Annotated in this window: 25 protein-coding genes; 5 read left to right on the top strand and 20 right to left on the bottom strand. The window is 51.2% G+C overall.

The genetic code is table 11. The annotated features are described in order from the left end of the window. Positions 1 to 197: 197 nt before the first annotated feature. The 10 genes from ACMP1L_RS10095 to ACMP1L_RS10140 form a co-directional block, all read right to left on the bottom strand. Entirely contained in the window at positions 198 to 1,967 is a 1,770-nt protein-coding gene (locus ACMP1L_RS10095) for a S1C family serine protease (RefSeq protein WP_243025853.1), read from the bottom strand. Positions 1,968 to 2,178: 211 nt separating this feature from the next. Continuing rightward, positions 2,179 to 4,368 (bottom strand): LCP family protein, encoded by a 2,190-nt coding sequence (locus ACMP1L_RS10100; RefSeq protein WP_418452938.1) that lies wholly within the window; start codon positions 4,366 to 4,368, stop codon positions 2,179 to 2,181. A gap of 43 nt (positions 4,369 to 4,411) precedes the next feature. After that, on the bottom strand, positions 4,412 to 5,833 hold the full coding sequence (locus ACMP1L_RS10105) for an undecaprenyl-phosphate glucose phosphotransferase (protein ID WP_118733630.1): 1,422 nt from the start codon (positions 5,831 to 5,833) through the stop codon (positions 4,412 to 4,414). Between the two features lie 152 nt (positions 5,834 to 5,985). Next, positions 5,986 to 6,984 carry a glycosyltransferase family 2 protein gene (locus tag ACMP1L_RS10110; protein WP_118733629.1) on the bottom strand — a complete coding sequence of 333 codons (999 nt, stop codon included), beginning with the start codon at positions 6,982 to 6,984 and terminating at the stop codon, positions 5,986 to 5,988. A 15-nt stretch (positions 6,985 to 6,999) separates the two neighbouring features. Beyond that, positions 7,000 to 9,204: a glycosyltransferase family 2 protein gene (locus tag ACMP1L_RS10115; protein WP_418452939.1), complete on the bottom strand. Its 2,205-nt coding sequence runs from the start codon at positions 9,202 to 9,204 to the stop codon at positions 7,000 to 7,002. Between the two features lie 4 nt (positions 9,205 to 9,208). Further along, a complete protein-coding gene (locus ACMP1L_RS10120; RefSeq protein WP_418452940.1) occupies positions 9,209 to 10,150 on the bottom strand; it encodes a glycosyltransferase family 2 protein in 942 nt (313 codons plus the stop codon). A gap of 33 nt (positions 10,151 to 10,183) precedes the next feature. Continuing rightward, positions 10,184 to 11,116: an NAD-dependent epimerase/dehydratase family protein gene (locus ACMP1L_RS10125; protein WP_418452941.1), complete on the bottom strand. Its 933-nt coding sequence runs from the start codon at positions 11,114 to 11,116 to the stop codon at positions 10,184 to 10,186. A gap of 62 nt (positions 11,117 to 11,178) precedes the next feature. Then, positions 11,179 to 12,426 carry a class I SAM-dependent methyltransferase gene (locus tag ACMP1L_RS10130; protein WP_418452942.1) on the bottom strand — a complete coding sequence of 416 codons (1,248 nt, stop codon included), beginning with the start codon at positions 12,424 to 12,426 and terminating at the stop codon, positions 11,179 to 11,181. After that, entirely contained in the window at positions 12,374 to 13,312 is a 939-nt protein-coding gene (locus tag ACMP1L_RS10135) for an NAD-dependent epimerase/dehydratase family protein (RefSeq protein WP_373245050.1), read from the bottom strand. Before ACMP1L_RS10135 ends, ACMP1L_RS10130 begins: the two co-directional genes overlap by 53 nt. After that, on the bottom strand, positions 13,312 to 15,381 hold the full coding sequence (locus ACMP1L_RS10140; protein ID WP_418452943.1) for a thiamine pyrophosphate-binding protein: 2,070 nt from the start codon (positions 15,379 to 15,381) through the stop codon (positions 13,312 to 13,314). Before ACMP1L_RS10140 ends, ACMP1L_RS10135 begins: the two co-directional genes overlap by 1 nt. A 249-nt stretch (positions 15,382 to 15,630) precedes the next feature. Between ACMP1L_RS10140 and ACMP1L_RS10145 the strand changes: the two genes are divergently transcribed. Further along, positions 15,631 to 17,034 carry an N-acetylmuramoyl-L-alanine amidase family protein gene (locus tag ACMP1L_RS10145; RefSeq protein WP_418452944.1) on the top strand — a complete coding sequence of 468 codons (1,404 nt, stop codon included), beginning with the start codon at positions 15,631 to 15,633 and terminating at the stop codon, positions 17,032 to 17,034. Between the two features lie 212 nt (positions 17,035 to 17,246). After that, positions 17,247 to 17,570 carry a hypothetical protein gene (locus ACMP1L_RS10150; RefSeq protein WP_182432651.1) on the top strand — a complete coding sequence of 108 codons (324 nt, stop codon included), beginning with the start codon at positions 17,247 to 17,249 and terminating at the stop codon, positions 17,568 to 17,570. 68 nt (positions 17,571 to 17,638) lie between these two features. On the opposite strand, the gene ACMP1L_RS10155 is transcribed toward ACMP1L_RS10150, so the two are convergent. From ACMP1L_RS10155 to ACMP1L_RS10200, 10 genes are all read right to left on the bottom strand, one after another. Beyond that, positions 17,639 to 18,157 (bottom strand): hypothetical protein, encoded by a 519-nt coding sequence (locus tag ACMP1L_RS10155; RefSeq protein ID WP_418452945.1) that lies wholly within the window; start codon positions 18,155 to 18,157, stop codon positions 17,639 to 17,641. A gap of 107 nt (positions 18,158 to 18,264) precedes the next feature. Then, on the bottom strand, positions 18,265 to 18,615 hold the full coding sequence (locus ACMP1L_RS10160; protein ID WP_418452946.1) for a hypothetical protein: 351 nt from the start codon (positions 18,613 to 18,615) through the stop codon (positions 18,265 to 18,267). Positions 18,616 to 18,630: 15 nt separating this feature from the next. Then, positions 18,631 to 19,179: a stage V sporulation protein T gene (spoVT, locus tag ACMP1L_RS10165; protein ID WP_118733618.1), complete on the bottom strand. Its 549-nt coding sequence runs from the start codon at positions 19,177 to 19,179 to the stop codon at positions 18,631 to 18,633. Between the two features lie 88 nt (positions 19,180 to 19,267). After that, positions 19,268 to 22,798: a transcription-repair coupling factor gene (gene mfd, locus ACMP1L_RS10170; RefSeq protein WP_418452947.1), complete on the bottom strand. Its 3,531-nt coding sequence runs from the start codon at positions 22,796 to 22,798 to the stop codon at positions 19,268 to 19,270. A 5-nt stretch (positions 22,799 to 22,803) separates the two neighbouring features. Then, positions 22,804 to 23,379, bottom strand: a complete 576-nt coding sequence (gene pth / locus ACMP1L_RS10175; protein WP_418452951.1) for an aminoacyl-tRNA hydrolase — start codon at positions 23,377 to 23,379, stop codon at positions 22,804 to 22,806. 178 nt (positions 23,380 to 23,557) lie between these two features. Next, positions 23,558 to 34,279: a doubled motif LPXTG anchor domain-containing protein gene (locus tag ACMP1L_RS10180; RefSeq protein ID WP_418452948.1), complete on the bottom strand. Its 10,722-nt coding sequence runs from the start codon at positions 34,277 to 34,279 to the stop codon at positions 23,558 to 23,560. A gap of 113 nt (positions 34,280 to 34,392) precedes the next feature. Then, complete coding sequence (locus ACMP1L_RS10185) at positions 34,393 to 35,733, bottom strand: AfsR/SARP family transcriptional regulator (protein ID WP_418452949.1); 1,341 nt, start codon at positions 35,731 to 35,733, stop codon at positions 34,393 to 34,395. Between the two features lie 287 nt (positions 35,734 to 36,020). After that, entirely contained in the window at positions 36,021 to 36,302 is a 282-nt protein-coding gene (gene spoVG, locus ACMP1L_RS10190) for a septation regulator SpoVG (RefSeq protein ID WP_118733611.1), read from the bottom strand. Between the two features lie 124 nt (positions 36,303 to 36,426). Beyond that, positions 36,427 to 37,548 (bottom strand): glucose-1-phosphate adenylyltransferase subunit GlgD, encoded by a 1,122-nt coding sequence (glgD, locus tag ACMP1L_RS10195; protein WP_118733610.1) that lies wholly within the window; start codon positions 37,546 to 37,548, stop codon positions 36,427 to 36,429. Then, the gene (locus tag ACMP1L_RS10200; protein WP_118733609.1) at positions 37,545 to 38,819 is read right to left on the bottom strand and encodes a glucose-1-phosphate adenylyltransferase; all 1,275 of its coding nucleotides are present in this window, start codon (positions 38,817 to 38,819) and stop codon (positions 37,545 to 37,547) included. The genes glgD and ACMP1L_RS10200 overlap by 4 nt, the downstream gene beginning before the upstream one ends. A gap of 333 nt (positions 38,820 to 39,152) precedes the next feature. On the opposite strand from ACMP1L_RS10200, the gene asnS reads away from it, so the two are divergent. The 3 genes from asnS (at position 39,153) to ACMP1L_RS10215 (ending at position 43,635) form a co-directional block, all read left to right on the top strand. Further along, positions 39,153 to 40,544: an asparagine--tRNA ligase gene (asnS, locus tag ACMP1L_RS10205; protein ID WP_118733608.1), complete on the top strand. Its 1,392-nt coding sequence runs from the start codon at positions 39,153 to 39,155 to the stop codon at positions 40,542 to 40,544. 119 nt (positions 40,545 to 40,663) lie between these two features. Beyond that, entirely contained in the window at positions 40,664 to 41,734 is a 1,071-nt protein-coding gene (locus tag ACMP1L_RS10210) for a metallophosphoesterase family protein (protein WP_118733607.1), read from the top strand. 2 nt (positions 41,735 to 41,736) lie between these two features. Continuing rightward, on the top strand, positions 41,737 to 43,635 hold the full coding sequence (locus tag ACMP1L_RS10215; RefSeq protein WP_418452950.1) for an ATP-binding protein: 1,899 nt from the start codon (positions 41,737 to 41,739) through the stop codon (positions 43,633 to 43,635). Positions 43,636 to 44,053 lie beyond the last annotated feature (418 nt).

Here is a 44,053-nt window from a genome sequence, read left to right on the forward strand (position 1 = left end):
AGTGACGCGTTCGCAGATTCATGAGCGAGCATAGCGTTTCCCCGGAGAACCTTGTCTGAACGAGCGCAGCGAGTGAGTTTGGGTCGCAGGGGAAACAATAGGCGGCGGAGCGAATGAAGTACAAAATTCCACCGCATCTGCGGTTCTGTAGGCCCTCCCCGGAACTTTGGACCCTTTCGTGCTATTCCCTTAAATTGCTAGTTTGTTTCACCTGCCGGCTTGGTCCCCAGTGTGATCTGGACGGTACGTTCTACATACTGTCCGTTCTCCAGGGATTGGACGGTTAAGTTCACGGTGTCGCCGCCTTTGTAGTAGGTCAGCATATCTTTTAGATCTGCCATGGTGCGGACGGTCTGGCCGTCAAACTTGGTGATGATATCCTTTTCTCTTAAATCAGACTTGGAAGCAGCACTGTCTTCTACAATCTTGTATACATAGATACCTCTCGGCATGCCATACATACTTGCTGCAGTCTCATCAATATTCTGACCCTGGATTCCCAAATAGCCCTGGTCTGCCTCATCGACTGCGACACGGGTCTTCTTGTTCATCAGCTCATTGATGATATCCTGTGCCTGTGAGATTGGGATCGCGTAGCCCATGCCCTCTACCTCAGTAGAAGAATATTTGGCTGCATTGATGCCGATCACCTCGCCCTTCATATTTAACAGAGCACCGCCGCTGTTGCCAGGGTTGATGGCTGCATCGGTCTGGAGCAGGGTGCGGGAAGTCTGGTCCTCAGCCTTCACCTCACGGTTTAAAGCGCTGACATAACCAACGGTTACGGACTGTCCGTAGCCAAGGGCATTGCCAATGGCAATAACGCCCTGGCCTACCTTTAACGCATCGGAATCACCGAGGGTTGCAACCTTGATCTGGCTCATGGTGTCAGACGGGATATCCTTTAACGGGATGGCAATAACAGCCAGGTCGGTCTCGGAGTCCGTGCCCTTAATTGCCGCGCTCACCTGGGAATTATCAATGAAGGTAACCGTCAGTTCCTTGGAATCCTCGACCACATGATTGTTGGTCACGATCAGAAGCTCCTCATCATTCTGGCCCACAATAATACCGGAACCGCTGCTCGGAACCTCTACGGTCTGGCTCGGTCCGAACCAGGTCTGCTGCTGCATAACCATAGTGTTGTTGATGGCAACAACAGATGGCATTGCCTTTTCAACGATGGAGGAAACATCGGTCTGGATTGCGGAAGTAACCGGTGCACCGGAGGTCGTGCTGCTGCCGTCATCTGACGGTTCTACCTTTACCTGTGCCTGGGTCTCAGTCTGGCCGATGGTCGTATACTGCCCTTTCAGGTACTCACCTGTGGTATTTACCGCAAACATCGTACCTCCGGCAACGGTGCCAAACAGAACGGCTGCTGCGGTAACACCGGCAATTTTTCCTGCCATGCTGCGTCCGCTGCGTTTTGCATGTTCCGGTTTCTGATGGGACTCATGAGAAAATTCCGGCCTGCGCCAAGCCCAGCCTCCGGTTGTATGATGCTGGTCCTGGTTCTGGGAATCTGCCTGCTGGCCGCCTCCCTGAGCGGAAGCCTGTGCATTCCAGGAAGCTGTGCTGCCCTGGCTGCTGTTCTGCGGAGCGGACTGCCATGCATTTGTGCCCTGACTTTCATTCTGTGCAGCAGACTGCCATGTGCTGTTGCTCTGGCTGCCTCCCTGTGATGCGGACTGCCATGTGCTGCCCTGGCTGGTCTGTGCGTTCACACCGGCTGCTTTCTGCCATGCTCCGTTATCGCCACTGCCCTGGCTGCTTTCTCCGGCTGCGCTCCGCCATGTTTCACTGCTACTCTGGCCGCTCTCCGCAGCGAAATGCTGCTCTCTTCTGACCTCCTGGGTTTCTGTGTTCCGGGATTCGTTGCTGCGGTATTCCATATGTTCATCGTTGCGGTCATTGTAACCTGCTTCCGAATTATTTCTGTTTTCTCTGTCTTCTTCGTACATCATGATGATCTCCTTTCTGTACTTCTTTTCCTTAACTCTGTAAAGAACTATAACAGAGAAATGTGTTGCAATTGTGTTCCCTTTGCAATTTAATTGTGAACATCTGCCATAAGTGAAAATAATAGAAAAAGGATCGAAAACCGGCAGCTTCTGAACTGCTGATTTTCGATCCTTGTCTTTCTTTCGCATTTCGCGCTCTATACCTATACCGCGCTTACTGTCCCGGTGCTGATACTGGTCCGGATCCGGATGAAGAGCTGCTTCCGTTTCCGCTTCCGGACGGTCCTCCGGATGAAATATTTCCGGAGCCTGCGCCGGTCGGCGTTGTGGAATTGCTTCCCGGATGAGAAGCTGCGCTGGTCGGTGCCGTACTGCTTCCCGGATGAGATGCTGCTGTCGGTACCGTACTGCCGGAACCGGATGTCGTACTCTCGCCGGTGCTGCCCGGATGCGCTGCTGGCGTAGTCGGCGTTGTACTGCTTCCCGGATGAGATGCTGCGCTGGTCGGTGTCGTAGTGCCTGTATGGCCTGAGGAGGTGGTCTCCGTACTGCTTCCCGGATGGGATGCAGAGCTGCTTTCCGTGGTACTTCCCGGCCGGTCTGTCACCTTGGTATCCGTGATACCGGATTCACTGGCGGAGGTCTCGTTGTTCTTATGGTTATTGCGGCTTTCCGTTTCTACCGGATTGCCATTTGCATCCGTCTCCACTGCAGTCGTGGAAGCGTGACTGCTGGAAATCGTCTCATCCTTTACCAGGAAGCCGTCTGCATCGGTCTCGTATTTTACATACTTGCCATCCGCATCGGTTTCCAACTTAAGCTTCCTGCTGACCTTCTTGCCGTTTTTGTCGTACTCGTATACCGTCTGATAACCTTCCTCGTCTTTCGACTTTTCAGAAGACTTCTTGGAAGCTGCCGTGGTTTTCTGCGGCTGCACCACACCGTCGCCGGTTCCTACATTACCGACAAACTGGCCTTCCTTATAGATACCAGTGTCGGAAGAAATCTTTGCGCTGATCTTCTTGACGGTCTCAGATGGCGTGTAGCTTTCATCGCCGAACAAAAACTTGTGCAGCTCAATGACGTTGCTCTCCAGCGTTGCCGGAACAACCACGGCACCCTTCTTGCCCATGTTCGCGTCACCGCGGGCCTGCGGGAATCCGGTAGTCTCGCCCAGATGGAACTTGTTGATGTTCTTTGCGTTGCTTACCAGATCATCGACCCAGACACTGGTAGACACCTGCGGGAACACGGTTCCGATCAACGTATACAAGGTCTGGAAGTCAGCCTTTTTCGCTTTTTCAAAGGCCTGGGCAATGATCTTACGCTGACGCTCGGTACGCGCGTAGTCCGTATCCATCAGACGGAGACGTCCGTACGCTACAGCCTGGACACCATCCAGATGGTTCATGCCTGCGTGAGTCAGCTGGTGGGAACCGATACCGGTTGCTTTTACAGTTTCCGTAATAAAGGAGTTAATATAGTAGAACTCCGCCTTGCTCAGCTCAATGTCAACACCGCCCAGAACATCAATGGCATTGGCTACGGCCTTCCAGTTAAAGGTCATATAATCCTGAATCTGTAGATCCAGGTTGCGGTTCAGGGCTTCGACGGCCTGCTTCGGTCCTCCTACAAAGTAAGCCTGGTTGATCTTGGTATAGGATCCCTTATCGTTGATATTTAAGTAAGAATCACGGTATACCGATACCAGCTTGATCTCGCCGGTATCCCGGTTGATGTTGCAGAGGATGATAACATCTGAGTTTGTAGATTTCTCGATTGCGTTGTCACGGGCATCCACACCAAAGATGGCAATGGTCCAGTAGCCCTTCATGTTCTCTTCCGCATCCATCGCAATGTCGTTTGTCTTGATCTCGCTGATCTTAAACTCCTCCGAGCGTTGGATCTGTGACATCATACGGGCCATGAACGCATAGCTGAAAATAGCCACCAGCGCGATACACTCTGCCACGATCATGGCAATGATACGGCGTCTGCGCTTTTTCTTTGCCTCGCTCTGTCCGAAATCAGAACGGCTGCTGCGCCGACCGTTTCCGCCGGTCGTCCTTCCGGCTGCTGCTTCCCGTACCGCACGGCTGCCTGCGGTTTCCCGCGCTGCACTGCTGCGCACATCCGGTCCCTTGCTCCGGCTGGATGTTTCCCTGGGCTCCTCCTGCTTTGGCTGCTTCGGGATCGCATGGATACGGGAATCTCCCATCACATCCAGCTCCCGCTCTGCTGCCTCCTGGCGTTTTCTCTGGCGGCTCTCCCAACGCTCCCGCTCGGACGCGTATCCGCCCTCCTGCCCGGACGAAACACCGGCTGCCGTATCCCGCATGCGTGGGTTGCGTCTGCTTCTCCGCTCTGTACTGCGCTCTAACTCATCGTCAAAATCGTGACTCATGTTTTGTACCTCATTCTCATTCCTGCCTGCTCCGGCGACCGGGTCAATAGGCGTTCTTATTAATAAAGCCTTTGAAAAATGTCAGAAACAATATCTTAAAATCAAATCCCAAAGTCCAGTTTTCAATGTAATAAAGATCGTGCTCGATCCGCTTGGTGATGGATGTATCGCCACGGTAGCCATTCACCTGCGCCCACCCGGTCATACCCGGACGTACCTGATGCTTGATCATGTAACGCGGGATCTCTTCCTTGAAGCGTTCTACAAAATATGGACGCTCCGGCCTTGGTCCCACCAGGCTCATGCTGCCAAACAGCACGTTGAACAGCTGCGGCATCTCGTCGATGCTGGTCTTGCGGATCACCCGGCCGATGGGGGTCACCCTTGGGTCGCGCTTCGTGGTCCATTCACTCTTTTCTTTTTCCGGTGCCTGCACCTCCATGGAACGGAACTTGTACATCTTAAACGGACGGTTATGCAGTCCCACCCGCTCCTGGCAGTAGATCAGCGGCCCCGGGGAGGTCAGCTTGATCAGGATAGCCGTAAGCAGCATGATCGGCGAAAACAGGATCAGGGCCACAATGGCACCAAAAATGTCGATTGCACGTTTCATGGCCGCATTCAGCGGATCATTCAGCGGGACACGGCGGATGTTGATGACCGGAAGCCCCTGCAGATCCTCTGTATAAGGCTTTGTCGGAATCACCTTGTTGTAGTCCGGAATAAATTTGGTATGCACACCGGACTTTTCACAGACCGCTACGATCTGCTCCAGACCGCCGTACTCCTTCAGGCTTAAGGTAATGGCAATTTCATCCAGACGGTTCATGTCCAGGATCGGCTTTAAATCCTTCATGGTTCCGATCACCTTGATGCCGCGGTAGTCATAGCCCCACGGCTTGTGGTCATCCAGAATGCCCCGCACCCGGTAGCCCCACTCCGGATTGGCCAGCACGCGGTCAATATAGCCCTCCGCCGCGCGGCTGTAGCCTACCAGAATGATATGCTTCTGATTGTATCCCTTTGCGCGCATGGAGCGTAGCACGGTACGAATCAGATTTCGTTCCAGCGTCTCCGCTGTAATGTTGGTCAGGAAGAAGCCGGCCATCAGTCTGGCTGAGAATTCCCTCAGGTATGGATTTTTTCTTCCTAAATAGAGGATTGTTCCAAAGAGGAACAGTCCGATGATATTGGCCTTGCAGATGTTGGCAAATTCCTGTCGTCTGCCCTGCACCCGCTTTGGCGTAAACAGATGAAAGACGGTATACAAAAGCAGATAGACCGGTATGATCACCACCAGGACCCGCATGTAAAACCAGGTCGGCAGGATACCAGCCTCAGGATCTGCTCCGAACAATCCGCTCTTCAGTGTAATAAACCAGCTGAATACATAGGCGGCTGCGATCACCAGTGCATCCAGAAGCACATGCAGCCGGTTCAGTCTGGTCTGATTATCTTTTATCATATGGTCCACCTTTATCTCTGAAATACTGTTTTCAAAATTACCAAAACAGCAACGGATCTTGCCGGCTTCCCATTTCAGGATAGTCCCCCGGCAGTATAATGGAATCGTAACGATTATACACGAATTTTCTGGATCGAAATATTAAATTTCTCTTAACTTTTCGCCGGTCCGGCCATTTTTTTCCGGATCTGGCGTCTGGAAAACTCATAAATATAGAGCGCTGCTCCGTAGATCAGCTCCCATTCGATGGCAAGATAGTTGTGAAAATCCTCTTTCCGGTACGGAACCTTCCGGGTCTTTTTTACGGTTTTGATGCCCTCTAAAACTCCGGCCACGTAATCCTTCTCAAAGCCCAGCTTCTTAAAGAAGCAGTATTTCCCGGCAATCCCCGCGGCGATCGGGATGCTGTTGATCAGAAGCTGCGGTGCCGGCATGTTCTTGTAATTTAAGTACACGTTGTTGCGGGCAGCCAGCTTCACCTTAAAGGAATTGTACTTAGAGCCGCTGGTGCCGCTTCCCACATGGAACACCTTCGCAGACGGGCAGTATAAATTATAGTATCCCGCAATCTTGGCCCGGTATCCCACATCGATATCTTCCAGATACGCAAAATGCATCTCATCGAAATAACCGATTTTCTCAAAGACCTCCCGGCGGTAAATCGCTGCTCCGGCACAGGCAGAAAAGATGTGGCACGGACGGTCATAGCGTTCGATTTCCTGTCCCACGCCCCTCTGGTAAGCCCAACCCATGATGCTGTACATATCGCCGCCATCATCCATCAGCTCCTTATGGTAAAGCTGGATCATCTTCGGACTGACGGAAAAGATCTTCGGAGAAGCTTCTATGGCCTTTAACAGCTCGCCCACATACTCCGGCTCTGTCTCGGTATCGTTATTTAAGAGGATCACATAGGGTGTTTTTGCTGCCTTGATCCCCACATTCACCGCGCCGGAAAAGCCGGTATTGGTCTCCAGGAATATGGACGGAAGCCCGTGCTCCTTCAGCCATTCTACACTGCCGTCGGTGGAGCCATTGTCCACCACCAGCAGCTCAAAGTCACGGCAAAGCTGCTTATCCAGGGCAGCCATGCACGGCTCCATGAACTTTAAGCCGTTGTAATTCGGAATCACGATCGTTACTTTTTTCATGCGTCTTCCTCCAGCTTACTGCTCTTTGATCTCAGGCAGCTTGTACGGCTCGCCGATCTTCTCTTTTAAGAGATCCCGCAGGGAGAAATCGGACTTGCGCAGTGTCAGGTTCGGGTTGTAATACGGATCGCCGTTCTGTAAAATATCCGGCCAGCGCTTTGCCACCAGGGCCCACTCGCGGTTGAAGCGTGCCACCTTCTCCGGTGTATCCTCCAGTCCGCGGGACTTGGACTCGTAGTGATGCATCACCGCGTACGGCGCGTAAACCACCAGATAACCGGCCGCGCGCACCTTTAAGCAGAAATCCACATCATTGAAAGCCACGGCCAGCTCTTCGGTCAGACCGCCTACCTCTTCAAACACGGATTTTTTCACCATCAGGCAGGCTGCTGTCACGGCACTGTAATCCTGGGCGCACATAGCGCGGTGGAAATAGCTGTTCTCCGCCTCATGCAGACCGATAAAGGTATGGCCTGCCACGCCGCCAAAGCCGATCACCACACCGGCATGCTGGATGGTGTCGTCCTCGTAAAGCAGGCGCGCGCCCACAATACCGACCTCTTTTCGCTGGCAGAAGCCCAGCATTTCCTCAAACAGGCGCGGGGCAATAATCTCGGTATCGTTGTTTAACAGCATCAGGTATTCGCCCTTCGCAAAGGTCGCGCCAAAGTTGTTGATGGCGGAATAGTTGAACTCCCGCTCCCAGCGCACCACCCTCACCTGCGGAAACTCCTTCTGGATCTTCTCGTAATAGGCAAAGGTCTCCTGCTCGGTGCTGTTGTTCTCCACCACAATAAACTCCAGGTTTTTATAGGTAGCCCGCTCGATGATGGAACGGATGCACAGGTCCAGATCCACGCTGTGGTCCTTGTTCGGGATGATCACGGACACCAGCGAGTCGCCCTGGATTTTAAAGGTGGTATGGTAAATGCCGTAGTCCACACCCTTCTCCACCTTCTCTGCCGGAATGCCACAGCGCTCATAATGGGCCATGATGGCTCTTGCACCTGCCTCAAAGGCGTACAGCTTGCTCTCCGGGTTGCTGGCCGTGGATTCCTGGTGACAGCGCCAGTGATACAGCACCTTCGGGATATGACAGATTTCCTTCGCGTTCTCGGTACAGCGGAAGATAAAGTCATAATCCTGCGCGCCGTCAAACTCATGGCGAAAGCCGCCCACCCGGTCTAACAGGGCACGTTTTACCACAAATAAGTGACAGATATAGTTGACGCTGGTTAAGAGATCCGGGTTAAAATCCGGCTTAAAATGCGGGTCGAACAGCGCGCCTCCGTCCATATCCAGCTTATCCTCATCGGAATAGATCACATCACAGTCCGGATGCCCGTTGATGGTCTTTGCCACCTCATAGAGCGCATGCTCCGGGATGGTGTCGTCATGGTCGGCCAGAATGATGAAATCTCCCTTCGCCATCCGGAGGGCCGCGTTGGTGTTGCCGGAAATACCAAGGTTATCTCCCAGCTCCAACACATGGAAGCGGCTGTCCTTTCTGGTGTACTCTGCCATGACGCGGCTCACAATAGCGCCCTCACCCTTCGGGCTTCCGTTGGCCACGCATACCTCCCAGTTTTTGTAGGTCTGGGCCAGAATGGAGTCCAGCATCTCCCGCAGATATTTCTCCGGTGTCCTGTAGGCCGGAATGACGATGGATAACAGCGGCTCATACGAAAACCTTGCCTCCCGCTGGGCGGCCAGCTCCTCCTCCTTCGGACGGGTCAGCTCATACCACTCGCCATAGTCATAGTCGTTGTCCAGCCCCTGCAGCTTGTGACGGGATTTTAAGAGCAGAGCCTTTAAGCCGTGCTTCTTTCCAAACTCCAGTGCCACATGCACCGTCTCCATATTCATGAGATCTCTGATCTTTTCCATGCGCTTGTGCGCCACGCTGGCGCGCTTTGCGATCAGCTCCTCATTGTATTTCACCCGGGCGGTCCTGCCGTCGCAGCGGATGACCAGCCAGTAATCCGCGCCGCGCTCATATGGGAACTGAATGTCAAAGCCATAATCACGGTCATAGACCTGCTTGTAATAGATCTGGCTCACATCGTCCCGACGAGTTGCCACGCATTTGATCTCCAGCGGCTTTTTGTTCTGGTCCAGGACCTCAAATTCCGCTTTGGACTCCGGTGTTTTTCCGATGACCCATCCGTTTAGCTGAATGGAATTTTCCCGGATCCTTACCACATCAATCTTGTATTTCATGAAATTATTTCTCCTCGAAGTTCAGACGTTCTTCTTCCACAACAAGCGGACGGTGCATCACACGCTGGTTGATGGAAAGGACATACTCGCCCACCATACCGATAAAAAAGATCTGCACCGATCCCAGAAACAGCATTCCGATGAGCATCGGCGCCATGCCTGCCGGAAAACGGTCCCACCAGATCAGCTTCATGACCAGGTAAACGATGGCTACCACCATGCTTAAGAAGGCGCTGATGGCCCCCACAAAGGTTGCCAGGCGCAGACCTGCCTTCGTATAGGAGGTCACACTGAGCATGGCCGCATCGTACAGACGGTAGAAATTGTTGTGGGTCTTTCCTGCCCGGCGTTTCGGCTGCTCGTAAGGGATTTCCTTGCGCTTATAGCCAAGCTCTGCCACAATGCCCCGCAGAAACGGAGTCGGGTCATCCAGGTTCCGTAAAACCTCAATAAAGTCTCGGTCATAAAGCCCGGAGCCGGTAAAATGCTCGATCTGCTCCACGTCAGACAGCCGCTTGATGGTCTTATAATAAAAGCTTCTGAGGGCATACATGATCTTGTTTTCCTTGCTGCTGGTCTTAATGCCGATGACGATCTTGTAGCCCTCCTCCCAGGCCTTCACATATTTCGGGATCATATCCACCGGATCCTGGAAATCTGCCACCATCTCAATGACGCAGTCTCCGGTCACCTGCAGCATGCCGTAATACGGAGAATTGAACTGTCCGAAATTGCGGGCGTTGAAAATTGCCTTGATCTTCGGGTTCTCTGCGCAGAGCCTGCGCAGGATCGGGCGGGTTTCATCGGTTGAATCATTGTCGATGAACACCAACTCGTAGTCGTACTGAGGCAGATCCCATGTCAGGGTCTCCAGCACTGCCTTGCTGATGGCCTCTACATTTTCCTGTTCATTGTAGCAGGGGATCAGCACACTGATCTTTTTCATAATCATTTCCTTCCAAAGTTGTATATTGTTTTCTTATCCAAGCATCCGCCGGATCCCCTCCGCAAAGGAGATCTGCTCCTTCCAGGTTCCACCGGTCAGCCTCCTGAGGTTTTCATTGACCGGACAGATGGAGAGTGCCCCCTCCTTCGCCTGGACAAAGCTTCCGTATTCCAGATTTCCATTTCCACCGCAGAGACTGTGGATCTCCTCCACAAAATCCCGCAGCACCCGGGTATCCTCCGAAGCCACGTTCACCGCATGGCACTCGCCCCGGTGGCTGTCGCTGTAACGGTACAGCTCCACCACAGCGCGGGAGGCATCCTCAATGTCCATAAAATTCCAGCGGTGGCGGCAGGCGCTTAAGGAGACGGTCTTTCCCTCCGGCAGCTCCCTGGTCAGCGTGGAAATGATGGACCACGGATGATCTCCTTTTCCGTAAACACTGAAAAACCGCAGATGATAGTAAGTCAGCTGCAGTTCCCGGCATAACTGCTTCGCCTGTTCAAAGAAAGCCAGCTTTGCCTTTCCGTATTCATTGACCGGATGGCATTCCATGGACTCCTCCATGGTGCCGTCGGCCGTGATCCCGTACTCCACACGGGAGCCGGCATCCATAAACACCTGACATCCCAGAAGTCCTGCCGCCTCCATGCAGCGCAGGGAGCCATCAATATTTAACTTCTGTACCGCGGGAGAATCGATCTCCTGGCGGTTCACGCCGCGCCACGCAAAATGTAAAAACGCGTCGGCATGGCCGATCTGCGGCACACACTCCACCGCCTGATCCATCTGTGCCGGGATCCGGTGCAGATGCTCATGAACCGGAAGACAGTCTGTTTTCTGAGACTCCGGGCGCACCAGGCAGTATACCTCTGCGCCTGCCTCCAGAAAACGCTTCGCCACATGGCTTCCGATAAAACCGGTGGCTCCGGTCATCACGATCCGTTTCCCTGAAAGCTCTGTCATAGTTCCTCCATCCCTGCGTCCTCTCCGCGGCCTGGATCTGCCGCAGAGCTCCGCCTGTGCTTCTATAAGTGTTCGATCCGGTTAGTGCGGAGTGTCATAATCTCCACCTTTCCGCCGAACCTTGTCTTTATGATTCCCGCAATCTCATCGGTATAACCCGGTGCCACAATGAGCACCGCATCCACCGGTTCCTCAAAATAATGATCCGGCGGCACGATCGGCACATGGGAGGCCGGCGCAAACCGCCCCTGCTTAAATGGGGCAGAATCAATGATATAGGCCAGATGCTTTCCAAGCTCCGAAGTCGATGCCAGGGTAAAGCCCTGATGGCTGGCACCCCACATGGCAAGACGTTTGCCTTCCCGGGCCAGACGCCCGGTCAGAGCGCGCACCTCGGCAGTTACAATCTCATGGCCTTCCATCAGAGGGGCGATGATGCCGGCATCTGCTCTGGCACAATCTGCCACAGCTTTCCGGTCATCCGCACTTTCGGCAGATGCCTCTGGCATTGCCGTCTTGCGCACGATCATGGACAGGGTATCGCGGTTGATCATTTCCTCCTCGAGCACCGCAAAACCGCAGTGGTTCAGCAGCGCCCGCAGCGTATCGAAGGTGTAATAGGCAATGTGGTCCCGGATCAGCTCGTAATAGCTGCCCTTCTCCAGGATATATTCCAGGCTCGGCACCGTCACAAGTCCCATGCCGTCCTCTGCCAGATTGTTCCAGATGGCCTTCAGCATGATATCCGGTCTTGGCTGATGCTCTAAAAAGTTAAAGGATAAAAACACATCAAAGGGCTTCTCCGGCATGCTCCAGCCGCTCTCCGGCAGCATGGAGGCCTCCGGGGAATGACCGAAATGCTGGTCCTCCCGCTCCGGAAATTCTCTCCAGACATGAAGTCCCTCCTTCTGCGCAGTCTCCACCAGATCTGCTCTGTGCTCCATTCCGTAGATTTCCACCGGAAACTCCTGCAAAAATTTCAGGAACTCTCCCCGTCCGCAGCCGGCCTCAAAAAACGTTTTCCCCTCCAGATGGTAGGTCTCGATCAGGTGGCGGTACTGGGTGGTGCGCAGCTCCCGCATGGTAGAAGACCCGCCGCCTGCCCGGATCACATCCCGGTAATAGGGCACCGGCTCACAGTCAAACTGGACGAGACCGCAGCCGCTGCACTGGCGCAGCTGAAGGGTCACTCCCTTATCCTGCTGCACGGAAGCAGCATCCGGAATATCCTGGGCAGAAGCCGGGGCAGATGTCAGCTCAAAGAGGCTTGCTTCCGGCAGAAGCTTCCCGCAGGCTATGCAATGTTTCATAAATTCCCTCCGCAAATGTTCTGGCAGGCCGCCAGGAGGTTTCCTGCAGGATCCGGCTGATATCCGGCATCAGGTCTGCCGGTCCCTCCGCGTTCTGCGGACGCTCTCCATAGCTGTAGCTTCCACGATATCCGCACAGGGCATACATTTCTTCAATGTAGCTCCGAAGCGGCCGCGTATCGCTGCTGCCAATATTGTAGACACCGGCCGGGGCTTCCGTAAGTAGGGAAACCAGGGCCGCTGCCGCGTCATCGATATAAAGAAAATTCCAGTTCTGTGTACACTCCCCAAGCTTCATGCTGCCGCCCTCCTGCCAGGTGCGCAGGCAGGACTGCACCAGAGACCAGGGATGGTCCCCCGGACCGTACACACTGTATATCCTCGTATGAATATACTCCATATTCTTCTGTTTGCAAAGTATTTTTGCTTTTTCGCAAAAATCCACCTTTGCCTTGCCATATTCAGACACCGGATGACAGGGCGTATCCTCCGCCACTGTCCGGTGCCAGACTCCGTACTCTGCCTGGGAACCGGTAAATAAAAAACGGTGGCAGCCAAGCGCTGCCGCTGCCTCCACCGCATCCAGGGCATAGGTGACATTGCGCTGCTGCACATCCCGCTTTGTGCGGTTGTCGCTGCCCGCGCCATCCCAGCCAATATGGACCCAGGCATCCGCCAAAAAGCCGTGGAGCGTCCGGATCTCTGCCAGATCCAGCGGGCAGATGCTAAGACTTCCCGGAGTATTTCCGGCTGCCATCGTTTCCAGATGCTTCATGTTAGACGAAGCGGGGCGGACCACCGCAAAAACCCGGTGCCCCGCCTCCATTAATTTTTTCACTGTTGCCGCGCCGATAAAGCTTGTTGCGCCTGTTACTACGACCTGCATTATTTCATCCTCGGAATGATCATCAGTTTGTCCATCTCCTCATCCGGAAGGAATGGGGAAAGGTCCTCAAGCGGCGGAGATACTAACGTACCGTCCGGCAGACGCTTTGCGGAGGACTTCGGTTCAAAATTCTGGTCCATGGTCACAAAGAATTCGCAGATGACCGGTCCGTCCACAGCCAGGGTCTTTTCCACAGCCTCTGCCAGCTCCTCATTGTGATGTGCCGCAATATATGGATAGCCATAAGCCCAAGCCAGCTTTTCCATATCCGGGAAGCTTAAGTCATGGCTGTCTGTACCGATTCCCACTAACGGCTCGCCAAAGAAGTTCTTCTGGGTCTGGCGGATGGAATGATAGCCGCCGTTGTTGATCAGGAAGATCTTGATCGGCATCCTGTGATGGATGATGGTCTGCAGCTCCTGCAGGTTCATCTGAATGCTTCCGTCACCGGTTACAAGAATAATATCATGGCGGCTGTAGCCGTCTCCCTCATGCTCCGGGTCGTGAGCTGCCATGCAGGCGCCGATCGCAGCAGGCAGGTCATAGCCCATAGATGCGATCGCGGAATTGGATAAGAAGCGCTGTCCCTTCTTCATAATGTAGCCATGTCCGCCTACCACACAGGCAGAACCATTGCCGACTACTGTGATCTGGTCCTCACTTAAACGGCTGCTGATCGCCTCGATCACCGCGTAAACGTTCGCCTCATGCTCCGGATCCGGCTTCAGCTGCTCCTTACGGATGGTCGGGTATTTCTCCCGGTACATACGGCAGGTCTCGCTCCAGGTCATGCCCGGCAGGCCCTCTCCGCCGTCAAATACCGGCTTTTTATCGTATTCCTCCCGAAGGACCGCTGCCATGGTTTCCATCAGATCCTTTGCGTCCGCATGGACCGGCATATCCACATGTACACTCGGCTTCTTTAATTCCTCCGGGTCTACATCATTCATGATCACATATGCCTCGCGGGCCCAGGTCTTGTAATTGTAGCCCACCTGGCGGATGCTTAAACGGCTTCCGACAGAAAATACCAGGTCACTGTTCTGGACCGCCAGATTGCCCGGCCGGTCACCCAGGTTGCCCGGTCTGCCCACGTACCACGGACAGTCATCGTACATACAGTCGTTGGCATTCCAGCCTACCACTGCCGGAATCCCCAGTCCGTCTGCCACTTCCATAAACGCGTCAAACGCTCCTGCAATGCGGATTCCGTTTCCGGCATACAGGACCGGACGTTTTGCGTTTCGGATCTTCTCGATGATCTCTTTTGCCAGTTCTCTGGAAACCGGAGCCGGAAGTACCTGACGGTGCTCGCCCTTTCCGGCATAATCCTCCGCAATGGCGTGAGGCGGCTCTACCACACTGGTTCCCTCCGTTCCATGCACGCCTGCAAGGACCGCTTTCTTTTCTTTCTCCTCGGTTGCTCCCGCAAATACGGCTGCGCCGGAGGTATGATCCAGCCCTACGGTATGCAGGGCCCATCCGGTGCCGCCCGCCTCATAATCTGCAGCGTCAAAGCCGACCAGCTGTTCTGTGTCTACATATGCGCCCTGCACATCCAGCGGGATATCCAGCCAGGCCGGACCCGGACGTCCGGAGTAGGCCAGATAAATAGCCTTTTCCAGACAGTAGCGGATCCGCAGCGGGTCAATGACCATCTCGCTGTACTTTGTCATGCAGTCAATGGATTTCACAATATCAAATTCCTGGTCACCCATAGCGCGGATGCCCACGCCGGACCAGCGGGCCGTGGTGTCGTAACGGACCTGACCGGATAAGATCAGCATAGGAATGGAATCCAGCCAGCCGCCCACCACTCCAGTGATGGCATTGGTACCGCCGGGGCCTGTGGTCACACACAGCGCTCCGATCTTGTTGTGGATTCTGGCATATGCCTCTGCCGCAATGGCGCAGGCCTGCTCATGATGCTGATACAGGCAGTGCAGCCCTTCCTGATGCCCCAGTGCATCGTTTAAATGCATGGCACCTCCCCCCGTAACCGTAAAGACCTGATTGATGCCTGCCTCTACCAGTTTCCCGGCAATGTAGTTGGATACTTTGATCTTCATTGGGAATCTCCTCCTGTTGTGTTTTGTATGAATCCTGTACGGCTCATATGCCGTTTTCTTTCTCTCCAATGCTACTAGTATACCATACATTCCCTTATCCTGCATCCCAAAATCTCGACTGGCAGAGCGTGGCTGGATTTCCAGTAACCTTCACTTTTCAAGCTGTATCAAATCCGCTATAATCACCACCGTAATGCAACTGCGGATCTTCGGCCAACGTTCCACAAGCAAAAAGGAGAAATAAAAATCATGAACAAACATTACAAATTACTGGCTGTATTATCCACCGCTGCGGCAATGTCAGCGGCAACCCCTGCACTCGCTCTTTCCATTCCGGGAAGCGTTTCCACCGTACTGGCCGCAACCGCCGGCTGGCTGACCGAGGACGGCGAGCTCCGCTACAGAGACAGCGAGGGCTACTACCTGACCGATTCCTGGAAAAAGAAGGACGGCGAGTGGTATTACTTAAACGAGGACGGCTATATTTCCCGTTCCTGCATGATCGATGAGTATTATGTAAACGAGGAAGGCCGCCGCGTGATCAACCAGTGGATCAGCGAGGCGAATGAGGACGAATGGGACTCTGAAGCTCCGGACACCTACTGGTACTACTACGGAAAAGATGGAAAAAGCGTGGTCTCCAAATGGCAGGAGATTGACGGAAAAAACTACTATTTTAATGAAGAGGGCCACATGCAGACCGGCATGCTGGAGTTAGACGGCGCCACCTACTACCTTGGTGAGGAAGGCGACGGCGCCATGAAAACCGGCTGGATCGAGCTGGAAAATGAGAACGAGGAGCTGGATCAGGATACCGTATGGCATTTCTTTGACAGCAACGGACGCATGGTTATGAATCAGATCGACCGTAAGATCAACGGTTCCTGCTACACCTTCCAGAACGGTATCCTGCAGACCGGATGGTTCCGCCTGCCGGAGACTGCCCAGGCATCTGCAGACGCGCAATCCGGTCCTGACGCTGAGACTGCAACCGGTTCCGATGCACAATACGCTGAAATAAACAGCGCACTCCCGGCTATCGCCTCCTACCAGTTCTATGAGGAGGACGGCAAGCGCGGCAACGGCTGGTACCAGATGGAGGGAGCTCCGGAGATCAGCGAAGAGGGCGAAGCCTTCATCTTCTATATCAAGAAAGGACGCCCGTACTATGCGACAGCCGGCGTACAGGTATTTACCGTAGACGGCAGACGCTTTGGCTTCAATGAGCGCGGAGAGCTGCAGACCGGCCTTCAGAGCGTGATCGCCGAGGACGGCCAGACCGCAAACTACTACTTTGGTGATGATGGTGTCATGAAGACTGGCAAGCAGACCATTTACGATGAGGATCTCGGTGAAAACCAGACCTGGTTCTTCTACACCGACGGCGGCAATAAGGGCCGTGGCTTCCACGGTGTCCGCGACAACAATGTCTATGTACAGGGACTTCGCCTGGATGCAGACCGGGACCTGCGCTATGCACCAGCACAGCTGGATGGCGTATCCTACCTGGTAGGCACCAACGGCGCCATCCAGAAAGCATCCTCCTCTTCCAAATCCGCCGCAAAACCGGAGCTTGGAAACGGCTTCAAGGATGTGAAGGATTCCAACGATAAAATCTGGACCGTTGACGTAAACGGAATCATCCAGCAGTAACCCGCAAACATCATTTCATCCGTTCAAACCGGCACCGGAGCCGCTTCCCATCTGCTTTGGGCTGCGGTCCCGGTGCTTTCTTTCTATAAAAAACGCCGTTCATAACATTTTTCTTACGATTTCTCCGATTTCCTTACAATGCCTCCATGCCTCTTGTCAGCCTATACTTCGGCTGTTATAATAAATTTGCAGAGAGAGAAAGGATGATCACTATGAAGAAAAAAGCAGGACTCACCCTCATCTTAACCATCCTGTGTTTTCTGATGAGCGCATTCCCTGCCATGGCAGGTGAGTGGCACAAAACCGCAGAAGATCAATATCAATATATTAAGGACGACGGCACCAAGGCCACCGGGCTCCTGGAACTAAAGGACGGTACCTACTATCTCGACGATAAAGGCAACCGCAAAACCTCTTACTGGCTCCGCTATAAGGGCGACTGGTATTTCTTCGGTGAAGACGGACAGATGGTCACCGATTCCTGGGTTGACAATTATCATGTCAGTGAAGACGGACAGATGGATAAGATGCGTTAAGAGCAGACAAAAAACAAAAACAGCGGACGCGCCTAGTGGCGTGCATCCGCTGTTTTTGTTTTCCCTGTTTATTTCTGAATATCAAAGGTCATGTAGGTATCTGCCGGAATATCGGTCTCGTACATCGGCTCACCCTTAGCTTCATAAGCACTCTTCTCATAAATCTTTAAGTGCGTCTCACGGTCCTGGAAAAATCCGCCGAAGGTGTCCGCACCGGACTCTCCGTAATTGTAATCCTGAACCGCTGCCTCATCGTTGATGCTCTTAAGCACGGCATCTGCATACTCTGCGGCGTCTTCCCCGCTGGTACCGTCCTTCACCACAATGGTCACATCGATCAGGGACTTGTCCTCATCGATCGTAAAATCGATGGAATCTGCCATCGGATAATCATTTTCATCCAGACAGATCTCATCCACCTCATCGCGGAACTGGTCCATATCCAGCTCGATGTTGTTATAAATGTTAAAATCCGGTGATTCCGCTTCATTGGCATCCGGCTGAACGATGTTGCTCTTGGTGCATCCGCATAAAAGCACCATGCAGCCTGCTGCTACAAGCAGTGCTCTTTTTCCCATTTTTATCATGATTGATTTCCTCCTGTAAAACATAAAGCAGGTATCATTATATACGAAAGCCGCCGGTTTGAACAGCAGCTTTCGAAAAATGTAATAAAAATGTGATAAAAAATTCCCTATCCAAGAACAATCAGACGTGCTACCGCCAGCGGATCATCTTCCGGGAAGGACTGCATGCACACCAGGATATCCCTGATCTGCTGTCCATCCATACCAAGCATGGCAGCAATCTGATCGGCCGGGTGCCCGCCCGCCGAAAGCTCCCGGATCTGCTTCACCCGGTCTGCCATTGTCTCCAGCTGCTCCTTAAGTCCGTCTGCGCCAGCCAGTCCCTCCCGGTCTGCCTCTGCCGGTTCCTCCTCCAGGAAGTCTTCCAGCCGAAGCTCCTTTTTCCCGGTATCTTCTCTATAGTACTCCTCTGACAGTTCCCAGTCTTCTGCCTGGCCTGCTTTTTTCTGATTCTGCATTGTTTTTCCTCCTTACTATCCTTCCATCTGCCGCCCCAGAAATCCGGCCGCAGTGGAAACCAGCCGAAGCTCCGCTTCGCCCAGTCTGGCTTTCGGGTCCCGGCTTAAGAGCGCCACCGCCCCAATGGGATCTCCCTCGCAGATGATCGGCACGATCACCTCTGCCACCACGCCGTCCATCTCCTCACCTGCGACCGGAATAAATTCTCTTGTATCCTTCTCAGCCACCACAGCTTCCCGCTCATGGATCACCTGCTCCAGCTGCCTGCTGATCATCTTCTGCAGCATGTCCCGCTTCGGTCCGCCGGAAACAGCGATCACCTGGTCACGGTCCGTGATGCAGACCAGCATGCCGGTAGACTGCGCCATGGACTCCGCATACTGAGTGGCAAATGCCGCCAGCTCAACCATGGGAGAATATTTTTTCAGGATGATCTCTCCCTCCCGGTCTGTAAAGATTTCCAGCGGAGTACCCTCCCGCAGTCTCAGCGTTCTTCGTATCTCCTTCGGAATCACGACACGTCCAAGATCATCGATCCTTCTCACAATTCCTGTAGCTTTCATAATGCTCCTCCTGCATAATTTCCATATCGTGTGTCTTATGGATAGTATGCGGAGGGCTTCAAAATTTATGCACCGGAGCTGTCCCGAACTATTCACCGAGCTGAATGATCTGTCCCAGGATCGTCCGGGCAAGCTCCATCATGGCCTGGCAGTCCTTCTGTCTGTTTCTGCGGTCCACATACAGAAAATACGGCTGCTCTGCCATCACAAACCGGAGTTCATCTCCGTAGGAAGCAACCAGCTCCGGAATGCCGGCTGTGTTCAGCTTTGCATTCGGATACATGGTCAGGCGAATCTCCTGACGGTTGATGCGCACCTCCGTCACATAGGCTCTGTGAGCCATGGCCTTTAAAAGCGCTACCTGCAAAAGATTCGCCACTGCTTTCGGAATATCGCCAAAGCGGTCCATCAGCTCATCCTGCATATCCAGGTATTCTTCCTCATTCTCAATGCCGGAAATGCGCTTATATACATCCAGCTTCTGATACTCATTCTTAATGTAGGAAACCGGGATATAGGCATCCACATCGCACTCCACGGTGGACGCAAAATCCTCCGTCTCATCCCGGCGGCCCTGGATAGCCTGCACCGCCTGATTTAACAGCTTACAGTAAAGATCATAGCCGACCGCTTCCATATGCCCGTGCTGCTCTGCACCCAGTACGTTTCCCGCACCGCGGATCTCCAGATCCCGCATGGCAATCTTGACGCCAGAGCCCAGCTCCGTAAACTCACGGATGGCCTGCAGACGCTTCTCTGCCTCTTCCTTTAAAAGCTTGTCGCGCTTATACATCAGAAACGCATACGAGGTACGGCTGGAACGGCCCACACGGCCCCGCAGCTGATACAGCTGGGAAAGTCCCATGCGGTCCGCATCCTGAATGATCATGGTATTGGCATTGGGGATATCCAGCCCCGTCTCAATGATGGTGGTGGATACCAGCACATCAATGTCACCATTCACAAAATCCAGCAGAATCTGCTCCAGCCTGTGCTCCGGCATCTGCCCGTGGGCGTACACCACCGTAGCATCCGGTACCAGCTCCTGCACATGGTGCGCAACCTCCTCAATATCCTTCACGCGGTTGTATACATAGTAAACCTGACCGCCCCGGGCCAGCTCGCGGTTCACCGCCTCACGGACCATCTCATCGTTGTGCTCCATGACATAGGTCTGGATTGGGACACGGTCCACCGGCGGCTCCTCCAGCACGCTCATATCGCGGATGCCTACCAGACTCATATGAAGGGTCCGCGGGATCGGTGTTGCCGTCAGAGTCAGCACATCCACGTTTTCCTTCATCTGCTTGATCTTTTCCTTGTGGGCCACACCGAAGCGCTGCTCCTCATCAATGATCAGGAGCCCCAGATCTTTGAATTTCACATCCTTCGAAAGAACCCGGTGCGTACCGATGACAATATCCACCTGACCCTTCTTCAGATCTTCGATCGTCTTTTTGATCTGCCCCGGTGTGCGGAACCTTGACATCAGCTCAATCCGCACCGGAAAGTCCTTCATGCGCTGTACAAAGGTATTGTAATGCTGCTGCGCCAGAATGGTGGTCGGCACCAGGTAGACCACCTGCTTACTCTCCTGCACCGCCTTAAACGCTGCCCTCAGCGCAATCTCCGTCTTGCCGTAGCCCACGTCACCGCAGATCAGCCGGTCCATGATCCGGCGGCTTTCCATGTCCCGCTTGGTATCCTCAATCGCGGTGATCTGATCCTCCGTTTCATCGTAGGGGAACAATTCTTCAAACTCCTGCTGCCATACGGTATCTTCCCCGTACTGGTAGCCGCCCAGCTCCCGGCGCGCCGCATAGAGCTGCACCAGATCCTTCGCGATCTCTTTCACCGCAGTCTTCACCTTCGCCTTGGTCCGGTTCCACTGCTCACCGCCCAGCCTGTTCAGCTTCGGTGCCTTCACGTCAGAGCCCGCATACTTCTGAATGCCGTCCAGACGGGTGGCCGGAAGGTAAAGACTTCCGTTGTCCGCGTACTCCACCTTCAGGTAATCCTTGATAACGCCGTCCCGCTCAATCTTCTCAATCCCGCGGTAAATGCCAAGTCCGTGGTCCTCATGCACCACGTAGTCCCCCACCGACAGCTCGGAAAAGCTCTGGATCTTCCTTCCCTCATAGGAAGTCTTCTTACGCCTGCGCTTTTTCTTCTCTTTGCCGAACATATCACCTTCCGTGATGACCGCAAATTTGATCTGCGGATAGGCAAAGCCCCGGTGCAGATTACCGAAGGCAACCAGGATCTCTCCCGGCTGCACCTCCCGGCTCTCATCGTCCGTACAAAAGGCGCTCAGACCGTACTCCCGCAGATCTTCCGCCAGGCGGCTGGCACGGGTGCGGGAACCAGATAAGAGGATCACCCGGTATCCGTCCTTCTTCCAGCCTGTCAGGTCTTTGATCAGCATCTCAAAGCTGTTCTGATAAGAATTCATGTTCCTGACATCAAAGAAAAAACGCTTCTCCGTCGTCATGCCCGGAAGCTTCTGCTCCAGGCCGGTCAGATACACCGTATCCTTCCGCTGTGCCCTGGCCAGGATCTCCCGCACCGGGTACAGCAGTCCGGTCTGTCCGGGAAGCAGATAGCCCTTCTCAAGCCGGTGCTCCATACTCTCCCGGAACTCCAGTTCCACCGCCTCGCCCTGTTCCTTCAGGCGCAGCGGCTCATCCAGAAAGATCATGCTCCGCTCCGGATCAAAGTAATCCAGAAACGAAACGGTTTCTTTATTAAAATACGAAATCCAGGCATCCAGTCCGGTCTGTTTCCAGCCCTCCTCGATGCCCTCCGTCAGTTCCTTTACAATCCCGCTGATGCGGTATGCTTCCTCGGTATTCTGCTGTGCTCTCAGCTTCTCCGCAAAGGCCTTTGCCTCACTGCGGATCCGCTCAATGCCTTCCCTCGCCTGCTTCTTTGTCAGCACGATCTCGGTGGCCGGATAAATGTCAATCTCATCCAGCTGCTCAATGGAGCGCTGGCTCTCCAGGTCAAAGGTACGGATGGAATCCACCTCGGTGTCCCAAAGCTCAATACGCACCGGGAGCTCCTCCGTCAACGGATAGATGTCCAGAATGCCGCCCCGCACGGAAAACTGCCCCATACCGTCCACCTGCGGCATACGCTCATAGCCAAGCTCAGCCAGACGGAGCTTCCAGGCTTCCAGGTCCAGCTCCTGTCCGGTTTCCAGATGAAGCACCTGCTCCTGCATGCAGCGCAGCGGAAGCAGATGGTCCATCAGGCCATCCATGGTGGTCACCACGACACCGTTTTCGTCCTCCATCAGATGGCGCAGAACCTGCAGCCGCTCCCTGGTGAGCAGATTGCCGTGGATATCCGCACTGTAAAACAGCAGATCCTTCGCCGGATACAGCCAGACATTGTCCCGGAAGCAGCCGAAATCATCGTAAATCTCCCGTGCCCTGGCATCATCATATGTTACCACAAGCTTCCACGGCCGGTCTGCCACGGTTTCCTGCATCAGATGCACCTTCTGGGAATCCAGACAGCCGCTGACCTGCACCGGCCCTTTCTTCTTTTTCAGACACTCCTGAAGTTGTTCAAACTCCGCCAGCTCCGTAAGTGGATTTGCAAATACTCTGCTCATGATACCTACTCCGCTTTCTTTTTGGCATTATAATGATTCATGGCACGCTCCGCTCCGGTTGTCATCATCATGACCGCAGCCTCAGCCGCCTCGCCAAACGCCTCATCCATGATCTTCTGCTCCTCTGCTCCGAAACGGCTCAGCACATAATCTGCCAGATCCATCTTCGGCGGCTTCGCGCCCACGCCCACCTTGATGCGCGGAAACTCCTGGGTGCCCAGGTGCGCAATGATGTTCTTGATTCCATTATGCCCGCCGGCGCTTCCCTTTAACCGGATGCGCAGCTGTCCCGGCTCCAGACTGATATCATCGTAAATGACAATGATGTCCTCCGGGTCAATCTTATAATAATCCACCGCCTCGCGGATGCTCTCGCCGCTTAAGTTCATGAAGGTCTGAGGCTTTAAAAGAAGCACCTTCTCCCCCTCGATCACGCCCCTGCCGCACAGCGCCTTGTGCTTGCGGTCGCTCACATCAATATTATATCTGTCCGCCAGCACATCAATCACCGAAAAGCCAACGTTATGTCTCGTTTTATCATATTCCCGTGTGGGATTCCCAAGTCCTGCAATTAAATACATCATTTTATCCTTCCTATGCTGCTTCCTGTAAACATGGTTTTTTATAAATATAGAATAGCAAAATTCGGAATGTATTGCAATGAGAACGGCCCGACAAACTTTTAGATACCAGAAAAGCGCCGGGAGCATTTCGCTCCCGGCGCTTTCTCTGTAATTCTTATGGTTGAAAACGATTCCATTACTTATCGTCTTCGCGTTTCTTGGTCACTGCCACAAATGCTGCAAGCATCATGCTGGACAGGAAGAATACCAGTCCGTTTGTTCCGCTCTGGCCGGTCTTCGGAAGTGCTGCTAACGGCACATCCTCATCGTCGATCATAAGCAGATTGTCTGCTCCATCTTCGTTCGGCAGGTTTGCTAACGGAACTGCATCCGGGTCAATGGTTACGGTTGTTGTTCCCGGGCCGCCGGAGGAAGATCCACCGTTGTCACGCGGGCCGGAAGAACTTCCGCCACCACCGCCACCGCTGTTGCCGCCACCCGTGGTTCTGGAATCAATGGCGATCGGATCGGTCTCATCTTCTCCAGTTACCTTGCCATCCGGTTTCTTCGGGTTCTCGGTCTTTGCTGTTGCGGTTGCTTTGTTTGTAAAGCTTGTGTTGCCAAGATCTGCTGCTTTTACTGTGTAAGTTGCTTTCACATCAACCGAAGCACCTGCTGTTAATACAGCGATGGTTGCGGTTCCGTCTGCATTCACAGTATACTCACCTGTATTGGCAACAATGGTTGCACCGTCTAACTCGTCTTTTACAATTACGTCTTTCAGATCCGTATTACCAGTGTTGGTTACCTTGATGTTAAATTCCATCACATCGCCAAGCTCGAATACAGTCTTCGGAGCGGTCGGAGCCTTGACAGTCTTTTCAACTTTCAGTCCATCTTCATAGATATGGAAGTCTGCCGGGATCCAGGTAATCTTATAGTTTGCATTTGCTGCTGCGTCAGTCTCCTCAACGATGAATTTGACTGCATCGTTGTAAGTACCTCTTGCCTCATCAGTGCCAGCACCCGGTCTGGTTACCTTGAAAGCAAGCCTATCACCCGCTACTACTTCACCGCTTGTTACGGTTGCGGCAAAAGCAGCTGCCGGACGGATCCATCTCATAATTCTCGTCACAACACCAGGAGTAGAGATATAGTCTTCCGGATCAGCCTCACCAACATACTTGGATGCTTCATCTGCAGTAATGGTGATTTCTCTCGGATCTACCGTTAAGGTTCCCTCTACTTTTTTAATCTCGTAGTTCTCTGCCTTGGTACCATCATTCAGCGAATAAGTAAAGGTGTTCGCACTATTTCCAGCATTGGTCTGGCTTCCGGTCACCTTGTAGGTTGCACCTTCGCCATCTGCAAATCCATCTTCGGATACTGCTACGGAATCATTGGTTAATGCAGCTCCGTCATAGGTCTTCCGATCGGTTGCACTGGTCAAGGTTACCTGTCTCTTTGCAATCTCCAGAGAACCATCGGTTACGTTGAAGATTACATTGCTGTAGTTTCCGTTGGTATTCGCAAAATCACTTGCCTTCAGCCCCATTGAGTAGGTTCCGGCATCGGTCTTAGACAGTGTGCCATTTCCATTGAAGCTGAAATCGCCTTCTGTATAGGCCGGGTTGCTGATGGAAACATCATAACCGGTTACCGTCATTTCTGCTCCATCGTAGGTCTTGCTACCTGTATGACCGGTAATGGTTACGATAATTTCATCTGCACTCGGAGATACGGTCAATGTCCCGGCGTTCTTGGTAATCTCGTAGTTCTTTTCCTTGGTGCCATCCTTCAGCGTGTAAGTAAAGGTATTATCACTGGTTCCTGCAGTTGTCTGTGTACCAGTTACCTCGTACGTTGCGCCTTCACCGTTTGCAAATTCATCTCCACCAACGGTTACATTGCTGTTGGTCAGCGGTGTTCCATCATAGGTCTTACTGTCAGTTGCACTTGTCAATGTTACATTTCGTTTCGTGATGGTTAAGGTTCCATCTACAATCACGAATCGAACGTTTTTAAAGTTGCTGCTGTTGTTGGTAAAGTCCGTTGACTCCAGACCCATATGGTAAGTATCAGCATCGATTCCGGTCACAATCTTATGGGACGCATCTCCGGTGAAGCTGAAGTCACTTTCATGATACAGGCCATTGCTGATTTCGGTGACATCATAACCCTCCGCTTTGTGTTCCTGGCCGTCATACTTGGCAGAATTGCTATGCTCTGTAATGGTCACAACTACTTCATCAGCGATCGGTTTTATCTCTAAGCTACCTTCCTGCGGTGTGATGTTGTAGTTGTCTGCCTTTGTTCCCTCATTCAGGGTGTAGGTAAAGGTATTCGGTTTCGTACCAACATTGGTAATGGTTCCGGTTACATCGTAAGTTGCGCCGTCATTCTTTACGAATCCATCGCCACTTACCGTTACAGTGTCATTGGTCAATGCGGTTCCATCATAAACCTTTTCAGCATCTGCACTGGTCAGGGTAACATCACGTTTTGTGATCGTCAGCTTACCGTCTTCTTTCACTACAAACTCTACATTGGCAAAGTTGCCATTGCTGTTTGCGAAGTTCTCCGCTTTCAGACCCATATTGTAAGTGTCAGCATCCGTTCCCTTCGCCTCTGCCTTGCCGCTGAAAGTAATATCCTTTTCCGTATACAGGCTGCCTGCCGGAATCGTTACATCATAACCAGTTACGCTATGCTCATCTCCGTCGTACTTAACGGTTTCAGTGTGACCCTTGATAGTAACGGTAATCTTTTCAGTTACCGGAGTAACTTCCAGTTTGCCATAGACTAGTTCAATGTCGTAGTTTTCAGGCTTGGTATTTCCATTCAGATTGTAGGTGAATGTATTTTCACTCGTACCAACCTTTGTCTGGCTTCCGGTTACTTTGTAGGTTGCACCTTCGCCTTCTGCAAAGCCATCTCCGGCAGTTACGGTTACGGTCTGCGCTGTTAATGCTTCACCGTCATACACCTTGCTTGCATTTGCACTGGCCAGCGTCACTTTACGCTTTTCAATGGTCAAGTTACCATCCACAATCACGAATTTTACTTTTTCAAAGCTTGCATTTCTGTTATGGAAATCAGCTTCTTTCAATTCCATATTGTAAATGCCAGCATCGGTTGCCTTCACCTCTGCATTGCCTGTAAACGTAAAATCTGCTTCGTGATAGAGAGGATTACTGATATTTGTTACTGTGTAACCAGCTACTGTATGCTCCGTACCATTGTACAAGAAGCTTCCGCTCTGTTCTGTGATAGTTACGACTACTTCATCTTTCGTAGCAGTTACAATCAACTTACCTTCATGCTTACTGATCTCATAGTTATCTGCATTGGTTCCGGCGTTTAAAATGTAATTAAAGGTATTATCACTGGTTCCGGCAGTTGTCTGTGTACCAGTTACCTCGTACGTTGCGCCCTCACCGTTTGCAAATCCATCTCCACCAACGGTTATCTCGCTGTTGGTCAGCGGTGTTCCATCATATACCTTGCTGTCATTTGCACTGGTCAGAGTCACTGCACGTTTCTGAACTGTCAGCACAATATCATTCTGGATTACAAAGGTTACGCTTGCAAAGTTTTCGTTGGTATTCACAAAATCTGCTGCGTTTAATTCTGTTGTATAAGAACCAGCATCTTTACCGGTTGCAGAATCTTTCGCTCCATTAAACTGAACATTGGAAGTTTTATAAAGCGAGTTATCGGCAGCTATCTCATAACCGCTTACGGTATACTCTTCGCCATCATATTTCTCTGTGCGACTATGTCCTGTAATGGTTACGGTAACTATATCCGTTACCGGATTAACAGTCAGATTTCCATAAACTTTGGTGATCGCATAGTTGGTACTCTTTGTGCCCTCGTTCAACTGATAGGTGAACGTGTTCTTACTTGTACCTTTGTTCAGCTGACTGCCAGTAACATTGTAAGTTGCTCCATCGCTTCCTACAAATGCTCCCGCCGTTACGGTCACTTTGTTGTTGGTTAACTCAGTTCCATCGTAAACCTTTTCAGCATCTGCACTGGTCAGAGTAATCTCAACCGGTTTAATTACCAGTTCACCAGGATCTACCACCTTAAAGGTTACATCCTTAAAGTTCTTGTTGATATTTTCAAACTGAGCCGCGTCAAGTGTACCTTTATATGTATCTGCATCAGTTCCTTTGATCGTTGCATCGCCGATAAACTTGATGGAAGAATCATTCAGCGGATAATTTGTATTATCAGCTGTGGCGGTATAACCCGTTACAGATTTTTCCGTTGCGTCGTAAGTTGCCTCAGCATGCTTACCACGAATGGTTACAACTACCGGAGTTTCAATCGCACGAACGGTCAGGTCTCCCAGGTCTTCTGTAAATTTATAGTTATCTGTGTTGGTTCCCTGAGTCAGGCTGTAACGGAAATGGTTTTTACTGCTTCCGCTTTCAGTCTGAGAACCATATACATCGTAGGTTGCGCCTTCGCCATTTGCAAAACCATCACCACTTACGATCACATTTTTTGCTGTCAGCGGAGTACCGTCATAATCCTTGCTTGCAGAATCACTGGTCAGAATTACTTCACGTTTTTTAATGGTAAGCTTGCCATCTACAATCTCAAACGTTACTTTCGTGAAGTTCTTATTCGTATTCTGGAAATCAGCAGGGGTCAGTTCCATGTCATAGCTTCCGGCATTAGTTCCCTTAACCTCTGCGGTTCCGCTAAAAGTGAAGTCTTTTTCCGTATACAGCTTACTGCTGATAGACTGAACAGTATAACCGGTTACGGTTTTCTCCGTTCCATCGTAAGTTTTTGTACCACTGTTTTCCTTAATGGTTACTACAACTTCATCTGCAGTTGCTGTAATTGTCAGCTTGCCTTCCACTACGCTGATCTCATAGTTGTCCTTGCTGGTATTGCTCTTCAGCGTATAGGTAAAGGTATTATCCGTTTCACCAACCTCAGTCCGGCTCGCAAAATTACTGTAGTCTGCACCCTCGTTTTCTGCGAATCCATCACCCGTTACCTCAACGGTTTCTTTCTTTAATGCTGTTCCATCGTAAGCTTTGGAATCACTTCCACTTGTCAGGGTTACGCTGCGTTTCTGAATTACTAACTGTCCATCCTCTACAACGAATGTTACATTCGGGAAGTTAGAGGTATTCGTATTTGTAAAGTCAGATGGGCTCAGATTCATACCGTATGTTCCGGCATTCGTGCCCTTAACCTCTGCGCTTCCACTAAAGGTGAAATCGTTGACCGTATATAGTGGATTGCTGATGCTCTCTACGGTATAACCCGTTACTGTTTTCTCTGTACCATCGTATTTTTCAGTGCCACTGTTTTCTTTGATGGTAACGGTCACAGCTTTAGTAACTGGAGTCACCTTCAGTTTGCCATAGACTGGTGTAATCTCATAGTTACCTGCATTTACTCCGTTTGCAAATTCATAGGTAAATGTATTGTCTACTTCACCAACATTCGTTATGGTTCCGGTTACATCATAGCTCGGTGCTTCATTCGTTACAAATCCATCACCGCTTACCGTCACAATGCTATTGGTTAATGCTGTTCCATCATAAACCTTTTCATCATCTGCACTGGTCAGGGTAACGTTTCTCTTTGTAATCGTTAACTCACCATCAGAAACAAGTACAAAACTTACTTTCTGGAAGGTGTTATTATCCTTGTTTGTAAACTGGCTTGCATCCAGTCCCATCGGATATTCACCGGCGTTTTTCTCCGTCACCTTAGCATTTCCGCTGAATGTAAAGTCTGCAGCAGAATACAGGCTACTTGCATCTGCACCTGCACATTCTACAACGTAAGTATAGCCCTCTGCCGTTTTCGCAATACCGTCATATTTCTCGTTGGTCTTATTACCAGTGATCTTTACAACAATTTCATTGGTAACCGGAGTAACTTTCAGTTCTCCCATCGTGGTCTGTACGTCGTAGTTGTTTATTACAGAAGGATCCAGTGTGAAATTAAATGTGTTGGTAGACGTGCCAACTTCTGTCTGAGTACCAGTTACCTTGTAAGTAAGCTTGTCAGCATCTGCAGCTACCAGACCATCGATCGTCAGATTGGTTGCTGTCAGTGCCTTACCGTCATAAATCTTATTAGCGGATGGGCTGGTCAGTTTCAGAAGCTTCTTGCCAATTTCCAGGGTATTGTCCTGAATTACGAAGGTAACCCTACTAAAGTTCGCATTGTCATTTCTAAAATCAGTCGCTGACAATGCCATATTATACGTTCCGGCATTGGTTCCGGATACTGTCTGATGCGCAGTATCACCAACAAAGGTGAAATCATTTTCATGATACAGGTTGTTGCTGATAGATACTACATCATATCCGCTCACCGTATGCGCTGTTCCGTCGTATGTTACTGTGTCACCGTGTTCCCTAATGGTAACGACTACTTCGCTGTCATTCGCAGTAACGATTAATATTCCTTCCTCAGTAGTAATGTTGTAGTTCCCTGCTTTGGTGTTATCATGAAGTGTGTATGCCGGTTCAGCAAATGTATTGTCGCTAGATCCAACTACTGTCTGGCTTCCGGTTACATGATAGTCTGCACCTTCTCCGTCTGCGAACCCATCACCGGTTACCGTAACCTCTGAATTCGTCAGCGGTGTTCCGTCATAAGACTTGGAAGCTGCAGCACTTGTCAGAACTACATTACGTTTCGTGATGGTCAGTTCACCATCGGTTACACGAAACTGTACATTAGTAAAGTTGCTGTTGATATTATGGAAAGATTCCGGAGTAAGTCTCATCGGATAAGGAATTGCCCTTGCATCAGTACCTGTCGCGGTATCGCTGCCAGGTGTTACAAGTGCCACATTCGCAGCAGTGTACTTTCCGTTTCCGCCCTCAATATTTGTTACAGTATATCCGGTCGTGGTCTGCTCACTTCCGTTATACATCTTAGACTCTTTATTACCAACAATCGTTACCGTTACCAAGTCATTAATCGGATTAATGATTAATTTTCCCGGAAGTGCTGCTGCAACAATATGCTGTTCATCAATCAGTTTGCCTACTGGCTCACCAGCAAATACTGCATCGTACTCTCCAGCATCTGTACCAGATGCGCCTGCTGTTACTCCAGTAATCGTAACTCCTGTATTGGTATCGGTTCTGGTATAACCAGATACGCTCTTTACTGTACCATCATAAGTGTATGTCGCACTGTCTGCCTGCAGCGTCACATTCTTATAATAGTAGAAATTAATCTCATCCGTACCGGTACCAACGATATGCTTCTTGGTTGCCGGGTCTTTAGCTACATGCGTATATCCGGAAATATCCGGTGCATTTTCTGTAACCTCGGTTCCCCAGGTACTTGTCTTTGTAGTCGGATCCTGTACCTTCTCAGATGTGCCATTCAGAAGATAATTTACCGTGTAGGACTTCTGCTGCGGAGTCCAGTTTGCCGTAAGCTTTACATTCTTTTCCGGCATTACAAAACTATCGCCTGCATGATATGTCCTGCTTCCATCTTCGGAATAAGTCCAGCCTGTAAAGTCATAACCTGTCTTTTCCGGTTCTGTGGCTACAACAACTACCGTAGAGCCCACATTCTTAAACCATTTTGTCTGAGCACTTCCCCAGGTACCGCCATTCAAATCATAATCTACATAATATCCAGCTACATACTTTGCATAGAAATTTACATTATGATCTGTGATGGTATACGGGAATGTAACAGCCTCACCTGATAACGCTTCATTATCATACCATCCCAGGAAGGTATACGTTACTCCATTTACGGTCTTTGTATTCGGATACTTACTTGCGGTCGGGCTCGTCTGCTCATTTTTATAATAAGAACCAGCCTCTGCGTATTCATATCCGGTCTGTCCGGCATTCCAAAGCCAGTAATTCGCTGTATAAACGTCTTTTACTTTGATTTCAACCGTACAATCTACATGCTTATCCGGATTTGTGCCATTGTTCCTGGAAATTTTATAAGGCTTAAGCTTGATAGATTCGATATCATCTTCTGTGATTGTTTTTCCATGCTTTCGTTCTATTTCTGCCTTATATGCCTCAAAAATCGTATTCCAGTCAGATGCATAGGTTCCTGTCTGCGTAATTTCCAAACTGCTGCCGGTTGTTCCATTCGGCCATTTTACTACACGACTGGAAACGCTATCCAGCATATTTTTATTATTTTCCCAGGTACCATTGGTAACCACAATCTTACCTGTACCAATGTTGCGTCCCCATACCGACGAATCATTTGATTTTGGGTCAGCTGTCGGAGTAGTTAAATAATAAAACTGTGCATCTTCTGTTGTAGTTGCCTGGATTACTGTAATCTCTTTCGCTGCACTAAATCGATGTCCTGCATGATCTACGGCCCATACCGTGATTGTTGCAGTTCCAAGCTTTCTTCCGGTTACCATACCGGTTTCATCTACAGTCAGAATACTTTCGTCTGAAGACTCCCAAGTAAGTGTTGCGGAACCGGTGGTCGGCTGAAGATTTGCGTTTAATTGAACCTGTCCAAATAATTTTACTTTGTTGTCACCGGTCAAGGTCACTCCGGTGATTGGATCTGCGGTAACGGTAATTGTCGCCGTGTCATAATCCTGTTTCCACCCATAAATAGTGTTATAATGAGTAATCGTCGCTGTTCCGACTCCAACCGCTGTTACCATAGCAGTCCATCCGCTTCCGGTCACCGTCAAAACGCTCGTATTCGAAGATGACCAGCTTGCAGAATACCCGCCCTCGTCACTTCTAAGCCTCTGTGTCTCACCAATCTTCATAGTAGCATTATAGCCTTCAATAGAAGCTGCCATAACACCACTCGACGCTGCCACCGCATAAATCGTAAAGTGCTCTGCCTTGAATCCAACTTCCTCTACAGCCGCATCCTCTACGTTCTGCTCGCTGACAGTCTCAAGCTTCAGCTCGCCTGCCTCAGCCTCTGCTGCATTTTCTGCGCTCAGCTGGGTCTTGCTGGTATCGTCTACTGCTACGATCTCGACCTTATCGGAAGCCTCGGTCATTTCCTGGATCGGAGCACCGGTGAAGGTTACGTCTACATAGCCGCTCTCGGACCAGCTGTTGCTGAGTTTCTTCCCATTATAAAGGAGATTGATATCGTATGCTAATACGCTGTGAACGGTTGTGCCCTCGGCCTCGCTGTCCATCTTCTCTTTGATGGTATCGCCCAGAGCGTCGGTTACTTCGGTTACGGAAAGCTCGGTGCCTTCCGGAAGAATGCCTTCCTCTGCGTGCAGGCTGATGGTCACGCCTTCGCTGCTCACATAGGATGCGCTGAATTCCGGATGTGCCACGCCCACGGTTTCTTCCAGGCTGGCCACGATCTCCAGATCTTCGGTAACGGCTTCTACTGCATAGACATGCTCATGCTGCTCCAGATCGGATGCGCTTGCCACATCTGCTGCGTCTGCCTCTTCAAGAGGTTCGCCGTTGGCGGTTACTTCGGTGATCTCGTAGCCTACCTGCGGGTCTACTGCAAAGTACAGGGTCTCGCCTTCGTTTACGGTGTGTGCGCCTTTGATCGTTGCTGCGCCTACCGGATCTACGGAGTAATCTACGCTGTACTGGCCCTCTACTGCTGCCTCACCTGTCAGGTCCTCGGCCTTTACCACATACGCTCTTGCGTTTGCGCTGCCCCAGATGGTTACGGTATTGTATGCCTTACCATTCAGCTCGCCTGCCAGTTCAATGGAGTCATCCTCCAGGAACTGCTCGTCGTTGTCAAAACCAATATTCTCGCTGCCGCCGTTGCCTGCCGGCTGTTCTCCGGTTGTTTCATCCGGAGCGGTAACGTCTTCGGTCGGAGCCTCAGTCTCTTCGGTGAGCTCGCCGTCTGTCTCATCGGCTGCGGTGGTCTCGTCTGCCTGAGTCTCGTCTGCAATGGTTTCCTCCGTGCTGTCATCAGCAACGGTTTCTTCTGCGGTGGTCTCTACAAGAGCCTCTGTTTCTTTTTCCGGCTCCTCTGCTTCGGTCTCTTCCTCAGCGTCTGCTGCCGGAGCTTCCACTGCTGCTTCTGCGCTGGTGCTTACACGGAATACCTTCTTTGCGGAGATGGATGCGCTTGCGCTTCCCTCTTCCGGAGTAAGCTCAATTTCTTCCTCAGCCTCTTCTGCTGCCGGTGCCTCTGTCTCGGTTTCCGGCTCAGTCTCTGCTTCGGTCTCGGCTGCTTCGGAGGTTTCTGTCTCAGCAGCTTCCTCTGCGCCGGTGGTCTCCTCTGCCTCGCCGTTCTCGGAAGCGTTCTCGCTCTCGGTTACGTCTGCTTCGGTTTCGTCAGAAGCGCTCTCGGATTCAGAGGTTTCGCCTTCCGGCTTTACAACCTCTGCCTGCGGCTTCTTTTCATCGTCCACCATGGTGGTGCCGCTGTAGTCTTCCGCGTTCTCCACACCCTCTGCATCTTCGATGTTGGTGGTGTTCGGATTTACGGTGACACGTGCAGTTTCATATCCGCTTACGTTTGCGCGGAAGGTTACTGCCATGTCGCTCTCGTTGATGAACAGGAATACCACATCGTCGGTACCTGCGTTGTAGAATACCTGCAGATCTGTATGCTCTGTTGCATAACTGCTGTCGATATCTACATCGAGCTGATACACCTTTCCGGCCTTGCTTCCTATCAGCTTTTCATAGGAAGTCTTAAGGCTCTTTTGTTTTGCTTTCAGCTCCAGGGATGAAAAATCGAACACATCTCCACTTTCCAGAGCTGCGCTGATCGCATCCTCAAGTTCGCTGCTGTTAAGCAGGAACAGAGAGCTTTCTTCTTCGCCTGCCGCGAACGCCACGGTCAGGTTGGTGCCAAAGTTGGTCACAACCATGGCTACCGTCAGCATAAACGCCACGATGCGTTTATACTCGTGCCTGATGACTTTTCTCAGGCCCAGTGTTTTCGCTTCGAGTCCCTTCATACTTCTCTCTCCTTTTCCCTTTATTTTTTGCTATCTAAATGTAAGGATAACGTTTTTCAGACAACTGTTTCATTGTCATCTTCAGTATACTCTTTTAAGCGTTACAAGAACTGTTATTTTCCATATTTTTCCTTAATTTTTTCTGATCCTTCCGCAATTTCCAGCTCCTTGACGTTCTTCCCCATATTTCTTTTCAGGCTGTCTCCACTCACTGCCAGTGCCGGTCTGCATGCGTAATATACATCAATTTTCCGGCGCCGGTTCACCGCCCGGAAGTTCCTGCATACACGGTCTGCCGCGATCTTACAGCCGTCCTGGTCTGTGCTGGTGACCAGCACCAGGAACTGATTTTTGCCGTAGCGGGTGTACAGATCTGATCTGCGCACCGAACGGATAATGGAGCGTTCCAGTCTCTGCCGTACCTCCTCCAGCTGCTCGGAGGATTCCAGAGGCTCGCCGTCCCGGTCAAGCAGGGTAAAGAGCACCAGATGGGCCCTGGTATCTTCCCGTCCCAGCACCCAGACGATATACCGGTAAATATCGATGAAGGTCAGGTAATCGCACCGGGTTGCACCGAACACATTGGGATCCGGTCTCAGGTGCTGCTGGATTTCTTCTATATTATTCATCTCGTACTGGATCATATTGCGGATTGCCCGGTAATGCTCCATCATCTCCTCCGACATGCGGATGCCGTATTCCTGCTGGGATTCCTTGGCGATCTGCTCATAATACTCCACAGCCAGCTTATATTCCTTCATGGCCGTCAGACACTCCAGCTTGACCAGCTGCCATTCCTCGTAGGGATAGCGGCTGAGTGCCTGCTCACAATACGGAAGCAGCTCTGCATAGCGGTTCTGCTTTTTCAAAAGCCTGCTCAGCTCTCTCAGCACCTTAAAGTAAAGCTCCTGATACTTCCAGTTCGCAGCTGCCACCCAGTCATCCGCGATCATCAACGGAAGAAATTCGCCTTTATAGATCCTGCATGCCTCCTCCAGGAGCTCTACCTCTTTCAAAGGTTCTTTTTCTTCCAGTGCTGCCATGACCTGCTTCTGGAACACCTCTACATCAAGCTCCACATCTACATGCTCCGCTGCCCACATGTATATGCCGCCTTTGGTGGAAATATACTCGCCATCGGGAAGGCCGGCTGTCACCAGGCTTTTTCTCAGCCGGAAGATCATGGCACGCAGGGAATTGGCCGCCTGCTCTATGTCGCTGTCCCCGTAGAGCTGCTCCAGCAGCCGGGTTCTCCGGATGCCCTCTCCGCGGCTGTAGATGAGAAGCATCAAAAGATGCAGCATCTTACTGCTGAGACTCTTTCCCAGAAGAAGCGGCTGTCCCTGATAGGTCATGCTGAATCCTCCAAGCATCTGTATGTAAATGACATTCGGATCATTCTGAAAGTTCTTTCCGGATACTTCTTCCCGTTTTGCTTCTGTTATTTCCCCCATTTTTAAAGCTCCTGTTTCCGTTATATTTTTTATTGCATTATCATGCACTTTTTCCTTTTTCATAACGCACGCCTCCCTTTCTACTCACTATAGCAAGTAAAAGTACCGGATGCAAGTACTTCGCCCCAATCGGTCAAACTTCGGCAAAATTGGTATTTTTTCGGGTGAAAAAGAATGTGACTTGGGGACGTAATTTCCTATCATACAAAAAAAGCACCCGCAGAGACGATATCCCGCGAGTGCCTTTCTGACTTTTTATATATTTGTGCGTTATTTGCAGACGTTATTTATGCCAGCTCTTCCTGCTGCTCCTCCAGTGCCGCTGTCGCGTACTTTTCAAGGATCACAGACTGGATCATATCGCGGGTTCCCGAATTGATCGGATGTGCGATATCACGGTACTCGCCATCTGCTGCCTTGCGGCTCGGCATAGCGATGAACAATCCCTTCTCACCTTCAATGACTTTGATATCATGGACAACAAATTCGTTATCTATGGTAATGGAAACGATTGCTTTCATTTTCCCTTCTTTTTCGATTTTCCTCACTCTCACATCTGTTATCTGCATGTGGAACCCCTCCCCCGTTTTGATGAAGCTGTCCGGAAAAAGCCCGAAGGCCTGTCCCGGTCAGCTCTGTCTGTTTTCATGATGTCGAAACGATGCCGCCCTGCCGGCTGTCCTGCCGGGCCCATTACAGGGTATAGCGCTCGTTTTTCTCGATAACAATCTTAATATCATCCGGCGTACCGATATAGGTCGTGTTGGCACGGATGGTATCGCGGCTCTCTACGATGCAGTTCTCGATAACAGTGTTGTCGCCAATATAAACATCGTTCAGGATGATGGAATTCTTGATCACGCAGTTGTTTCCAACATATGCTTTCTTGAAGAGAATGGAGTTTTCTACGGTTCCGTTGATGATAGATCCGCTGGAAATCAGGCTGTTCTTCACCAGTGCGCCCGGATTGTATTTTGCCGGCGGAAGGTCATCCACCTTGGAGTATACATCCGGATATTCCTTGAAGAAATAGTTGCGTACCTCCGGCTTTAAGAAGTCCATATTGGTCTTGTAGTAGGACTCTACAGAAGCGATATTGCTCCAGTAGGAATTCAGCTTGTATGCATAGATACGTTTTAAGTTTTTGTAACGCACCAGGATATCGCGGACAAAGTCTACGCGGTCTTCTGCCGCGCAGCGCTCAATGAGCTCGATCAGCTGGCGTCTGCGGATCACATAAATACCGCAGGAAATGGTGCTGGAGGTGGAAACCATAGGCTTCTCGTCGAAGTCGATGATGCGGCCGTCATCGTTTAACTTCACCTGGCCAAAGCGGGTGATATCCTCTGTCTCCGGCATATCCTTGCAGACTACGGTAATGTCTGCCTTCTTTTCAATGTGATATTCCAGAACCTTGTTGTAGTCCAGCTTGTAGATACCGTCGCCGGCAGCAATGACCACATAAGGCTCATGGCTGTTCTTTAAAAAGGTGAGATTCTGATAAAGGGCATCTGCGGTGCCGCGGTACCAGTCACTGTTCTCTGCGGTGATGGTTGGAGTGAATACATAAAGTCCGCCCTGTTTTCTTCCGAAATCCCACCACTTGGAGGAGCTTAAATGCTCGTTTAAGGAACGGGAGTTGTACTGGGTAAACACCGCCACGTTCTGGATATGGGAGTTGCTCATGTTGCTGAGCGCAAAGTCAATGCTGCGGTAGCTGCCTGCAACCGGCATTGCGGAAATCGCGCGCTTGTTGGATAATTCCCGCATTCTCTTACTGTTTCCGCCTGCTAATACAATACCAATCGCTTTCATCGTACGCCACCTGCCTTTATAATGTAGTCTCCGCTTGCCAGTGCTCCGTCGGTATAGTCCTCCGGAGTGGTGACGCCGGAAATTGCGGTATTCTTACCAATTTTTACATGATCCGGGATCACGCTGTGCTCACCAATGGTAACCAGGTCGAACTGGTAAACCTTCGGGTCGTATTTGCTCGGTGCGTACTCGCCCACACCAAGCTCGGAGCCCTCGCCCACTGTGGTATCTTCTGCCACGATCGCTTTGTTTACTTTTGCGCCTGCTTTGATATGGCAGTCGCGCATGATGATGGAATCGTGTACCTCTGCTCCCGGCTCAATGGTAACGCCCGCGCCAATGACCGAATTGGTAATGGTTCCATGCACCTCGGTACCCTCACCGATGATGCTCCGGTCGATGACTGCATCTGCTGCCACATACTGTGGCGGGATGATATCGCTCTTGGTATAAATCTTCCAGTATTCCTCGTAAAGGTTGAACTCCGGAATGATATCGATGAGCTCCATGTTTGCCTCCCAGTAGGAGCCGAGGGTTCCGACATCCTTCCAGTAGCCGTTGTACTCGTAGGCAAAGATACGTTCCTGCTTCTCATGGCAGTACGGAATGACATGCTTACCAAAGTCACAGCCAGGCTCTTCCGACATGGCAATGAGCGCTTCCTTCAGCGCCTTCCAGCTGAATATGTAGATTCCCATGGAAGCCAGGTTGCTGCGCGGATTTGCCGGCTTCTCCTCAAACTCGGTGATACGGTTATTCTCATCGGTGATCACGATACCGAAGCGGCTTGCCTCTTCGATCGGAACCGGCATACATGCGATGGTGACATCTGCGTTGTTTGCTTTGTGATATTCCAGCATAACCTCATAATCCATCTTATAGATGTGGTCGCCGGAAAGGATCAGAACGTAGTCCGGATTGTAGCTTTCCATGTACTCCAGGTTCTGATAAATGGCGTTCGCGGTACCGGTATACCAGTCACTGCCCTTGCTCCGCTCGTACGGCGGAAGAATGGTAACTCCTCCGACATTACGGTCCAAATCCCACGGAATGCCAATTCCGATGTGACTGTTCAGACGTAATGGCTGATACTGTGTTAAAACGCCAACTGTGTCAACGCCAGAATTGATACAGTTGCTGAGCGGAAAATCGATAATTCTGTATTTGCCGCCAAACGATACTGCCGGTTTTGCGACTTTTTGTGTTAATACTCCAAGGCGGCTGCCCTGTCCCCCTGCCAAAAGCATGGCAATCATTTCCTTTTTAATCACGTTATCACCTCGCTGTAGTTTTCTTGTGCCTATTATTATACCACGCATTTCAGAGAAAGTGAACAAATAATTGTATTATTTTCAATAATTTTTGTACATTTTCCGACACTTTTTGCGTATTTTTTGCATTTGTCAATATATGGTATATTGAGAATTGGGTAACACAATTTATCCGATTTTGTACTGCCGTTTCCGGATAGAGCCGAAAATACGCGTATTTCGATATTTTTCTTGAATCACCTTATAAAATGAAGTATAATCTTGTTTAAGTATGCAAATAATAATATATTCTGTTAAAAGATTGAAAAGAATGCAGATCAAAGGAGAAGTATTATGGATTTAGTTACTGTAAGAGAACTGTATAAAAACCGGGAAGCTTACCTGGATAAAGAGGTTTCTGTCGGCGGCTGGGTGCGCAGCGTGCGTGCTTCCAAGGCCTTTGGCTTTATCGTAGTCAGCGACGGAACCTATTTTGAGACCCTTCAGGTCGTTTATCATGACAACATGGCAAACTTTGCCGAGATCAGCAAATTAAACGTAGGCGCTGCCATCATCGTAAAGGGTACCCTGGTTGCTACCCCGGATGCAAAACAGCCGTTTGAGATCCAGGCTGTAGAGGTTGCTGTAGAGGGTCCGTCTGCTCCGGATTACCCGCTGCAGAAAAAGCGCCACACCCTGGAATATCTGCGTACCATCACACATCTGCGTCCGCGCACCAACACCTTCCAGGCTGTATTCCGCGTACGTTCCCTGATCGCATACGCAATCCATCAGTATTTCCAGGAGCGTGATTTCGTTTATGTTCACACTCCGCTCATCACCGGAAGTGACTGCGAGGGTGCCGGTGAGATGTTCCAGGTAACCACCATGGATTTAAACAACATCCCGAAGACTGAGGACGGTGCTGTTGATTTCACCAAAGATTTCTTTGCAAAACCGACCAACTTAACCGTAAGCGGTCAGTTAAACGGCGAAACCTACGCCATGGCATTCCGCAACATCTACACCTTCGGACCAACCTTCCGCGCTGAGAATTCCAACACGACCCGCCACGCTGCCGAATTCTGGATGATCGAGCCGGAGATGGCCTTCGCTGATCTGGACGACAACATGGAGGTTGCCGAGGGCATGTTAAAATATGTCATCCGCTACGTTTTAGAGCATGCTCCGGAGGAGATGGCTTTCTTCAACAGCTTCATCGACAAGGGACTGTTAGACCGCCTCAACAATGTTGTGAACTCCGAGTTCGGCCGCGTTACCTACACCGAGGCCGTTAAGATCCTGGAGGAGCACAACGACCAGTTCGACTACAAGGTATCCTGGGGCTGCGACCTTCAGACTGAGCATGAGCGCTTCCTGACCGAGCAGATCTTCAAAAAGCCGGTATTCGTTACCGATTACCCGAAGGAGATCAAGGCCTTCTACATGAAGATGAACCCGGACGGAAAGACCGTTGCCGCAGTCGACTGTCTGGTACCAGGCATTGGTGAGATCATCGGCGGAAGCCAGCGTGAGGATAACCTGGAGAAGCTTACCGCACGCATGGACGAGCTCGGCTTAAAGAAGGAGGATTACCAGTTCTATCTGGATCTTCGCAAATACGGTTCTGCGCGCCACTCCGGCTTCGGTCTGGGCTTTGAGCGCTGCGTCATGTATTTAACCGGCATGGGCAACATCCGCGACGTGATCCCGTTCCCGAGAACCGTAGGCAACTGCGAGCTGTAAATCAAATAATCCGATCCGTACCGTGCCTCTGACACGTTCCGGATTCGCAAAAACCTATGCGGGTATACTGTGCAGAACGAACTGCCGGCATACCCGCATCGCATTTTAAGGAGTGCCTTATGAAATTTATCCACATTGCCGATGTCCACTGGGGCATGAATCCGGACAGTGACCGGCCCTGGAGCCGTGAGCGCGCCCAGGCCATCCGCGACAGCTTTGCCGAAGTGATCCGCCAGGCCAGACTGCGGGACGCGGACTGTCTCTTCATCTCCGGAGATCTTTTTCACCGCCAGCCGCTCCTGCGGGACTTAAAAGAGGTCAACTACCTGTTCTCTACCATTCCCGGCGTGCAGGTCATGATCATTGCGGGAAACCATGACCGTATCCGGCCCAGCTCTGCGCTCATGAGCTTTACCTGGTGTCCCAATGTCACCTTCCTCATGTCGGAGGAATTAAGCTCCGTTTATTTCAGGGACTTAAACCTGGAGGTACACGGTTTCTCCTATCACACCGCAGAGATCAATGAGGCTCGCTTAAACGGCATTAAGGCTCCGGACGATGGTCACATCCATGTACTGCTGGCCCACGGCGGAGATGCTTCTCATCTTCCGCTGGACAAAGGAAGCCTGGCACGCACCGGTTTTTCCTATACGGCACTTGGCCATATCCACAAGCCTGAGCTGGCACCGGACTTTTCTTACGCTTATCCGGGTTCCTTAGAGCCGCTTGATAAAACAGAAACCGGTCCCCACGGCATGGTCGTGGGTGAGATCCAGCCTGCCTCCGGCCAGGTCATCTCCCTGGAGTTTGTTCCGGTAGCGCGGACCCAGTACATTCCTCTGGTGGTCCACGTCACACCGGCCACCACCAACGGGGAGCTCTGCGACCGCATCACCGATGCCGTGAAGCAGCGCGGACCGGAGCACATTTACCGCTTCCGCATCCGAGGAATGCGTGACCCGGACATTACCTTTGACTTAGAGCCGCTGGAGCGTCGCCTGCAGATCGTAGAGGCAGTAGATGAATCCGAGCCGCAGTACGATTTCTGCCGGCTGTTTGCGGAGCACCCCAGCGATATGATCGGTTTTTACATTCAGGCGTTCCAGAAGGATGATCCAAGCCCGGTTGAGAAAAAGGCGCTGTATTACGGGATCGACGCTCTGCTGCGAACGACAGATGAGAGGAGCTAAGCATGCGGATACTGGATTTACATATTGACGGATTCGGCAAATTCCATGACCTTTCCGTCTCTTTTGACAAGGACCTCAATGTGGTTTACGGCAGGAACGAAGCCGGAAAATCCACGCTGCACACCTTCATCCGCTGCATGCTGTTCGGCCTGGAGCGTGGACGCGGCCGGGCGGCCCGCACGGATCTTTACAGCAAATATGAACCGTGGCAGAACAAGGCCGAATACGGCGGACAGATGCGGGTGGAAAAAGACGGGGTCATTTACCGTCTGGAGCGCAGCTTCCGGAAGGATCAGAAGGCTTTCCTCATCATAAATGAAACCGCAGGCAAGGAGGTAGAGCCTACCAAGGGTTTTCTGGACTTTCTGCTGGGCGACCTCACCGAGACCGCTTACAACAACACCATCAGCATCGGCCAGCTCAAATGCGTGACGGAGGGCGGCATGGTAACCGAGCTGCGCAATTATATTGCCAACATGAACACCACCGGCAACCTTTCCTTGAACATTACCAGGGCCACCACCTATTTGAAGAACCGGAGAAAGGAATTTGAGCGCCAGCTCACCCCGGAAGCAGCCCGCACATATACCGCACTGCTGACCGAGATCAAAAATATCGAAAAAGAGATTTCCGCTCCGGAATACGAGAATCAGCTTCAGACCTACCAGAATCTGCGTTCCCAGGTAAAGAACCAGCTTTCCGAAAAGCAGGCCGAGCGTGAAACTCTGCTGCAGAAGATCGCAAAGGGCAGACAGGCTCTGGATGGCGCACAATTTACCGACGAGGCCTCCATCCATGCATATCAGGAAAACGCCCGGAATGCTTATACACATTATAAAGATGTGGCTGCCGCCACAGCCCGCAAAGGACGCGTGGTGCTTCCTGTGATCATGATGGTGCTTGCAGTGCTTTCCGCCATCGGTGCCGCAGGACTTGGAGTGTTAAGCTCCCAGGCCTTTGAGCCGGTCTTCTTTGTAACCGGCGCCCTGGTCTCTGTATCCACCGGCGTGGCCCGCTACACAGTATGGCTGATCTGCATCTTAAGCGCTGCCACGGTCCTCTTCTTTGCAGTCGGTCTTATCCTCTTTATGAAAAACCGCAGCTTAAAGCAGGAGCTTGCCATGACAGAAAAGCTTCTGCAGGAAATCTTCTCCCGCCATCTGGGTGATTCCTCCATTTCCGAGGAAGCCATGGCTGCATTTGAGAGCCGCATGGCGGAATTCATCCGCTTAAGCCAGGTTTTAGAGCGTTCCGAGCAGTCTGTCAACGAACAGGCTTCTGAGATCACAGCCCTCCAGGAAAAGGAAACCAGCTGCGACGACGCGATCTCACGCCAGCAGAAGGCTCAGTGGGAGCTGGAGAAAAAGCTGGATCACCTGGCCCACTGTAAAGACCAGACCGAGTCCTTAAAGCAGGTACTGGCGGAAAACGACCGGATCCGGGAGGAGATCACCGCCATTGACCTGGCACTGGAAACCATGACCGGCCTTTCCGCTACCATCCGGGATTCCTTCGGACTCTATCTGAACAAAACTGCCTCCGAACTGATCTCCGGCATCACCGGCGGTATCTACGACAGCATGAGCGTGGATGAAAGCCTGAATGTGTTCATGAACACCCGCACCCGCCTGGTTCCGGTCGAGCAGGTATCCAGCGGCACAATGGATCAGATCTACCTGGCCCTGCGCCTCGCTGCCGCCAGGCTCATCCAGCCGGAGGGCGATTATATGCCGCTGATCTTCGATGACAGCTTCGTATTATACGATGAAGTCCGGCTTCGTACAGCCTTAAAATGGCTGAAAAAGGCCTACCCTGGGCAGATCATCATCTTTACGTGCCACCAGAGAGAGGCTCAGATGATGACCGCCGAGCAGATCGCGTACCGGCTGGTGACGATGTAAAATTTAAAGAATAACCAATAAGGTCCGAAGGTTCGGTCAGACCATACAGAATAAGCAGATGCTGTGAAATTTTGTACTTCATTCGCTCCGCCGCCGATCATATTACGGTTAGTAGATGCTCCAACTCTGATGACATGAAATTTGCACTTATCTTCGGTTTTCCTGATGATGAACGATAGATCCTGAATCAGATCCTGATAAGTATGATTAGATATTCCTTGCATATAGTAGGCACCACCATTGCAACTATAACAAATAATGTTATAATAAAATAAGAAATATGAGTATTATATGTGGGAGGACAGGTATGGACAAAATTTTTGAAGTAAAAAGTACAACCGGACAAATTATGAATGTCTATGAAGACATCGAAACATATACAGATTTTTTTAATTATGTGGCGTGGTTATCGTTACAG

The sequence above is a fragment of the Ventrimonas sp. genome (assembly GCF_048380235.1).
Lineage (GTDB): Bacteria > Bacillota > Clostridia > Lachnospirales > Lachnospiraceae > Brotaphodocola.

What these genes read in the sequence shown, in the direction of transcription:
- ACMP1L_RS10095 (WP_243025853.1), bottom strand. Translation starts at nt 1,967, where the DNA reads ATGATGTACGAAGAAGACAGAGAAAACAGAAATAATTCGGAAGCAGGT.
- ACMP1L_RS10100 (WP_418452938.1), bottom strand. Translation starts at nt 4,368, where the DNA reads ATGAGTCACGATTTTGACGATGAGTTAGAGCGCAGTACAGAGCGGAGA.
- ACMP1L_RS10105 (WP_118733630.1), bottom strand. Translation starts at nt 5,833, where the DNA reads ATGATAAAAGATAATCAGACCAGACTGAACCGGCTGCATGTGCTTCTG.
- ACMP1L_RS10110 (WP_118733629.1), bottom strand. Translation starts at nt 6,984, where the DNA reads ATGAAAAAAGTAACGATCGTGATTCCGAATTACAACGGCTTAAAGTTC.
- ACMP1L_RS10115 (WP_418452939.1), bottom strand. Translation starts at nt 9,204, where the DNA reads ATGAAATACAAGATTGATGTGGTAAGGATCCGGGAAAATTCCATTCAG.
- ACMP1L_RS10120 (WP_418452940.1), bottom strand. Translation starts at nt 10,150, where the DNA reads ATGAAAAAGATCAGTGTGCTGATCCCCTGCTACAATGAACAGGAAAAT.
- ACMP1L_RS10125 (WP_418452941.1), bottom strand. Translation starts at nt 11,116, where the DNA reads ATGACAGAGCTTTCAGGGAAACGGATCGTGATGACCGGAGCCACCGGT.
- ACMP1L_RS10130 (WP_418452942.1), bottom strand. Translation starts at nt 12,426, where the DNA reads ATGAAACATTGCATAGCCTGCGGGAAGCTTCTGCCGGAAGCAAGCCTC.
- ACMP1L_RS10135 (WP_373245050.1), bottom strand. Translation starts at nt 13,312, where the DNA reads ATGCAGGTCGTAGTAACAGGCGCAACAAGCTTTATCGGCGCGGCAACA.
- ACMP1L_RS10140 (WP_418452943.1), bottom strand. Translation starts at nt 15,381, where the DNA reads ATGAAGATCAAAGTATCCAACTACATTGCCGGGAAACTGGTAGAGGCA.
- ACMP1L_RS10145 (WP_418452944.1), top strand. Translation starts at nt 15,631, where the DNA reads ATGAACAAACATTACAAATTACTGGCTGTATTATCCACCGCTGCGGCA.
- ACMP1L_RS10150 (WP_182432651.1), top strand. Translation starts at nt 17,247, where the DNA reads ATGAAGAAAAAAGCAGGACTCACCCTCATCTTAACCATCCTGTGTTTT.
- ACMP1L_RS10155 (WP_418452945.1), bottom strand. Translation starts at nt 18,157, where the DNA reads ATGATAAAAATGGGAAAAAGAGCACTGCTTGTAGCAGCAGGCTGCATG.
- ACMP1L_RS10160 (WP_418452946.1), bottom strand. Translation starts at nt 18,615, where the DNA reads ATGCAGAATCAGAAAAAAGCAGGCCAGGCAGAAGACTGGGAACTGTCA.
- spoVT (WP_118733618.1), bottom strand. Translation starts at nt 19,179, where the DNA reads ATGAAAGCTACAGGAATTGTGAGAAGGATCGATGATCTTGGACGTGTC.
- mfd (WP_418452947.1), bottom strand. Translation starts at nt 22,798, where the DNA reads ATGAGCAGAGTATTTGCAAATCCACTTACGGAGCTGGCGGAGTTTGAA.
- pth (WP_418452951.1), bottom strand. Translation starts at nt 23,379, where the DNA reads ATGTATTTAATTGCAGGACTTGGGAATCCCACACGGGAATATGATAAA.
- ACMP1L_RS10180 (WP_418452948.1), bottom strand. Translation starts at nt 34,279, where the DNA reads ATGAAGGGACTCGAAGCGAAAACACTGGGCCTGAGAAAAGTCATCAGG.
- ACMP1L_RS10185 (WP_418452949.1), bottom strand. Translation starts at nt 35,733, where the DNA reads ATGGGGGAAATAACAGAAGCAAAACGGGAAGAAGTATCCGGAAAGAAC.
- spoVG (WP_118733611.1), bottom strand. Translation starts at nt 36,302, where the DNA reads ATGCAGATAACAGATGTGAGAGTGAGGAAAATCGAAAAAGAAGGGAAA.
- glgD (WP_118733610.1), bottom strand. Translation starts at nt 37,548, where the DNA reads ATGAAAGCGATTGGTATTGTATTAGCAGGCGGAAACAGTAAGAGAATG.
- asnS (WP_118733608.1), top strand. Translation starts at nt 39,153, where the DNA reads ATGGATTTAGTTACTGTAAGAGAACTGTATAAAAACCGGGAAGCTTAC.
- ACMP1L_RS10210 (WP_118733607.1), top strand. Translation starts at nt 40,664, where the DNA reads ATGAAATTTATCCACATTGCCGATGTCCACTGGGGCATGAATCCGGAC.
- ACMP1L_RS10215 (WP_418452950.1), top strand. Translation starts at nt 41,737, where the DNA reads ATGCGGATACTGGATTTACATATTGACGGATTCGGCAAATTCCATGAC.